Raw genomic sequence first — 57671 nt, 5'->3', positions numbered from 1 at the left:
TGCGGTACTGTCTGGAAATACTGAAATCCATGTGAATGCCGTAAGGCAATGCTGTGTTGTATCCCACCTGATAAGAGGTGTCTTTGTTTCGTCCGTCATAGTAATTTTGCGAGGAGCCGGAAACATAAATGCTGCCCAGTGAACCTAGCGGTTGGCTGACATTGACCTGAAGACGGTTTTTTTGCATGTACGTTCCCCCCTCCACTGACGACAGCGGGGTGTCCGAGTTGTTCAGGGCAACGATATCCTGAAGATCCCGGTAGCCACGGGTGGAATACCGGTAGCCGGCAAAACTGATGGTGGTGTCAACCGGACCCAGCGTTTTACTGTACTCGGTATTCACCATCCACCCCTGCGTGGCGCTGCCATTTCTGAGTCGCGCATTGGACCAGGTGGCAGAAGAACCGAATGCACCGAGTGACGAAGAATAGATGGCTCCACTGCTGGCCGCCTGATAACCACTGCCGATACGTAACCCGCTGTTTGCCGTTACCGCATTAGAAACGCCATACTTGACAGAAAGCTCAGAAAACTGGTTGTCACGGCTATAATCATTGATCTCGCCGGCTGAAAAGCTATAGTCCAAGCGTCCGGGGCGGACGGAACCCGGTAGTGTAGAGTAAGGTACTGAATACTCAGTGAGGCTTCCGTCACTTTCTGTCACCCTGACACTGAGGTCTCCACCGTAGAAAGCCGGCGCCAGGTCATCAATTCTGAAGTTACCCGGTGGAACAGTCGTCTCATAGATTTTGTATTTTTTTTGAAAGACTTCGACTTTCGCATTGGTTCTCGCTGTACCTCTCACCGTCGGCGCATACTGAACCATCGAAGGCGGTAACACGCGGTTATCGGTCCTGAGACTTACACCGGTAAAACCGAGCCCGCTGAATGCATCAGAGCCCGAACTGAGCTGGCCCAGCAGCAGCTCACTTCGCAGTGACGGTAAGCCCCGACTAGCGTACAGGCGTGAGGAGTGCCATCTGGACCCAAAACGGTTACGGTTGAAATTCCCCTGCTGCCGAAACTGCCACTTTCCTGCGTTAAAGCCGCTGCTAAGTCCAACATACGTCGAACTCACTCCGCCCGTATGGGTGCTATGTGACTCGTACTGGTTAACCGTGTAATTCGAAAATAAGGCGGTACTGCCTGCCTCAAACTCACTTGAGGGAATATAATCATCAGGACGGTATACCAGCAGAGACTGAGGCACAGTAATATTTACCCGCAGAGAGGAAAGGTCGGGCGAAGTCTTTACCTCCGGCAGAACAGCTTCAGGCACGTATTTTCTGTCATTAACCAGGGCTTCTGGCTTCTTTTTAAGAGGTAAACTGTTGATAAACTCACCTGTAAATAACGGCGTCAGCGACTTACCTTTCCGTTCAAAAGTCAGCGACTTTTTTGAAAAAAATTTATTGTTCACGTAAACGGAAACGTCATATTCACCGGGGTTATAAAATGTGTCTTCTCCTGACAATGCGGAAATATCGCTCAGGCCGCCCGCACTGAGCATGGCGGGGCTGAATTCATATTCTTCCGCATAAATAGAAAACGAGCAGAGAGAAATAAGCAGGTAATAAATTCTGATTTTCATTTTCGTAAAAATCACATCATTTATCTTTAATCAGGAAATTTACTGGCGTGCCATAATCATTGATCATCACCGCATTAAGCGGACCACTAAGACGATCACCCTTGAGGACTGCGGAATAATCGTCACCCGGCAATAGCGTCAATTTCTCTGCCAGAATCCGCTTCCCATTACTGATATCTCTGATAGATAGAATATTCGGCGATTTGTTGCTAATCACTAAAGCTCCCCCCTGCAATCGGTATGAAATTTTATTTTCATCTTTCGAAGAAAAAGCATTGACTGCAGCCGGCCTGTAAATAACTTTCAGCCGACTCCGGATGATGATATTCAGCCGGTCATCGTCATTTTCATTTTTCCTGACGCCCGGAATCTGAGTAAAGTCCAGATAAAAGAGCGACTCTCTGTTCTGAGGCAGGTCACCGGACAAGAGTTTAACTTTTACCATCTGCCCCCCTTTCTCTTTAATTTTAAAAACAGGCGGTACGGCAATAAAATCTGGTTTATCTTTATTATCCGATTCAACCTGAACAATAAACGGATTGTCACTGGTGTTATCAAACATAATGGTCTTCTCAAGCGTACCCGCCATCACAATACGCGAAGCATTCATGACTACCGCAGCCTGAGTTACGCTACTGATTAAAAAAAAGAAAACTGAAAGTGTTTTCAGATAAGTTACACGTTTCATAATTTATTCCAGCCCCGCGAAAACGCGGGGCGCAGTTTTTAAAGATAACTGATAGCGTACTGAACGGTCGCTTCAACCTTACCGGCTGTTGCGGCCCCACCGGTAGCAATATACCGAGCGGTATACTGTGCTTCTCCGCTGGTTTCATTCGGATTGAGCGAGAATGCCTTAGCAATCGCTTCGCCTGATTTTAAATCAATGACATTATTGTCAGGGTCCAGTAACTGAATCGCAACGTTACTTGCCGGAGAGTCAGTCGCAATATTTTTCAGGTTCCCGGAAGCATCAACATTGGATGATGCAAAATGAATTTTAATGTCCTGAGCCGCTGTTTTAGGATCCGTACATCCTGTCAGCTTCATGCTGAAATTTGTGGGTGTAGATGTATTCCCCGTCGCGGAAAGATCGCTGACCTTTGCCGTCTGCAGCAAGATAACAGGTGCAGCCGAAGTTGAATCGTTGACGCTGACGTTACACGTCTGGGCAGAAACTTCACCTTTGAAGCGGATACTGTTTTCCTGTGCTGCATATACACTGCTGGCCGATAATGCGGTCAGGGCAACGAACCCGGTCAATAAAGTTTTTTTAAACATCCAGTACTCCTTGAAATTTTTATCAGTTAATAGATATGCTGACTGATGCCTGAGTAAATAAACCAGAGAGAGAGAAAATCCAACATGGTTAATACTGTCCTGTCAGGGCACTTAGTTCATCGAAACAATTAAGTCAGCGAAAGCATCTTACGAGCGAAGTGAGATAAACACACCTTTGAATTTCTCTGATTTTGTTTAAATTTATATAAATTTTATATTCAATATTATATTCATAAAAAACAATGAGTTATAGACAAATCACACATGAAAAATTATGCAAAATATAAAAATAAATTTGCAATAAAAAGATGTGATATACTTATTTAGACTGATCTGATTAGCTTCAGGATTTAAAATTTTTATATTTTCACAAAACTTTCCCTTGCGCATTAGCCGTATGTTTTATGCGGGGTTTATATTTTTTCACTGGTGGAGAATGCTTTGAGCAGAAAAATCACTCTTAACAGTTTTCTGATATTTGAACCGGATAAAAAAAGAATTACCGGCAGGGGCAACCCGGCGGTTATCAGCGCATCCGCATCACTGTGTCTGGAACTTCTCATTGATAATGTAGGGCAACTTGTCACACACCAACAGTTCTATGACTATGTGTGGCGTCGGTTTGGTACGGAACCGGCCTCAACGACTCTTTATCAGAATATCTCGGCCCTGAGACGCGCGCTGAATAAAGCCGGTCTTCAGGAAGATATCATCCGGACCATGCCGCGGAAGGGGTTTCTCCTTTCTCCACAGACAACCGTTGAGAGAGAAAGTCTTTTTTCCTTTACATCTGTCAGCATTGAGTCGGAAAGTACCGATTCTCTCTCCGCAGGCGGCAATGAAATGCCAGAGCACAGCCTTTCTGATGAAAGGACAAGGAATACTCAGAATGAGCAACAATCTGACTCTGAAAACAAGATTTCTTCATATTCACCGCTGACACAACATCCGTTTTTTTCAGAATTTTTTAAGTCAAAAAAAATGATGATCGCAACCTTTATGCTTTTTTTGGCAGTTTTTTTTTCGTCTTTTTTATATTTCAGATCCGGAACGAATCACAATGACACTGTATTTACTTACAGCACTAACTACAAAGGCTGCATAATCTTCAATAATGCCGATGGGTGGCTGAAAAAGGAGGAGGTGAAGGAACAGGTTGATGAGATGAAGTTAAATTGCAGTATAGCACCTTATATCTACCTTACCGCATTCAAACATGCAGACAGTCTTTCTTATTTTAACTGTGAGCATCCGCTGAATGGACATGTCAGAGCAAATTGCCGTTCGTATTACTTTGTGAAGAACTGAATAATGATTAAAGTTATCCTCCTGATTATCTTGTGCATTGTCATCTATTCATTTACGCCATTCAGCAGGAACGGTGAAAAAACCATTTCTTGTACAGCTGATGTGTCCTATCAATGGAAGCAGGACCGGCTGGATTTACTTATTACGCAAACCCTTCGTGACGGAAAAGGCGTTCTTTCAATGTCTGGCATCTTATATGATAAAAATAAAACAAAATCTTATCTGAGTAAGACGATTTCATTCTCATACTTACAGAACCATTTTTTTTACTACTTCAGGTCTGAGCTGATCATGAACTCCCCTCAGATGACGATGAGCTTTTCCGATCAGAAGAAATGGTTACCCGACTTTTTTACAGATAACAATATGCCGCTGGTACTCAAGATCAGGCCTTATGGTAAAGATGCCTGGATTCTTTATGCCGAAAGCACACCGCTTTTCATCTGCGAGAGAAGCAATTAACGGCAAGGCTGTCGGATAACGTCACGCGGACTCTGCATTCGGCTGAAGTGGATTATAAAAACGTACCTCAGGGTGAGTGAACCGAATGTGCCTGGGTCACCACCCGATTCCGGCCTTCATGCTTGGCCCTGTACAGAAGCTGGTCTGCCACAACCAGCGCTTTTTCTCTGTCATCGCTATCGGGAGCGAGTTCACAAACGCCTGCTGAAATCGTGATGTGCTTCACAGTGGGAAACTGCGTGTTTGCAATGTTGTCACGTATACGGTTTGCAACCAATCCGGCTTCGGTCAGCGTTGTGTCTGGAAAAAAAATGACAAACTCTTCACCGCCAAACCGGCAGATAATGTCCTGAGTACGGCATCCTTTTTTTAATAGATCTGATACGGCCACCAGTACCTCATCCCCTCTATCGTGTCCGAACTGATCATTAACCTGTTTAAAGTGGTCGATATCAAACAGAGCCAGGCTGTGTGAACCCTGTCCCCCGACAAAAGGTGCCGTGAGTTGATCGAAACCCCGCCGGTTGTGTAATTTCGTCAGATGATCCGTCAGAGCATCATCGCGCAGAATAGAAAAAGTTTTATCGATGGCTGCTGAATAAGCCTGAAATGCTTTTTTTAGCCTGTCAGCCTCTTTGTACCACGTTTTAATTCCGTCCATTTTTCCTGATAATCGCCCGATCGCGCCTGAGCTGGTCAGGCGGGCCAGATTTTCGAGTGGCTGTGAAATTCTGGCGGAGATGTAAAGACTCACAATGACCAACAGAAGCGCCAGCACCAGCCCGTAGAGGATCACATCACTTACGATGCGGTTGAGAATTGCGGTCGTCACGTCGGATGAAACGCAGACGAATACATGCCAGTTCGTTTTCACAACGTCCGAATAACCCAGCAGGCAACTTTGTTGATTAAACAGGGTTTTCAGTGCGCCATATTTTTTCTGTTTCAGTTGCGCCGACAGGTCCGCACTCAGGTTGATGCTTTTCCCGGTCAGAGCCGCATCCGCGGAATAAACCACTTCGCCGGTATCGGAAACAATGCTGACAGTCGTCTTATCAGCATAGAAGTGCTGGTTCAGAAGACGGCTCAGCATACTGCTCCTGGTCAGATAGATTGAGCCTGCCAGATACCCCAGGTATTCGCCTGACGGCGAATATACCGGGTTCGACAAAAAGACGAGATAGTTTCCCGTATAGGGGGTGAGTGGATCAGAAACAAAAGGGCCTTTTTTTACGGCCTCCAGCTGCCCGGACGCCACATTAAGCGATGTCCCGGATGGTATAAAATTTAAGGGAGAAGCGGCCACAACCCGCCCCTCGGGCGACAGGGCCAGCACGGAACTGAACATGTCTGACTGCAGACGTAGCCTGTCGGTTTCATGCTGCAGAACCTGCAAATCCCTGTAGCTGGTTATCTGTGCGGCGCTGAAAGCCAGTTCCTTCTGGGCCGTCCGGAACAGGTTATCGGCAGTGTTGGCCAGTTTACGTGCATATGCAGTGCTGGATTCAAGGAGACGTTGTTCGGCCTGGTTTCTCAGCACAAAGCCGGTCACTGTGGAAAGCAGAATTGCTGTAAGGAGTATGCCGCACACAGAGTGCAGGCACAGCAAACTTTTTAGTGAGGGCTTGTTGAACATGGTTTGTCCCTGAATGACTTGTTATTTGTATTGCCGAATTAATGCTGGCACGGACAGTTAACAAGATAGGGGCGGTCAGGCAATTAGTAAATCAGCATTATTGTTGATACGAACAGAGCCTGAGACGCATTTGCCGGCGTCAATCCAGCGAAATAAAGCGCGGATTAACTGTCATAAGCGCCACATCGATATCTATCACTACAGATGGACGGCCGGTTACGCCCGTCAGCGCGCCTGAACGATAGTCCCGGTAACGCCCGATGACCATTACTTTCACTCCCCTGCGCCAGTGGTCAGGCTCGCGGCGAGAATTCCGCTCCGGGCGCTGACGAACGTCTTCAGACAAAACCCGATCAGGGAGGCCAAAAAAACAGCCCCAGCCGCAGCATTATCTGCAGCCGGGCTTCAACAGTCTCACTCCAGCCAGCATGGAAAACATCCTTAGCGGACTTTACGCACCAGCTTATAGCCCAGCAGCAGCACCACAATCCATACCATGCCAGCATAGAGTGAAATGCGGGTATCGGGGAAATAACCAATCAGACCGATAATAAAGCAGAGGAACGCAACGCCGACGCCAGCCGTCCAGCTGCCACCTGGCAGCGCAAACTGCAGCTTACTCGCCGCCTCTTTGCCAATTTTGCGACGGAAGGCGATCTGCGAAAGCAGAATCATGATCCAGACCCACACCGTTGCAAAGGTCGCCAGCGAGGCGATGACCAGGAAGACTTTTTCCGGCATCAGGTAGTTGAGATAAACCGCAATCAGCATGGCGAACATCATCACCACCACCGTCACCCACGGAATCCCGCGCGACGAGACCTTCATAAAGACTTTCGGCGCATGACCCTGCTGCGCCATCCCGTGCAGCATACGGCCCACGCCAAACACATCGCTGTTAATGGCAGAGAGCGACGCGGTCAGCACGACGAAATTGAGGATGGAAGCGGCTGCCGCGATCCCCAGATGCTGGAAGGTCAGCACAAACGGGCTGCCCGAGGTTCCAACCTGATTCCACGGATAGATCGACATAATCACAAACAGTGTGCCGACGTAGAACACCAGAATGCGCCACGGCACCGAGTTAATCGCACGCGGAATCGACTTCTCCGGATCTTTCGCTTCACCCGCAGTGATGCCGATGATTTCGATGCCGCCATAGGCGAACATCACCATCTGCAGCGACAGCAGCATGCCGACGACGCCGTGGGCAAAGAAGCCGCCGTTGGTCCACAGGTTATGGATACCGGTCGGCTGACCGCCGTTGCCAATCCCCCAGATGATCATGCCGAAACCGGCCAGGATCATCACGATGATGGTGGCGACTTTGAAGAAGGAGAACCAGAACTCCACTTCGCCGAACACCTTCACGCTCATCAGATTGACGGCACCGATGATCAGCACCACGCTGAGCACCCAAATCCAGTGCGGCACCTCAGGGAACCAGACGCCCATATAGATGCCGAACGCGGTTACGTCCGCTATCGCCACAATCAGGATTTCAAAACAGTAGGTCCAACCGGTGATATAACCCGCCATCGGCCCAAGATAGTCCTGCGCGTAGCGGGAGAAAGAGCTGGCCTGAGGATTGTTAACGGACATCTCACCCAGCGCGCGCATGATGATATACGCCACTGCCCCGCCGATGATGTAGGCGAGCAGTACACTCGGTCCGGCCATTTTTATCGCGTCGGCGGAACCGTAAAACAGCCCGGTGCCAATCGCCGATCCCAGCGCCATAAAACGGATGTGGCGCGTGCTCAGTCCGCGTTTGAGCTTGTTGGTTTCTTGCATAACAACCTGTACCTGTGAAATGAAAAAACCACGGGCAAGCCCGTGGTTAAAGAAGAATCAGTGCGCTCTGTTACGAGTGAACCGTCACCTGTTCCGGTCCTTTCACCCGATCCACAACAGCGGCAATCAGCAGCATGACCAGCGACGGTGGCAACCAGGCAAGACCCTGGTCAGCCAGCGGCAGGTGCTGACTGAATGTCGGCAGCAAGTCTTTAAATCCGGTGGTTTTAATCGCATCAACAATGCCAAACAGCAGGCTTACCAGCATCGCTGGCGCGATAATCCGGCTGCTCTTATTCCACCAGTTAAGGGTGAAACTCAGCACCACCAGCACGATACAGGGCGGATAGATCGCCGTCAGTACCGGGATGGAGATCTGAATCAGGTGGCTCAGGCCGAGATTCGACACCACCATCGAGAACAGACCCAGAATAAACACCAGCGTTTTATACGACAACGGCAGGTATTGCGCAAAAAATTCCGCACAGGCACAGGTCAGGCCGACAGCGGTCACCATACAGGCGACGAAGATCAGCGCGGCCAGGAAGAAGCTGCCCATACTGCCAAAGGTATGCTGAACATACGCGTGCAGGATCGCTGCGCCGTTGGCATTTTGATCCACCAGCGCCCCGCTGCCCGCGCCCAGTTTGAACAGGCAGAGATAGACCAGCGTCAGGCCCAGACCGGCAATCAGTCCTGCCAGCACCGTATAGCGGGTCAGCAGTGCAGCATTATCGACACCACGTGAACGGGCGGCGTTAACGATTACGATGCCGAACACCAGCGCGCCCAGCGTGTCCATGGTCAGATAGCCATTAATGAAACCGCTGGAGAACGCCGCACGCTGATAGTCTGCGGTCGCCGGAATGGTACCGCCCGCCGGCCAGACCAGTGCAGCCACGCCTAACACCGTCAGCGCGATAATTTTTAGTGGCGCCAGGAAGTGCCCTACCGTATCGAGCAGCTTGCCCGGATAGAGCGACACGCCAATCACCAGTGCGAAATAGATCAGGCTGTAGATGAACAACGGCAGCGCGCCATCGCCGGTCAGCGGTGCAATGCCCATCTCAAACGAGACGGTTGCCGTGCGCGGGGTGGCAAACAGCGGCCCGACAGCCAGATAGCAAACGGTGGCCAGCACGATGCCAGCGACCTTGCCAATCGGGGTGCTGAGCGCATCCACGCCCCCGCCGACGCGCGCAAGCGCGATCACGGTCATCACGGGCAGACCGACAGCGGTAATCAAAAAGCCGATAGCGGCTGTCCAGACGTGTTCGCCAGACTGAATACCGACCATGGGCGGGAAAATGATGTTGCCCGCGCCAACAAACAGGGCAAATGTCATAAAGCCCAGCGCGAGAATGTCCTTCGAAGTTAAACGATGTGTCATACGGCCTGTCACTGATGTTGCGGTGGAAGTTGGGTTAGTGTTGTCCCCTCGCTGCGTGCAAACCGCGACCTGGCTGACAATGTCAGCGCATTATGCTCGTCGCAGGGTAAAGCGCAGGTGATTTAAGCTGCTTTTATTCTGTTCACAGAGGGATGAATCGACAACGGCGCTAAGTAAAACGTTTATAGCGGTGAAAGGCAATACGGGATCGAAAAACCAGAAGGTTATGCCGCCATTTTTATAAAAGGCAGTGGATAGCGTTAATTTTTTCCGCAGGCACACAAGATGATGTGCTTAAATAACAGACAGAGCGTGAGAAAACCCCGCATAAACGGGCCAGAAGATACACAAAAGGCGCGTTTTACGCGCCTGTCTGCACAACGTTACAGCATTACCAGACCTGATTAGCGATATCGACCACTAAACGAATCTTCTGCCATTGTTCGGCTTCGCTCAGGCTGTTGCCCTCTTCGGTAGAGGCAAAGCCGCACTGCGGGCTGAGGCAGATCTGGTCCAGGCTGACATACTGCGTCGCCTCTTCCAGCCGGGCTTTCACCTGCGCCGGATCTTCCAGCTCACCCACTTTGGTGGTGATCAGACCCAGAACAACCTGCTGGTGGCCCGGCTTAATGTAACGCAGTGGCTCAAAGCCGCCGGAACGGGCGTTGTCATACTCCAGGAAGAATGCATCCACGTTGACGCTGCCGAACAGGATTTCTGCCACCGGCCCATAGCCGCCTTCAGAGATCCAGGTGGAGCGGAAATTCCCGCGGCAGACATGCAGACCCACGGTCAGATCGGCAGGTTTATCTTCCAGCGCTTTATTCAGCACCTGAGCATACGTCTGGGCAAGCTGGTCCGGATCATCGCCACGTGCGCGGATATCGCGCTTCTGATCTTCGGAACAGAGGTACGCCCAGACAGTGTCATCCAGCTGCAGATAGCGACAGCCCGCGTCGTAAAACGCCTTGATCGCCTGCTTGTAAGTCTGTGCCAGATCGTCGAAGTAGTCCGCCAGATCCGGATAAACTTCCGAATCAATCACTTTGCGGCCACCGCGGAAGTGCAGCACGCTGGGGCTGGGAATAGTCATCTTCGGCACCGCATCACCGGCAATACCCCGCAGGAAGCGGAAATGGTCGAGCATCGGGTGATCCGCCGGGAAACCGAGTTTGCTCACCACTTTAACGCCATGCGCTTTGGTCTGCACGCCATTAAACTGGATGCCCTGCTCCGCTTCATAGCTCTCAACGCCGTCAAGGCCATAGAAGAAGTCGAAATGCCACCAGCCGCGACGGAACTCGCCGTCTGTCACTACTTTCAGGCCATTTTCACGCTGTTTCGCGACCACATCGCGAATTGCCGCATCTTCCACCTGACGCAGAGTGGTGGCATCAATTTCTCCGGCTGAAAACTGTTCGCGTGCCTGCTTAATGGCTGCGGGACGCAGGAAGCTGCCAACGGTGTCGGCGCGGAACGGGGCGGTTTCTCTTTGCATGATCACTCCTGTCTCTCCTGCAAATGATTACGGCAGGAAATAATTACATTCTGATATAAATAGCCATCTGGATGGCTATATGTCTGAATGCAGGGTGACACGAGTAACTTCTGTCTGCAACTGAAGAAAATTCAGTGATGATGAAAAAAATTCAGGTTGAAAGATTATTGCAGCGCTGCGCGCGCCTGCGCCATCTGGCTGTCGGAGAGCGGCAGGTAGCCCGCTTCGCTGACGCGCCGCTGTCCCTGCACGGAAAGCACATGCTGCAGAAACGCGGCCACCAGCGGCGGCAGCGGTTTACCGGGCGCTTTGTTGACATAGAGATAGAGCGGACGCGCCCAGGGATAGCGGCCGCTGCGGATCGCATCGGCATTCGGAGTAATCGCCTGTCCCTGGTCATTCACCACCGCCAGCATTTTTACGCCGCTGAGGTGAAAGCCGAAACTGGCGTAGCCGATGCTACGCGAATTACCGGCCACCGCCTGCACCACCGCAGCCGAGCCGGGAAACTCCGCTACGTCGCTGCGGAAATCGCCTTTGCACAGCACCTGCTGTTTGAAGAACCCCCAGGTCCCGGAGGCAGAGTTACGTCCATAGCGCTGAATGGGTCGTTGACGCCACTGGTCGCCGGTTAAACCGAGATCGCCCCAGCGCAGCGGCACACTGAGCGCGCCACACAGGCGGGTAATCGAGAAAATAGCGTCGAGCTGACGCGGTTCAATCTGCTGCAGCGGATTGCGCTGATTCACGACCACCACCAGCGCATCCATCGCTACCGGCACCGCCAGCGGCGGGTAGCCGTAGCGCGCCTCAAAGGCCTGACGTTCATCGGCCTGCATCGGGCGGCTCATCGGCCCGAGCTGTGCGGCACCCGCCGCCAGCGCGGTCGGCGCGGTAGACGAACCCGAGGCCTGAACCTGCACATTGACGCCCGGAGCCTGGCGACTAAAGTCCTCGCCCCACAGCGTCATCAGATAGCCGAGCGTATCGGATCCCACGCTGCTGAGATTGCCGGAGAGCGTGCCGGGCTGGGCCAGAGACAGGCCCGGCAGCAGAGAGACGATCAACAAAACAAGGATGCGCATCAGGGAGATCCGGCAGCGATTAATGAACGGCATTCTCCTGCATCACGCTGTTCACAATCAACCTCGCGGGCAGCGTAAAGGTAAAACAGGTCTCTTTATTCGGTACGCTGGTGATCTCCAGCCGGGCGTTATGATGGCTCAGAGCATGTTTCACAATCGCCAGTCCCAGCCCGCTGCCGCCGGTGGCGCGCGAACGCGCCTTATCAACCCGGTAGAACCGCTCGGTGAGGCGCGGGATATGTTCTGAGGCGATACCCGGCCCGTTATCGCACACCCTGAAGGTCGCACCCTGTTTGCCACGCAGCCAGCTGATATCGATCCGCGTGCCATCCGGGGTGTGATTGACCGCGTTGTACACCAGATTGGAGATAGCGCTGCGTAGCTGTTCGTCATTACCGAACACTTTCAGGTGGGGATCGGTGTGAAAATGGATATCGTGACGACCGGCACTTAGCGTCGCCGCCTCATGCTGCAGCAGTTTCAGCATCACCGGCACATCGACCTTCTCTTTGAGATCGATCGCAGGCGCGGCTTCAATGCGCGACAGTGTCAGCAACTGCTTAACAAGGCTGTCCATGCGACGCGTCTGCTCCGACATGGTGTGCAGCGCTTTACTGCGCGAAGGCTCGCTCATCACCGAGTCATTCATCATCTCCAGATAGCCCTGCAGCACGGTGAGCGGCGTGCGTAACTCATGACTGACGTTGGCAAAGAAGTTGCGGCGCGCCCCTTCCAGCTGATGCATCTGCGTCACATCACGGGCCACCAGCAGCCACTGCCCTTCGCTGTAGGGCATGACGCGGAATTCCATATGAAGCTTATTGTTCAGAACCAGCGTCAGCGGCTTGTCGAAATCGCGCTGGCGCAGATAGCGGGAGAACTCCGGGTAGCGCAGCAGATTGAGGATATTCTGGCCATTATCTTCCGGCCAGCGCAGACCCAGATGCTGCTGCGCCAGGCCGTTACACCAGAAAATAGTGCCCTCTTCCGTCGTCAGGATCACCGCATCCGGCAGGGACTCAGCCCCACTGCGGAAACGCTTAATCAGATTGCCGAGTTCGCGCCGCCGCCGGCGGTTGCGCAGCTGCATCTGGTAAAGGCCATAAAACAGGGGTTCCCAGCTGGCACGCCCGGCCGGTGGCGTCATGGTGCGGTCGAGCCACAGCCAGTGCGACAGCCGCATCAGATTGTGGAAATGCCACAACAGCACCATGACCACGCTCAGCAGCAGCCACCAGGGCAGACCGCCAAACAGCAGGCCCAGTAGCGCGGCAGGCAGACAGGCCAGCAGCAGTTCTGTCAGTAATCTCTTCCAGGAGAGGCGTTCCAGCACGGTAAAGGCTCCGTTTAGTAGCGGGCAGAGAAACGATACCCTGTTCCACGGACGGTTTGTACCATGCGATCGTGGCCGGAGACTTCCAGCGCTTTACGTAAACGGCGAATGTGAACATCGACAGTGCGATCCTCCACATACACATTGGTGCCCCAGACGTGGTTCAGCAGCTGTTCGCGGCTGTAGACGCGTTCCGGGTGGGTCATAAAGAAGTGCAGAAGCTTATATTCGGTAGGGCCCATCTCCAGCGGCGTGGTTTCGGACATCACGCGATGTGAGGAGGGATCCAGACTCAGCCCCTGCATTTCAATCACCTCTTCCACCGCCATCGGCGAAATGCGGCGCATCACCGCTTTGATCCGCGCCATCAGCTCCTTGGGTGAAAACGGCTTGGTAATGTAATCATCGGCACCGACTTCCAGACCGCGTACCCGATCTTCCTCTTCGCCGCGCGCGGTCAGCATCATCACCGGGATATCGCGGGTCATCGCCTCGCGCTTCAGATGCTTGATAAACTGAATCCCGCTGCCACCGGGTAACATCCAGTCCAGCAAAATCAGATCGGGCCAGGGTTCAATCAGCTTGCCAACGGCGCTGTCATAATCTTCCGCCTCGATTGGCTGATAGTCGTTCTGCTCCAGAACAAAACACAACATTTCACGGATGGGGGCTTCATCCTCCACAACCAAAATGCGCTTAGCCATTATTACTCCTGCTGATTATGACGGCTGTCACTGAGATTCGCGGCGCCATTATGCGTCAGATTTGTGACACTTTTATGAAAACATAACCTGCCTGTAACCTCATCGGTAATCATTTATGGCAGCGCAGCGACAATTTTTTGCTTTGGCCGCAGAGCCAGTATAATCGCCGGGCGAATCACAACGGCAGGGACTCATCATGCGCATTATTCATACTGCGGACTGGCATCTGGGGCAGTTCTTCTACAACAAAAGTCGGGCGGCAGAACATCAGGCGTTTCTCGACTGGCTGTTGATCCAGATTGAACAGCATCAGGTGGATGCGCTGATCATTGCAGGCGACCTGTTTGATACCGGCACGCCGCCCAGCTACGCCCGCGAGATGTTTAACCGCTTCGTGGTAGCACTGCAGCCTACCGGCTGTCAGCTGATTGTGCTGGCGGGTAACCACGATTCCGTGGCAACGCTGAATGAGTCACGCGAGCTGCTGGCCTGTCTCAACACGCGGGTGATCGCTACACCGCAGGCGCAGGATGATGTGCTGCTGCTCAACACCCGCCAGGGCGAGCCGGGCGCGTTGCTGTGCGCCATTCCCTATCTGCGCCCGCGCGATATCCTGCGCAGCCGGGCGGGTCAGTCGGGCCGCGATAAGCAGACCTCGCTGCTGGAGGCGATTGCCCACCACTATCAGCAATGTTTCGCCGCCGCCCAGGCACTGGACTATGCGCTACCAATTATAGCTACCGGTCACCTCACCACCGTCGGCGTCAGCCAGAGCGATTCGGTGCGCGACATTTACATCGGCACGCTGGACGCGTTTCCCGCCAGCGCGTTTCCCGCTGCTGACTATATTGCGCTCGGCCATATTCATCGCGCCCAGCGCGTGGCCGGAAGCGAGCATATCCGCTACAGCGGCTCGCCGATTCCACTGAGCTTTGATGAGCTGGGGACTGAAAAGAGCGTCTTCCTGCTGGAACTGGCGGCCAGCGGCCTGCAGTCCGTTACGCCGCTGGAGGTGCCACAGGCGCAGCCGATGCAGGTGCTGAAAGGTTCGCTGGCGCAGATAGCGGAACAGTTAAATGCCTTCAGTACGGCAGAGCAGGAAAAACCGACCTGGCTCGACATCGAAGTGACCACCCAGGAGTACCTCAGCGATCTACAGCGCCAGGTCGAAACCCTGACCGCCACGCTGCCGGTCAAGGTATTGCTGCTGCGCCGCAGTCGTGAACAGCGGCAGCAGAGCCTGGCGCGGCTCGACAACGAAACGCTGAGTGAGCTGAAGGTGGAAGAGGTCTTCGCGCGCCGTCTGGCGCTGGATGAGGAGCTGCAACCGGCGCAAATTGACGAGATGACCACGCTGTTTCGCCAGACGCTGGCCGCCATGGAAGAGACCCAATGAAGATCCTCACGCTACGATTTAAAAACCTCAATGCCCTGCGCGGTGAATGGTTCATCGACTTCCGCGCCGAGCCTTTTGCCAGCAACGGCCTGTTTGCCATTACCGGTGCCACCGGGGCGGGTAAAACCACCCTGCTGGACGCCATCTGCCTGGCGCTCTATCACCAGACGCCGCGCCTGGGCGCAATTTCCCAGAGCCAGAATGCGCTGATGACCCGCGACTGCGCCGAATGTCTGGCTGAAGTCGAGTTTGAGATCAAAGGTGAAGCCTGGCGCGCCTTCTGGAGCCAGAACCGCGCGCGCGGCACCGCTGACGGCAAGCTACAGGCGCCGCGCGTTGAGCTGGCGCGCTGTGACGACAACACTATTGTTGCCGATAAGGTCGGTGACAAGCTGAAGCTCATCGAAACCCTCTCCGGACTCGATTTCGAGCGCTTCACCCGCTCGATGATGCTGTCACAGGGACAATTTGCCGCCTTTCTCAACGCGAAAGCCAGTGAACGCGCCGAACTGCTGGAGGAGCTGACCGGCACCGAAATCTATGGCCTGATTTCCGCTGCCATCTACGAGCGTCATAAAGAGGCGAAAACCCAGCTGGATCTGCTGCGCAGCCAGGCGGGTGCGATGGCGCTGCTGGATAGCGACGCCCGTGACGCGCTGCACCAGCAGCTCAGCGATCTGACCAGGGCTGAACAGCAGCTCAGCGCGGATTATCAGCAGACGCAGCAACAGCAGCAGTGGCAGCAACAGGCACAGCAGTTACTGCAGGAGAGTGCGCAGGCTGAAGCGTCGCAGCAGCAGGCGCAGGCCGCCTCCCAGGCGGCCGAAACCGACCGCCAGCGGCTGGCTCGCAGCGAACCGGCTGAAAAGCTGCGGGTAAAACTGCAGCAGCGCGACGCATTGCGCAGTGAACACCAGCAGGCTGAGAACCGCTATCAGCAGCTCACCTCAGCGGCGGCGCAGGCGCAGAACCAGCAGCAGCATCATCAGCAGAATTATGCGGCCAGCCAGACCGCCCGCCAGCAGGCGCAGCAGGATCAGCAGCAGCAGGAGAGCCTGCTGACGGAACAGGTGCTGCCGCTGGATCAGCGCATCACGACACTGCAGCAGCAGCTTGCAGAGCAGCAGCAGGAAAATGCCCGGCAGCAGCAGCATGCCGACCAGACTCAGGCCAGCCTGACGCAACAGAAGCAGCAGGTCGCGGGCTGGCAGCAGGCGATTGCCGAACAGCATCAGTTACGTGAGCAATTGGCCGATCTGGCGCACTGGGGGGCTTCGCTGCCGGTATGGCAGGAGAACTTTGCCCTGCTGGCACAGCGTGAGACGACGCTGGCAGGACTGACACAACAGCGCATACAGCAGCAGCAGCAGATCGATGCGCAACAGGCGAAACAGCAGCAACAGGCACAACAGGCACTGCCGCGCCAGCAGGCGGAAAAACAGTCCCGCCAGGCGCTGTTGCAGGCGGAGCAGGCACTCACTTCGCTTCAGGAGCTGCATCCGCCTGCCGCACTGCGTCAGGCATTAAGCCAGTTGCAGAGCAGCCGTCCGGCGCGTCAGCAACTGCTGCTGCTCTCAACGCAGTGGCAGCCGCTGCATCAGCAGCTGGGCCAGCGCCAGCAAAGACTGAGCGCGCTGGAAAAAGCGCATCAGCAGAGTGAAGCGGAACTCCAGAGCCTGCGCGAGACGTGGAAACGCGAAAAACAGCAGCTGGATGATGTCGAAAAAATCTGCGCGCTGGAGCAGCAGATTGTTGACCTCAGCGATTACCGCGCCCGGCTCACCGCCGATCAGCCCTGCCCCCTGTGCGGCTCCTGCACCCACCCCGCCGTCGAGGCCTACAGCACACTTGAAGTAAGTGCTAACCAACAGCGCCGGGCTGCGCTGCAACAACAAACCGAGGCACTGCGCGAAGCGGGTACGGCAAAAAACGAACAGCTGAAGCAGTCAGTATTTCAGCAGCAGACCCTGCGCGAGGAAATCGCAGGGATGCAGCAACAGCTTGATCAGCTTGAGCAACAGTGGCAGGCGCTGAGCAGTGAGCTGGCACTTACCTTCCCGCTTGCCGATCGCGAGGCCTTATCCGCGTGGCAGCAGCAGCAAAGCGACCGTGAAAGTCAGCTTGAGCAGCATCGACTGGCTCAGGAGGCCGCTGAACAGGCGCGTCAGGCTGCGAAAGATCATCATCTTCAGCAGCTGCAGGCCTGGCAGCAGCACCAGCAGGCCGAACAGCTGGCGCAGCAGTCGCTGACCAGCCTGCAACAGGCGCTGGATGCGCTGCAACAGCGTCAGCAGCAGGAACAGCAGGCTCGGGAGCAGTTGCAGAGCCGTCTGAAGCAGCAGTTCAGCGCACACAATCTTGCCCTGCCCGATGCCGCCGATCGCGATGCGTGGCTGGCGGAGCAACAGCGGCGCTGGCAGCGCTGGCAGGAAAGTGAGCAGTTGCTCGCTAACCTGCAACCGCAGCTGTTAAAAGGGGAAACCCAGCTCACTGCCCTGCAGCAGCAGGCTGAACAGGAACAGCAGCAGCTCACGACCCGTCAGCAGCAGCAGCAGAAGAGCCAGGCGCAGCTCAGCGAAATGCGTCAGCAGCGTCTGGCGCTGTTTGGCGATCGCGATGTCGCCAACGCCCGTCAGCAGCTGCAGGCCCGCGTTCAGCACGCTGATGAACAGCTGGCACAGCAGCTCACCGCCCTGCAACAGGCGCAGGCCGAGGTCAATCGCCTGCAGGGTGAACTGTCGGGGCTGGAAAATCAGCGTCAGATGCTCAGCGGCAAACTGGCAGAGGCAGAAAGCACGCTGCAGCAGACACTGGAGAGCGCCGGATTTGCCGATGAAGCCAGCCTGCGCGCGGCGCTGCTGGATGAGCAGACTGTGCTGCAACTGCGCCAGCAGCTGCAGCAGCTCGATCAACAATGCCAGCAGCAGCAGGCGCGACTGGCGGATCTGCACCAGCGGCTCAGCGCCCATCAGCAGGCAAAGCCCGACGCGATGCCGGAATCTGCGGAAGCGCTGACGCAGCAGCTGGAGCAGTTACGGCTGGCCCTGCGCGACAACGCCAGCCAGCAGGGTCAGATTCAGCAGCAGCTGCACAGCGACGCCAGCCTCCGCGCCCGACAGCAGAGCCTGATGACGCAGATTGAACAGGATGCTGCAGTGCTGGCGCAGTGGAGCCTGCTCAACGATCTGATCGGCTCCGCCAGCGGCGATAAATTCCGGCGCTTCGCCCAGGGTTTAACGCTGGATCATCTGGTAGCGCTCGCCAACCGTCAGCTCGATCGGCTGCATGGCCGTTATCTGCTGCAGCGCCGGGCGCAGGATCAGCTGGAGCTGGATGTCGTCGATACCTGGCAGGCCGATGCGGCACGCGATACCCGCACGTTATCAGGTGGCGAGAGCTTCCTGGTCAGTCTGGCGCTGGCGCTGGCGTTATCGGATCTGGTCAGCCACAAAACGCGCATCGAATCGCTGTTTCTGGATGAGGGGTTCGGCACGCTGGATGCTCAGACGCTGGACACCGCGCTGGATGCACTGGACGCGCTGAACGCCAGCGGCAAAACCATTGGGGTGATCAGCCACGTGGAAGCGATGAAAGAGCGTATCCCGGTGCAGATTAAAGTGCGTAAAATGAATGGCCTGGGTTACAGCCAGCTCGAGCTGCCGCAGGGATAACGGGCGCCAGAGCGCCCGTCTGAGTTTGATCAGCGGGCGCTGACGACTTTGAAGCGAGGGCCGGTGAGTAATCCGCCCTGCTCATTTTGGGCCAGCATACGATTGCTGGTCAGTCCGGCCACGGTGTGCGCTTTATCCGTGACGTTGCTGGCTATCTGTTTGATCGCCGCATTCACCAGCATCCCCACCAGTCCGCCATTATTATTGTTGTTCTCTTCACTGTCGCTGGCAGTGGCCTTACCCTGCCAGATCTCTTTGCCGCTGCGCAAATCCACCAGCCGTGCTTTGGCGGACACCGTGGTCACACTGTCGATCACCCGATAGCTGCTGCCATAGTCGCTGATCGAGATATAGAGCGCACTGTCGGCGTGGAAGATCTCATTCAGACGTTTCGCGCTGACCGCCTGGGCGTCGCTCGCGCTGGTCAGGCCGTGCTGCTGAAAGGTCTCTTCAACCACCGCCACCGGGAAGACGTAATAACCGGCTTCGGCCAGCGGACGCGTCACCAGCGAGTTCAGGCTGTGAGCGGCGTTGATATCCGGCGAGGTGTTAGTGGCAGGCAGCACCAGAATCGAGGCGGGCTTGCTGGCACGAAACGCAGTGTAGTCGTACGGTTTTTTTGGCTGCGCACAGCCGGTCAGCAACAGCACCATCAGCGCGCCGCTCAGGGCAATCCATTTTTTCACTGTACCACTCCTTGTTTTTTACTCATCAGAAAATCCATGTAAGGTGCTGATTCGGAGAACAGCTGTTTCTCGGTGGCGAACTGACCAAACGCTTTATTGGTATCACCCGTTTTAGCGTAGAGCAGGCCGAGCTGCGCATGCAGGCCTGGCGGTACGGGCTGACCCGCAGCACGGGCTTTTTCCACATCCAGATTCAGCGCATCGATCTGCTTCAGCGGATCGCCGCTTTGCTGATAGTAGCTATAAATCTGTTCCTGATAGTCGCCCCAGTAATAGATCGTTTTCGGCGCTTTTGGCGTACAGCCGGCCAGCAGCGCCGCTGCCATCAGCAGGCTGCTCAGTGTCATCATTTTCATTTACTGCTTCCTTATTTAGCCGGACGCCATGCGCCGTTGTTGATTCCATCCACTAAATGATCGACTGCTTCGCGAATCGCCAGATCCATCACTTTGCCGTTCAGCGTCGAGTCATAGCTGCTGGTGCCGCCAAAGCCGATCACTTCACGCGCCGAAAGCTGGTACTCGCCCGCCCCCTGGGTGCTGTAAACCACTTCAGAGGTGGCGACATCCACCACGTTCAGATTCACTTTGGCATAGGCAATCTGAGTTTTGCCGCGGCCCAGAATGCCCCACAGCTGCTGATCGCCCACTTCTTTGCGGCCAAACTCGGTGATATCACCGGTGATGATGTAGTTCGCGCCTTTGATATTTTGCTGGCTGCGTTTGAAGTCTGACTCCTGCTGCAACTCTTTCAGATTGCTGCGATCCAGCACGCTGAAGCGATTGGTCTGCTGCAGATGGGTAATCAGAATGGTTTTCGACTGATTACCCAGCCGATCGACGCCATCAGAGAAGATGCCGTTCATGTACGAGGAGCGGTTATCAAACTGACCTACCGCAATCGGGCTGCGCACGCCCTGATAAACAGGCTGGCTGGCTGCGCGAACCTGCGGAGCCTGAATAGCACGGGAAGATTCGGTAGCACAGCCGCTAATCAGCGAGGTGGTTAACAAGGAGAGTGCCGCAAAGGCATATTTTTTCTGCATTTCTAATCCATGAAGTGAAAAGAGACATCATCCGCACAGGGGCGGTAAATTCTGGTTCTGCCGACAGTCGGAGGAATGCCATAGCATTCAGCAGGCCGGTCTGTAGACTGTCGGCAGCAGACCAAAAGATCTTTAGAAGAAAGTGGCTAATTTAATGAATTTAATTAATACGATAGTGAGAATACTGGCAGGTGTGATTATTGCAGTGTTGCTCAGCGCCTGTCAGCAACCTGTGTCAAAGCAACGTGATAGCGTGGCAAACCTGTGTGAGCCTGCGAAGGATCCGGACAGCAAATCCTGTCACTGGACTAATCAAATGCAGCCGGTACTGAATCGGCAGTTTACTGATGCGACGCGTTATGCCGGTCAGCAATGTCTGGTACGGATGGAGTGGCAGCAGCACAGCAGACATTATGCAGTGACGCAGACTCAGGGGGATGAGGCGCTCTGCCTGCGTGCCTGGCAGCTGGTGGCACAAACGCGCGATCTGCCACCGCCGCCGGCGCCGGGACAACCGGCGTGGTTTGGCTTTGCGCCGCATGGTTAGCTGGCCAGACCTTCCTGGCGCCACTGGCGCGGACTGATGCCAAACCAGCGGCGAAATGCGCGCGAGAACGCGCTGACTTCCGAGTAGCCCAGCAGCAGCGCCATTTCTGAGATCGGCAGCTGCTTCTGCTGCAGATAGTGCGTTGCCATTTCGCAGCGCACCTGATCCACCAGCGCAGTAAAGCTGCTACCCTCTTCGCGCAGTCGCCGCTGCAGTGACCAGCTCGACAGCCCGAGTTTATCCGCCACCTCTTCCAGCACCGGCTCGCCCTGCATCAGCGATAAATTAACCTGCGAGCGTGCCTGCTCAATCATGCTCTGCTGAGACGTCCCGCGGTTCAGCCGCCGGATCGCATCCTGCATCACCATCAACAGGATCGGATCGCTCTCCGGCATTGCGCGCAGCAGATCACGTTTCGGGATCACCAGCGAATTAAACGGCTGATCGAACCAGACCGGCGCATCAAACACTTTGCAGTGATCGTGCCACTGGCCGGGACGCGGATGCTCGAAATGGACTTCGCGTGGTGCCCAGTGTCTGCCCGCGACATGGCGGATCAGATTCATAAACATCCCCAGCGTCAGCTCTGCATCCTGACGGCGCGACAGAATAGCCCCGTGGCGCACCTGATAGTCGAGCCGCCAGCACTCTCCCTTATCCACCAGCCGGGTTAAGGTGTCGTGCTGATGCCAGGGAAACGCGTTAACCACATTGTGCAGCGCCTGTTCCAGCGTGGCGGAGCACAAGCCAATGTAGCCGATCAGGCCTAATGACTGCGGTTTAAACTGCCTGCCGTAGTGCAAACCGAAGTTATCAAAACCGGAGTGGCGCGCCGCCTCTTCCAGCACCCGACAGTAGTTAACCAGCCCCAGGCTCAGCGTCGGGCTGGCCAGGCGCTCCGGATCGATGCCGCTGATGCCGAAGATGCGATCAACATCGCCGCCCTGAGTATGAATAAACTCGCTTAAGCCGGTCGCCGCCGCAGCCAGCACGCCGTGATTGCCTGCCCCTGCCGCGGCAGAGCAGGCCGCAAACGCATCGGGCTTGATCAGTGTCGGATTCATGGTCGCCTCAGTCAGAAGTCAGGTGGATCACCCATTCCTGAGATCAGAGCAAATTCCATACCAGGTCCCCAGGGACCCGCCGCACCGCCTGCGGGCGGTCCGGACTGCGCGCGGACACGGCATCCGGCACTGCGGCGGCGCAGCCACGCCCGCCGCTGGTGCATCAGACGCCGACCGGCAGCGGTTTCCCCTCCAGATAATCGCGGCAGAGGCGGACCGAGTGACTGGCCCACTCCGGGCCGAGACTGCGCGCCATTTCGGTTTCAGCATGCGATCCCACCCAGGCGGTGAGCTGGATACGACGCTGGATTAGCAGCGCGGACAGCATGGCCATCTCCGCATCGCTGATATGCGCCACCTGCTCATAACCGCGTATCCAGTGATCGATCCACTCTGCCGCGCGAGGATGATGCTCAACAAAACTGATCGCGGCCGCCAGATCGTGCAGATACCAGCCGAGTCCGCAGTCATCAAAGTCGATCACCCGCGTTTCGCCCTTGTGCAGCAGCAGATTGGTCAGCCGCAGATCGGCGTGGATCAGGCCATAGCGATCCGATCCCTTACCAAACTGCGCCATCGCCGCGCCGACCTGCGCGATCGTCTGTTCGACGACGCCGTGATCGGCAACAGGCAGATTGGGCGCATCCTGCCAGCGCCCCCAGTGACTCTCAGCGCTGGTCATGGTGTGGTGATCCCAGATAATCCGCTGGAAACCCGCGGGCGGCTGCCACTGTTTGCTGTGCTGATGCAGCCGCGCGGTAATCTGGCCCAGTTGCTGAAAGGCGCGGGGGTCAACGTCAGTGGTCGGCATCTCGCCGTCGATCCAGTGAAACAGTACCACGTAGCGTTCACCGCCATCCGGCAGCCGCAGCGTCAGCACGGTTTCGCCCGCGTTGTCCGGGACGGCTTCCGGCACCATAATGCCGGTTTCGCGCAGCGCGTCGAGCCACAGCAGTTCGCTGAGGATATCCGCTTTCTGATGATAATCGCCGCGATGCAGCCGCAGCGCATAACGCCGGCCAGCTGCCTGCAGCAGGAACGTGGCGTTCTCTGAGCGGCACAGCAGGCTGAGCTGCCCCTGCAGCGCGGCGGGATAACAGGTCAGCGCCTGTTGCGCCATCAGGGTGAGTTGGGAATCAGTCAGGTTGTCATATTGTTTAGCGCTCATCATCCGGCTCCTTTTCACTTGCGTTATCTCAGCATGCGTTGCCAGAAGGTGAGCTGCTTGACCTCAGAAGAGACAAAGTTGACCGCAGCGTGCAGCTGGCCAGGTTGTTGCCTGCGAGTTGACCGTGGAGGACAGAAGTCACTGCGCCCGCGTCAAGTCGTGGTGAGTAATGCAACGGCATTATCCCCTTACTTTAGTAGTTATGGCGGTGTAACGCCGCGTGAGACCAACAACGACGGGGATAACAGTAATGACAAACAGACTCAAGCCCACTCTGGGCACCCTGCATCTGTGGGGGATTGCGGTTGGCCTGGTGATCTCAGGCGAATATTTTGGCTGGAGTTACGGCTGGGCGGTGGCAGGCACGCTGGGATTTCTGGTGACCACGGCGCTGATCGCCACGCTCTACACCTGCTTTATTTTTAGCTTCACCGAGCTGACCACCGCGATCCCCCATGCGGGCGGCCCCTTTGCCTATAGCCGTCGTGCCTTTGGCGAAACCGGCGGGCTGATTGCCGGTCTGGCAACACTGATTGAGTTTGTCTTTGCGCCACCAGCGATCGCTATGGCGATCGGGGCTTATCTCAACGTTCAGTATCCCGAGCTCAACCCGAAAACTGCGGCGGTCGGCGCGTACCTGGTGTTTATGACGCTGAATATTCTCGGCGTAAAACTGGCAGCGATGTTCGAACTGGTTGTCACCGTGCTGGCGGTCATTGAGCTGCTGGTGTTTATGGGCGTGGTCTCACCTGGCTTCAGCCTGGCGAACTTCGCCGCACACGGCTGGGCGGGCAGCGACAGCTTCGGACTGCCCGCCTTCTCCGGCATTTTCGCCGCTATCCCCTTCGCCATCTGGTTTTTCCTTGCCATAGAGGGTGCCGCGATGGCGGCCGAAGAGGCGAAAGATCCGACCCGCACCATTCCCCGCGCCTATATCAGCGGGATCCTGACGCTGGTGGTGCTGGCAATTGGCGTGATGCTGATGGCAGGCGGCGCAGGTGACTGGCGCAAACTGGCCGATATTAATGATCCGCTGCCGCAGGCGATGAAAATGATCGTTGGCGAACACTCTAACTGGATGCATATGCTGGTGTGGATTGGGCTGTTTGGCCTGATTGCCAGCTTCCACGGCATCATCCTTGGTTACTCACGGCAGTTTTTTGCCCTGGCCCGCGCGGGCTATCTGCCCCCTTCGCTGGCAAAACTGTCACGTTTCCAGACCCCGCATCGCGCAATTATTCTCGGCGGCGTGCTGGGCATCGCGGCGATTTACAGCGATGGCGTGATTAATCTGCAGGGGATGACGCTGACGGCAGCGATGATCACCATGGCGGTGTTTGGCGCGATTGTGATGTACATCATGAGCATGCTGAGCCTGTTTAAACTGCGCCGCAGCGCGCCGGAGATGGTGCGCAGTTTCCGCGCGCCGGGTTATCCGATTGTACCGGGCATCGCCCTGCTGCTGTCAGTCGTCTGCCTGCTGGCGATGCTGTGGTTTAATCCGGTGATTGGCGCGCTGTTTGTCGCCATCATGGTGGTCGGCTATCTCTATTTCCTCGCCACCAAAGCGCAGCGCGATCGGGCACCGCAGGACACGATGCTGGCTGGCGAATAACCGCGGCGCGGCAGGATGCTGCGCCAGAGGTTAACGGTTCAGCACCCGGACTTCAGGTGCTGAACCGCAGACAGGAACGGCATCAGCCGTTAAGCGGCCAGAGCCACGCCGCACCGCGCACGCCGCTGGAATCGCCATGCTGCGCCTTCAGCACTGGCGTTTCACACTCCCCGCCAAACACCCACTTCTTCATCAGCACGGGTACGGTCTGATAGAGACGATCCACATTGCTCATCCCGCCACCCAGCACGATCACGTCGGGATCGATCAGGTTTACCACCTGCGCCAGCGATTTGGCCAGCCGCAGCTCATAGCGGCTCATCGCCAGTTCGGCGATCGGATCCTGCTGTGCCAGCAGCGAAACGATCTCTGCGCCTTTGCGATGCACGCCGCTCAGCCGCTGATAGTCGATACCAAAACCGGTGCCGGAAACAAAGGTCTCGATACAGCCCTGCTGCCCGCAATAACAGGGCACTTCCTGGCGGTAGCGCAGCTCATCTTCATCCATCCACGGCAGCGGATTGTGGCCCCACTCACCAGCATTGCCGTTGCCACCGATGCGCGATTCCCCGTTGATCGCCACACCCGCGCCCGACCCGGTGCCGATGATCACGGCAAACACCAGCGGCTGTCCCGCTCCCGCCCCATCAACCGCTTCCGACACAGCCAGGCAGTTAGCATCGTTGGCGATGCGCACTTCCCGGTTCAGCGCCTGAGCCAGATCTTTATCCAGCGGCTGGCCGTTGAGCCAGGTGGAGTTGGCATTTTTCACCCGCTTACTGAAGGGCGAAAGCGAGCCAGGGATCCCAAGGCCGACCGTACCAGTCTCGCCGGTTTTCTGCTCCGCCAGTGTGACGAGTTCGACAATCGCCTGCACCGTTGCCTGATAGTCATCACGCGGGGTGTTCACCCGATGGCGGAACAGCTCCTGTCCCTTATCCGACAATGCAATCACTTCTGTCTTGGTGCCACCCAGATCTATGCCTATGCGCAAGGTTACGTCCTCGTTATTCATTCAGGTGAGAGATACAGTAGAAGGCGGCTGCCTTAAAGGCAATGAAACCACTCCGATGTTTCGCTATCATGCGCGCTGACTCTCGCAGACTTGTGCGCCCGATCGCGCCCCGGTAAGGAATCCCGATGTTGTGGTTTAAAAATATGATGGTTTATCGTCTGAATCGTGACATTCCGTTGTCCGCAGATGAGATGGAAAAACAGCTCGACGCCTTCACGTTTTCACCGTGTGGCAGTCAGGATATGAGCAAGACCGGCTGGGTCCCGCCGATGGGTAACCGCAGCGATGCGCTGACCCACGAGAACAAAGGCCAGATTGTGATTTGCGCTCGTAAAGAGGAGAAAATCCTGCCGTCGCCGGTCGTGAAACAGGCGCTGGAAGCGAAAATCGACAAGCTGGAATCTGAGCAGAGCCGCAAGCTCAAAAAGACCGAAAAAGATTCGCTGAAAGATGAAGTGCTGCACAGCCTGCTGCCGCGCGCCTTCAGCCGTTTCAGCCAGACTTATCTGTGGATCGACACGGTCAATAACCTGATTATGGTTGACTGTGCCAGCGCGAAAAAAGCGGAAGATACTCTGGCGCTGCTGCGCAAAAGCCTGGGTTCACTGCCGGTGGTGCCGCTGACGCTGGAAAATCCGATTGAGCTGACGCTGACCCAATGGGTGCGTTCAGGCGACCTGCCTGCCGGGTTTGCACTGATGGATGAAGCGGAGCTGAAAGCGCTGCTGGAAGATGGCGGCGTGATCCGCTGTAAGAAACAGGATCTGGTGTGTGACGAGATCGCCAACCATATCGAAGCCGGTAAGGTAGTGACCAAACTGGCACTCGACTGGCAGGAGCGCATTCAGTTCGTGCTGGCGGATGACGGTTCGGTAAAACGTCTGAAGTTCAGCGACACGCTGCGCGACCAGAATGACGATATCGATCGCGAAGATTTTGCCCAGCGCTTTGATGCAGACTTTATTCTGATGACCAGCGAACTGGCGGCACTGACCAGCAATCTGGTGAAAGCGCTAGGCGGCGAAGCCCAGCGTTAATTCAACAGGCAGGGTTGCCAGAAAAAACGTTTTATGCCAAAAAAATGGTCGCTTAGCGGCCATTTAAGCACCTATGCCAAAAAGGTCGATCTGACAGCAGCGGAAAAGCATAAAGCGCTGGGAACAGGGTCAGAAGAGGAAAGCGTCCCGCGCCATGAACAAAAACGCCGGGAGCGTTTTTGAACAACGCAACGCGTTGGCCCGGCAACGGGCGCACCTCAGGGATGAGGTGCGTAATCGCGCGGGCCGAGCGGCCAGGGATTGGCTTTAGCGTCTTTCCGATCTGACCCTGTTCCCTGAGCTGGGGCATGATCCCACCACGGTTCGGGTCAGAAGTTGTCAAAAAAGGCCGCTAAGCGGCCCTTTTTTTAATCTTTATCTTTCAGGTAACGGCAGAGATAGGAACTTGGCTCGCCAACCTGCAGATGAAATTCGCTGTGACCCGGCACGTTAAATACCGAACCGGCTTCAAACCATTTCCATTCGGTCTCACCTGGCAGCAGCACCTTAAGCGAGCCGCTGACCACGGTCATCTCTTCCGGCTGGCCGGTACCAAATGTGTATTCACCTTCAGCCATCACGCCCACGCTGGCACGGCCGGTGCTCGCACTGTCAAAACCGATAGATTTAACTTTTCCGTCAAAATACTCACTTACGTTGAGCATAATAGTTCTCCAGAGCACATGTTGTGTGTCAGGCAGTGTAGAAGGGAACCCACTGATCTGTCACGCGAAATGATGGCAGTTTGTGATCCCCTGCGTCAGGGCAGCAACTCCGCCGCCAGTCGGGCTGCCAGCTGGTTAGAGAGCAGAACCGGCACATCCAGCCGCTGCTGTAACCATGCCCGATGGTGCTGGTGATAGCCCATGCAGTCAAGCACCACCAGCTCTGCGCCCTGCGCTTTCAGGCGGTTTGCGGCATCGGCGAAAGTTGCCTCATCGCCCTGATAGGGGCTGGCGACCGCAAAACAGGGCTGCGCGGGCAGTGGCTGCCACTTGCCGGCCTGTTCAACAATCTGCTCCTCAACCGGCACCACAATCCCGACCCGTTGCTGCTGCACCATGGCGCGGATAAGCGGAGGAATGATGCGATCCGGCTCCAGCAGCAGCGCACGCTGGGTCACAAGTCGGCTGAATTCACCCGTGCATAGCAACAGAATGGTGTCATACCCCATCTGCTCCAGCGCGCTGATTTTACGCTGTAACCCCTGCTCCACTTTCGACGCCGACAGCCGCACCTGTTCGCCACTCTGTAACCGAGACACCAGAACTTTATCGCCTGCGGCTGGCGCGAAGTGGTCGGCAATCTCAGTAGCGTCCAGTCCATCCAGCAGACCGGCATGATCGGTCACCGCATCCGGCAGATGCTGACGCAGCAACGGCAGAATATCGCTGCGGGGTGACTGCCCGATTGTCAGGGTCGCCAGTGATTTCGCCATCTTAGTGATTCCGGTGACGCAGGTGTGCCAGGCTGCCATAGAGCGTGATCAGCCGCGCATACTCTTCAGCGTCATAGAAGTGACAGGTTCCACGACCAAACTCCTTAGCCACCTCAATAGCAAACTTCGCCGCTGCCGCAATATCCACCTCATGACTGGCCCCGGTTCCGCAGCCCGGCACCACCGACTCGGCAGTGATCGCCACACCGACCACCGGCACATCGGTGGCGGTCGAGGGTTGCAGGATGCTGTTGAGGTGATAAACACCATTGCCGTAAGGGGTAATATCCTGCGTAGTGATAGGAAAGGTCACCGCCGGACGGCCGCTGGTCATCTCCATAATGCGCAGCAGATCTTCCGAAACCCGCAGGATATAGCCCTCTTTCACCGTCGGCGACAGGGCAAATCCTTTGTGATTGATAATGCGGTTACCTTTGGTGGTATCGATCGACAGAATTGCATCCACGTCCGCCACCACTTCATTATCATTCATGGTGACATCATCAATCGGCGAATCCATAAAATCGACCGGCTGATGCGGCCGTGTCGGTGCATCGGGACAGATATGGGTAGTGATAATCACGTCGCCGGCGAGCCTGTCGCCTTTACTCTGCATATGCGCCAGTTTAAGCGCGCTGGCGATCGCCGCTATTGCGCCATCCGCATCGGATACCATGCCGATACGCCCAGGACGGGCACCAATGCCACCCAGGCGACCGATGATGCCCAGCGTCGGTGCCGTGCCGCCACCTGATTTACCCTGCGTACCCGGGATATCAATACGCACAAAATCAGTACGACCTTTGGGGCCGGTGACGCGGGTAAAGCGGGCCATAATGTCCGGATAAGTTGTAAACAGATCCACGACCTGCTGCCCGTCAATGTGGGCGCTATCCAGTAACTCAAAAACCGCCAGGGTCTGCTGCAAGCTCATGCTTTATCCTTTATTTTTTGCTGCTGCTGGCAAGCAGCGAATGAAAGAAGCTATAGAGAGCATCACCGGCAATGAAGCCTGCCGCCATGACCTCCATGGGTGAGCGGCCCCGTTCGCCCCAGATGCGAATGATCACAATGCGTAAGGCGATCCCCACTACCACCGCCCAGCCTGCCATCGCGTTATTAATTAATAAACCGGTGGCGAGCAGCACGCCCAGCTGGCGTTTCGGCCCGCCGATCAGCTGGATAAGGGCACCTGGAATAGCCCACATCAGCAGGTTTCCGGCGATACCAGGTTCAGCACCCGCCTGAATTGTTTTGGCATACACCCGTGCCACCGGCGGCAGCAGATTGTCTGTAAAGAAAAGAGTGTGCGCGTACCAGACAAGGGGAATCGACACCAAAAAGGCGATCATGGCCGCGATCAGCTGAATACGACGTCCCCACAACTCCTGCTGCAGATCGGCCCCGTTACCGCGCAGGATAAAACCCGCCTTCAGGTCGTAACCCATGTCAGCAAACGCCGGGCCGGTAGCGGCCGTAAAGCCGCACAGCAGGCAGAGCGCCAGCGGTGGAAAGCCGATCAGAATGCCGATAATCAGCGTAATCAGCGCCACGGCAAAGGCAGGGAACCAGCCGGAGTGCATGGCGGCAATGCCAACTATCAGTTCATGGGCGAAAGCGGCAAACGCAGCATAGAGAACAAACAGCAGCAGCATCGCGATGCCCATCTCACTCCACAGGCCACCCGCCAGTGCCAGCAGCGCCGAAATCACGATATATCCCACGCTGCCGAAACCCAGCGCCCTCTGCACCTCATTACCGTTGCGGCTCACCGTCAGCGCATCATTTTTACGGCTGCGGATGACCATCACCACCTGAATTAGCGCCACCAGACCGGCACCAACCATGACCCCATGCGGAATATAGAGCGCATTAATATCAATACCGGCCACCGGCTGCGCGTAGGCGCGCAGCAGAAAACCGATGCCGAGCATCGACAATGCCCAGATATTGCCAATAAACGCGGTGCCAAAAGCGGACATCGGAATCTTGAGCATGGCGCCGACAACGCCACCGGCAATGCCCGCCACCAGCAGCCACGCCTGGCGTCCGCCTTTATCCCCCGCTTTAATCGCTTCTGCTGCCGCAACGCCTGGCGGCCATGCATTACTGGCCGGAAAGACGCGGGTATCGAACAGCCGGTAGAGCAGCCAGGCATCGAGCAGCATCGCGGCGCTGACGCCACAGAACAGCGGCAGCACCAGCTGAGGCTCACCCAGCGCCCAGGGCACGGCAATCGGCATCAGCAGACTGTTAGCCGCCCCGAAGGTCGCTGAAGAGATAGCAGTCTGTGCCAGGTTCTGGATTTCAATCGAACGATAACGGCGAAATGCCTGCAACGGAATACGCGCCAGCAGCATGGCAAACAGCGCCCCGATAATGGAGGTGTTAGGCGTTACGCCAATCGTCGTAATCAGCTGAATGCCGATAATGGCACCTGCGATGGAAAGAAAAATTAAAACCAGTGCCACGCCAACGTGTTTGATTGGATTTACCCGTTCCATATGTCCCCGCCAGTCCTTGTTGAGAAAAAATGAAATAACGTCTGCCCGCCTGATGACAGGTTTACGCCGGCTTTCTGTTTCACTGCTCTGATGCGCGCCGCATAGCAACAGCCATTGCAGATGGTCGTCAACCCGCATGCTGAACCGAAACAGGAGACAGGGGGAGACGAACACAGGCAACCGGGTTGCTGCGGACAACGTAGCGATCAGATTGAAAGAAAAAGGCCCGAAGGCCCGGTTTTCCCTGGTGTGGCGAAAGTATTACGCCGATAAAATCGTGGTGAAGTTACGCGCCATATTTGTCGGCCATCTCTGTGGCCGTTGCACGTAATGCTTCAAGGAGCGCTGGCGGGAAACCCGGTTCACTCTCCTGTGACAGAAACGACAGGCAGAGTGCCACCGTTTCGCCATGATGTTTGTTATGAACAATGACCGACAGCGAGCTGATGCCTGGCAGCGATTCATTGCGGGCCAGTGACCAGCCGTGCTGGCGGATTTCAGCCAGTCTGGCACAGAGTGCCTCGGGACTTTGCGGCGAGTTCGCCGGGCCAGCCTGCCAGTGATCATGGAAGCGCGCGATGACTTCTTCGTCACTGAGTTGCGCTAACAGCGCCCGACCGGTTGACGTCGCGGCAGCAGGCATTCGACTGCCGGGTGGTGTGACCATCTGCGTAAAGTGACGCCCATGAAACATGCGCATTACTAATACTTCCCGTCCGTCCAGCTTCGACACGTATCCCATGCAGCCGGTCTTCGCAGCCAGCCGGACCATCGCCGCTGAAACGCTATCAACCAGCGGTGCCGAGAGATAATGACCGGCCGCGGCCAGCAACACGCGACCAATATGATAACCGCGCGTGTCCGCATCCCGCTCCAGCAGCCCCTGACTTTCCATCGTGGCCAGAAGACGCGAAACGGTGCTCTTCGGCAGCGTCAGCGCCTCAACCACCTCACTGAATGAGAGACCGATATGCCCCTGCGTCACACCTTTGTGCTGAAACAATCGGAGTACGGCAGCCGCATTTTCAAGTGTGGTCATGTAACGTGTTCCACTATATGGAACTAAGTTCCTCTGTTAGTTTGACGAAAGTAAAACGTGACGCTGAATCGGTCAAGCGACAATTCAGCACTCACCGTTTTCGGCAGCAGAGAAAATAATGTGACGGAAATGATTAGCGGGGCTTTATATGGCGACGTGAAGAGAGTGCAGAACAGACGCATGAGCAGAAAGCATACAACAGTAAATCTGCGCAAATTTCGCTTCTTTAGTAATCAGGTCGCCATGAAGGCAAAGAGGCGTTGTAATGGAACAGCGTTGCGATGAAAAAACAGGGTTATCAGGGATGACAGGCTGGCATCCCTGCCAGCAGCAAAGCTTTACTCTTTCTCGACATCTTCGTAACGCTCTTTAGCGTCACGCGCTTCTTCTTCCGTTTCGTGCTCACTGATTAATGAATTTGGTTTGGGATGATCAGCACGCAATTCGTAGGAGGTTACTTTGTTTCCCTCAGGACCCTTTTCAACAGGCACAACTTTCGCTTCACGTGGGTATGGTGGTCTGGTCGGCATAGTGTGTCCCTCTTGTCTGAATAACATTCCACAGGACAGGCTTCTGCCTGTCATAGGATCAGTATAGACAATGCCATCCGACGCAGGATCAAAACGGGAAAAATCTGAGGGTTAGCTGGCACGCGCCAGAGAAAGAGAAAGCAAAATCTCTTCCACTACGCACTCAGGCAATTGCATGGCATTCACCTGATGATGGGCTGCGGACTGATAGAGATGCGCGCGTTCACGCAGCACATCACTCATCTCATCGGCAATCGGACGTCCGGTCAGCGTCGGACGCTGAGCCGCTTCAGGTTCGCTTTCCAGTCGTTCTGCCAGCACTTCGGGCGACGCGCTGAGCCAGATCACCTGGCCCTGCTCCTGCATGAAACGGCAGTTCTCTTCAGCCAGAATCATACCGCCACCGGTGGCAATCACGGTCCCGGGTGCCGTCACCGCTTTAAGCGATTCCGTTTCACGGGCGCGAAAACCTTCCCAGCCTTCTGCCGCAACAATCTCGGCCACGCTGCGCTGCGTGCTGAGTTGCAGATGGTGATCGGTATCCGTAAAGGCGTAGCCCAGCGCCTGCGACAACGCTTCGCCGACCGTGGTTTTGCCGCAACCGCGAGCGCCAATCAAAAAGATGGGTAGTGACATCAGGGCCGTTCCTCCGCCTGACCGCGCGATGCGGCTGCATGGTTAGCTTATTAATGCGACGCATGATAACTGGAAATTATTATGGCCTCCACCTGTCAGGCATGATTTACGCATTTTCATTACCTGAACAACGATAATCTTTGTATTTTCAACGGGAAAAGCATGCACGTTTTGTGCATCAGGGCGCTAACAGGACGATAAAAATCGCGCTAAACAGCGTCCGGAATGCGCTGGCAATATTTGCTTACCGCCGCGATTTTACTTTTCTTACTGGCGCCCACATATACTGATAACCATTGCCACAGGAGAGTCATCATGCAACGTGAAGAACAACAACTGATTGAAGGGCTGTTCAGCCGTCTGAAACAGGCTGAAAGCCAGACCGCGGCACGCGATGCCGCAGCCGAACAACTGATTAACCAGCATCTTCAGGCGCAGCCGGGCGCGCCTTACTACATGGCGCAGGCGATCCTGATTCAGGAAGCGGCGCTGAAAAAACTCAATGAGAAAGTGTCAGCGCTGGAAAGCCAGGTTGCACAGTTGCAACAGCAGCAACCCGCACAGAGCAGCGGCGGCTTTCTGTCGGGACTGTTTGGCAGCGGTTCGCGCCAGCAGCAGCCCGTTCAGCAACAGCAACCATCGCCGTGGAACAGTACGCCGCAACAACCGGCACAGCAGCAGTATGCCCCTGCTCAGGCAGCCGCGCCACGCGGCACCGGTTTTCTTGGCGGCGCACTGCAAACAGCGGTGGGCGTGGCAGGCGGTGTGGTGATGGCCGATATGCTGACCAGCATGTTCCACCATTCACAGCCGGAAGAGATTGTGAACATCATCAACGAGCCGCCGCTGCCGGAGGTGAATGATAATCTCAACACTTTTAACGGTGGCGATGACAACGCCAATGCCTTTAACGGCGGTAACGATAATGCCTTCCTCGATCAGAACTCGGGCTGGGACAGTAATTATGCTGACAACAGCGATCTGAACGATTTTGGCGGCGGTGATTTCGACGATGACGACAGCTTCGTTTAAATTCAGCGCTTCTGCTGAGTGAGCCAGCTATCCAGCTCATTCGCAAACTGCTGGCGGTCACGTGGACTCATCGTCGCGGGGCCGCCGGTTTGTACGCCGCTTGACCGCAGAGTATCCATAAAATCCCGCATCGTCAGACGTTCACGTATTGTCGCCGATGAGTAACGCTCGCCGCGCGGATTCAGCGCTGCCGCCCCCTTCTCAATCACCTCAGCCGCCAGCGGAATATCGGCGGTGATCACCAGGTCGCCAGGCTGACAACGTCTGACAATCTCATTGTCCGCTACATCAAATCCGGCTGGCACCTGCAGGGTGCGCAGATAAGGCGATGGCGGCACGCGCAGAAACTGGTTTGCCACAAAAGTGACCGTGGTGGCGGTGCGATCCGCCGCACGGTAGAGCACCTCTTTGATCACATTCGGACAGGCATCGGCATCGACCCAGATAAACATCATGATTCCTTACAGTCAGAGAAGTCTGAGATCTTGCCGGGTTCTGCCTGAATGGCAAATTTTATTTGCGGCACGCTTTCCAGCCCGCACCCGGCTGACTTGTTATTCGGGCTGGCTTAAGTAAGCTAGCCCACTCAGAAAACCGAATAATGTCCTAAGGAGATGGCGATGCTGGCAAAAAAAATCGGGTTTATCGGCGGGGGAAACATGGCAAAAGCCATTATCGGCGGACTGGTCAATAGCGGCAAAATCGCCCCGTCTGACATCTTCGTTTACGATCGCAAAGCAGAGACCAACCAGGCGATGGCAGAGCAGTATGGCATCAACGCGGCTGAGAGCGCGGATGCGCTGGCGCGTGAAGTGGACATCCTGTTCGGCGCGGTAAAACCCAATGTGATCCTGAAAGTATTAAAAGATCTGGCCGGCAGCCTGAAAAAAGAGGCGCTGGTGGTGTCGATTGCGGCGGGCGTGACGCTGGATTCGCTATCATCGGTGCTGGGCTACGATCGTAAAATTGTCCGGGCGATGCCGAATACGCCCTCGCTGGTCAGCGAAGGCATGACCTCGGTCACGCCCAACGTGCTGGTTGAGCAGGCAGAAATCGACGAAGTCGTCGCGATTTTTGAGAGCTTCGGCAAAGCGGCCGTGGTGGATGAATATCTGATTCACTCCGTGGTCGGCGTCAGCGGTTCTGCGCCGGCCTACGTCTTTATGTTTATCGAAGCGATGGCGGATGCGGCCGTACTGGGCGGCATGCCGCGCGCCCAGGCCTATCAGTTTGCTGCACAGGCGGTAAAAGGGGCGGCGGAGATGGTGCTGACCAGCGGTAAACATCCGGCTGAACTTAAAGATATGGTCTGCTCGCCTGGCGGCACCACCATTGAAGCCGTGAAGGTGCTGGAAGAGAAAGGGATGCGCTCGGCAGTGATTGAAGCAATGCAGCAATGCATGGCGAAGTCGGAAAAACTGAGCCGCAGCTAAGCGTTCAGGCATTGCGCAGGGCGGACCGGCTCGCAGCCCGCCTTGCGCGCAATTTAACTGATGTGCGCCTGACAGAACGCCACCGCGTCGGCAAGCGACATTGGTTGCTGCATCTGCTCCACCAGCTCAGCAGTCAGCGTATACATACCGCATGAGCAGATCGCTGCCAGTTGCCCCTGCTGACCATAAAACGCCATAAACTTCTTGTCGTCCAGCGAGCCGATCAGCTCGACGTTATCCCAGTCTGCCGCGTGGCCAACATACTCATAACGGGTGCCATACTGCGTCGTCCAGAAGAACGGCACACGATCAAAGGCGACGTTATGATCCAGCATATTCCATGCGGCGGTCTGCCCCTGCTGATGGGCGACGCGATAGTGCTCAATGCGTAGCGGACCCTGTGCCGACGGATACGTGGCAATATCACCTGCCACCCAGATATTGTCAGCGACCCGTAAATGCTCGTCTGCCTGCAGACTGTCATCCTCTGCCAGCGGCAGATCGTGGATAAAGTCGGTAGCCGGTTTAACGCCGGTAGCAAACAGCACAACGTTCGCATCCAGCTGCCGTCCGCCCTTAAGCTGCACGCCCCTCACCTGCTGGTCGCCCTGTATGGCTTCAATTTCGCCCTGCACCCACTTCACGCCGTTTTGCTCATGCAACTGGTAGAAATAGCGGCCAATCTGATCGCCAAACCGTTTTGCAAAAGGCAGCGCCTGACGGGCAATCACCGTGACGTCGATATCACGATTACGCAGTGCCGACGCCAGCTCGGTGCCGATAAAACTGTTGCCGATAATCACAATTTTATGTGTCGCATCCACCGCCTGAAGCAGCTCATCGGTCTGCGCCTTGCTGCGTAGCAGATAGACTCCGTCAAGATCGCTGCCTGGCAAATCGGGACGGACAGGCTTCGCGCCGCTGGCGATCAGCAGTTTGTCGAAGGCAAGCGTTTCGCCATCGTCGAAGATCAGCCGTTGCTGCTGCGTATCAAGGCGGCTCACGGTAGCCTGCACTCGTTCAACGTGATCCATTACATCCGCTTTCAGCAGCGGTGGCACCTCGCTGATGTCCATTTTGCCCGACGGCACAAATTTGGTCAGCGCGGTGCGGTCGTAAGGTGCGTCCGCCTCCCGCTCAACCAGAATCAAGCGGCCTTTAAAACCATCATGACGCAGACGCCACAGCGCTGCGCTGCCCGCCGCGCCACCACCCAGCACCACATAGACCGGTGCGGCTGCCCCGCTGCCAATGGGTGCAGCGGGTGACATCGCTTTTGGGTTTACCAGCACCCGGCCCTCTTCGATGCGCAGCGGATATTGCCTGAGATCGGCCAGCGCCAGCGGTTCACACATTTTGCCGTCGGCGATATCAAACGCGGCTTTGTGCCACGGGCAGACCAGCCGGTCGCCGCAGATCGCACCCTGCTCCAGCGGCGCGCCCGCATGCGGACATTTCGCCTGATACGCGCGTACGTTGTCCCCGTCGCGAATCAGTAATACCTCTACCTCACCCAGCGTTTTCTTAACCGGCTGTCGCTGAGGCAGATCCTTCAGGTCGGCGGTAAATTGATAGTTCACGGCATGGCTCCTTTCGCTGTTTCGGGTCTGGTGCTGCGCGGTAAAACAAGGCCTGCGCAAATCCCCACAAACAGTAAGTGTGGCAAAGGAACCAGTAAGCCTGATGAGAAATGTTTGTCAGAAGGTTAAGCTGCTGTTGTGGAAGGTAATTTAATCAGCGTTAAACGGAACTGGATCACTGTTGCGCGGAAAGGAGAAGCGGCCACCTGCGTGGCCGTGGGGGATGATCAGCTTTTTTTCAGGCACTGGCTCATAAAGGTTTTACGCGCATCACCTGCCAGCTTTTTATCGCCAGCTTCGCCGTTACAGCTTTTCATTTTCATCTGCTGCGGCGACATCTTTGACAGCTTGCTGCCTTTTTTCAGGCATTCACTCATAAAGGTTTTGCGCGCATCCCCTTTGAGATCCTGAGATTTGGCGTGCTGGTTACACATCGTCATTTTCTCCTGCTGCGGCGTTTTTTCCGCCGCACCCGCCATACCACAGACCAGCAGGCCCGCCATCATCATCGCCATTAAACCGACTTTCATCTTGTTATCTCCACAATGGGTTGTCCCCTGTTATTCTGGCAGCGAATAAGCAAAGCGGAAACTGTTTCAGGTCAAAGTGACGTGAAGATCCCATTTCAGTCTGAGACTGGCGGCGTTACTGGCGGGAATACCGCAGCAGTTTTTCGATGTAATCGCGCAGCAGGCGCACATTGTCATTGTCTGCATCGGCCACGTTGTCCATGGCGGTGTCAATCGTGGTGGTCATTTCCAGATGTTGTTGCGGATCCAGTTTGCGAACCCGTTCGGTCACGACAATTTCAGCGCCTCAATCTGCGCTACCTGCTCTTTCGCTGTCGCCTCTTTTTCAGCCAGCTTAACCAGTAACTCAGCAATCAGGTTTTTCATGCTGTAGTCTCAGCGGTGAAGAAAAGCTGAAATTATCACCACGCCGGCTAAAAAAACAGAGGGAAAATCGCGTTTTTTCAGCGAGTTAGCCTGAACCGCTGCGCTTTTCACGGCGACTTCCGGCTAACCTTGCAGGCGAAACGTTTTGCGGGCAAATATCACCGCTGTTAAACGTTTCGCCTGCCAGCATTCAACAGGCAGGGCTTAGCGGGGATCGACAAATCCACGGCCTGGCCCGCCGCCAGGTCCGCCCCAGCCACCACCTCCTCCACCGCCGCCGCCGCCAGGAGGCGGGAAAAGACATCCACTTAATGCAGTCACTAATGCCACAACGGCAGCCAGCTTAACAATTCGTACCATATTTACCTCAGGGTGATGAAATCGGGCTGAGTGTATGAAGCTACCCGCATGGCGACAAGTGGGATTCCTCCGCATCCGGCCGCTATTCATCTTTGCTGACCAGGCTTAACGTTTTACAGTCATTAAGCTGCCACATTCTCAACACTACGGCCCGCATTCGGGGCAAACTATTTGTGCAAATCGGGATGGAGAACGCTTTACAGCCTGAACAATTTTGCGCATTGTGAGCGCATTACATTTACAGGATACCACCATGACTCTCTCACAGGCTGCTTTTAGTGACATCCTCTCCCGGCGCGACTGGGAAAATCCGGTCGTGACCTCGCTGCATCGGCTGGATGCGCACCCGCCTTTTGCCAGCTGGCGGGATGAAGCGGCGGCGCGTGATGACACGCCCTCGGTGTCACTACAGAGCCTGAATGGGGAGTGGGGTTTCAGTTACTTTGCGCAGCCTGAGGCGGTCCCGGCCAGCTGGTTACTGAAGGATCTGCCGGATGCCAGTACGATTCCGGTGCCGGCAAACTGGCAGATGCACGGCTTTGATGCGCCCATTTACACCAACGTGCAGTATCCGATTCCGGTCAATCCCCCGTTTGTACCTAAAGAGAACCCGACAGGATGTTACTCGCTCACATTCAGCACGGACGCCGCCTGGCGCACTTCCGGGCAAACACGCATCATTTTTGACGGCGTCAATTCAGCCTTTCATCTGTGGTGCAATGGACAGTGGATAGGCTACTCTCAGGACAGCCGTCTGCCCGCCGAATTCGACCTGAGCCCTTATCTGCGACCGGGCAAAAACCGGCTGGCGGTGATGGTGCTGCGCTGGAGCGACGGCAGCTATCTGGAAGATCAGGATATGTGGCGGATGAGCGGCATTTTCCGCGATGTCACATTACTGCATAAACCCCAGGTGCATCTGGCTGACGTGCAGCTGGAAACCCGGCTCAGCCCGGAATATTACCGTGCCGAGTTGCGCACCCAGGTCCGCGTTGCCTTGCCGCCAGACCTCACCTCGGGTTATCAGCTGCGCCTGACGCTGTGGCAGGGTAAACAGCAGGTTGCGCAGTGTCAGCAGCCGCTGGGCAGCGCCATTATTGACGAACGGGGCCACTATCCTGAACGCGCCCTGCTCAGCCTGCCGGTGGAACGGCCCGCGTTGTGGAGCGCCGAAACCCCACACCTCTATCGCGCCACGCTGGCGCTGCTGGATGGGGATCAGCAGCTGATCGAGGTGGAAGCGTATGATGTCGGCTTCCGTCAGGTAACTATCGATAACGGCCTGCTCTGTCTCAACGGCAAACCGCTGCTGATCCGTGGCACAAACCGCCACGAACACCATCCGGAGCGCGGTCAGGTGGTGGATGAGGCAACGATGCGCCGCGACATTGAGCTGATGAAACAGCACAATTTCAATGCGGTGCGCTGTTCGCACTACCCTAATCATCCGCTCTGGTATCGGCTGTGCGACCAGTATGGGCTTTATGTGGTGGATGAAGCGAATATCGAAACCCACGGCATGCAGCCGATGAACCGGCTCTCCGACGATCCCCGCTGGTTCGCTGCCTGTAGCGAACGCGTGACGCGTATGGTGCAGCGCGATCGTAATCACTGCAGCATTATTATCTGGTCGCTGGGCAATGAGTCGGGACATGGCGCAACACACGATGCGCTCTACCGCTGGGTGAAAAGCAGTGATCCTACCCGTCCGGTTCAGTATGAAGGCGGCGGTGCGGATACCGCCGCGACCGATATCATCTGCCCGATGTATGCCAGAGTCGATGAAGATCAGCCGTTCCCGGCGGTGCCGAAGTGGTCGCTGAAAAAGTGGATCGGTCTGCCGGGCGAAACCCGTCCGCTGATCCTGTGTGAGTACGCGCATGCAATGGGCAACAGCTTTGGCGGTTTCGCTAAGTACTGGGAGGCATTCCGCCAGTTTCCGCGTCTGCAGGGTGGCTTCGTCTGGGACTGGGTTGATCAGAGCCTGACCCGATATGACGATCAGGGTCAGCCCTGGCAGGCCTACGGTGGCGATTTTGGCGATAAGCCCAACGATCGCCAGTTCTGTATGAACGGGCTGGTGTTTGCCGATCGCACGCCGCATCCGGCGCTGTATGAGGCGCAGCGCGCCCAGCAGTTCTGGCAGTTCAGGGTCGATCCCGGCGACCCGCTGAGCTTTATGGTCAGCAGCGACTACTTATTCCGTCACAGTGACAATGAAGTGCTGCGCTGGCGCATTGAGCAGGAAGGCCAGGTGGTGACGGAAGGTGAAGTCATACTGGATATTGCAGCCCAGGGAGAGCAGCGGATCACCCTGCCGTCACCGCCCGCCTTACAGGGCGAATGCTGGCTTAACGTTGCGGTTCATCAGATTCAACCGACCCGCTGGAGTGCTGCTGACTGGCGTGTCGCCTGGCATCAGTGGGCGCTGCCTTCGCTACTGATGCTGCCCCCGCTGCCGGAAACCGCTGAAGCACCTGTCCTTCATAATGACGCCAGTGAGATTGTCGTGACTCACCAGCAACAGCGCTGGCATTTTTCACGCCACAGCGGTGAACTGACGCAGTGGTTCGTCAATGAGACACCGACGCTGCTCTCGCCGCTTCAGGACTGCTTCATTCGCGCGCCGCTGGACAACGATATCGGCACCAGCGAAGCGGAACGGGTTGATCCTAATGCCTGGGTTGAGCGCTGGAAAGCGGCGGGTTATGACCAGATGAGCAGCCAGCTGGTGTCGATTACGGCGAATGCGTTGTCGCAGGCGGTACAGATTGAAACGCTGCACAGCTGGCTCGCCAGTGGCCAGCTCGCCTTTATCAGCCGTAAACGGTATCTGATCAATGCGCAGGGTGAGTTGCAGCTGCAGCTTTCCGTTGAGCAGTCGCGCGGATTACCGCCGCCAGCTCGTATCGGCTTGCGCTGCAAACTGGCGCACATCCCGCAGCAGGTAAGCTGGCTCGGTCTGGGACCGCATGAAAACTATCCCGATCGCCAGCTGGCCGCGCAGTTCTCACGCTGGCAACTGCCGCTGGATCAGCTTTCAACGCCCTACGTTTTCCCCGGTGAGAATGGTCTGCGTGGCGGCACCCGCCAGCTCAACAGCGGCAGCTGGCAGGTCAGCGGCGATTTTGCTTTCTCACTGAGTCGCTTCAGTCTGGAACAGCTGCGTGAGGCATCCCACCGCCACCTTCTGTGTCCGGAGGCGGGCTGCTGGCTGCACCTGGATGCCTTCCATATGGGCGTCGGCGGCGATGACTCCTGGAGCCCCAGCGTCAGTCCTGAGTTTTTGCTGACTCAGCAGCGCTGGCAGGCTGAACTGACAATTTGTCAGCCGACGCGGGCAGTACAGTCTTCGGACGCCGGTAAAAGCGTTTCAGAAACAGCACGTTAATCAGCACCACAACAGCGGTGGCACAAAAGACCCAGCGGAAACCTGCCACCGCGGATACCGCTGCGCCCAGTAATGGGCCAGCAACATTGCCAAGATACATAAACGACTGGTTATAACCGAAGATCCGGCCGGTGATATTGTCGCGCGAGTGACGCACCAGCAGGGTCTGCACCGCAGGCATCATCGCGCCATCGGCAAAGCCCAGCAGAAAACGTAAGATGCCCAGCTGCGTGGCACTGGTGACAAAAGACATGGCGATAAACAGCAGCAGCGAAATAACCATCGTGGCCAGCAGGATACGCTGCGTACCGATGCGATCACCAAGTCGTCCCAGCCGTGGCGCGGCCATCAGCGCAGAGACGCCGGGCAGTGCCGCAATCACGCCACTGAGAAACGCGATATTCTCTGCGGTGGGCGCCAGCTCGCGCACAAACAACGTCAGGATCGGGTTCACCGATCCGTTGCACATCTGGATCACCATGGTGGTGAAAAACAGGCAGAGCATCAGCTTTGGGTTATCCAGCGAGCGGAAAACCTCACGTCCGCTGAGCTTCTCTTTTTTACTGACCGGGGTGTAACCGGTCTCTTTAATCAGGAACAGCGTCACAATAAAGCTGACCATCAGCAGCGCCGCGGTGACGATAAATACCGTGCGCAGACCGACCCAGTCAGCCAGCAGCCCACCCAGCATCGGCCCCAGAATCACACCGCCAATCTGTCCGGTGGAGACACAGCTCAGCGCCCAGCCGCTGCGTTCACGCGGCACCTGAGCCGCCACCAGCGCCATCGCGTTGGGGATATAGCCGGAGGTCAGCCCCATCAGGGCGCGCAGCAGTAGTAACTGCCAGGCTTCGGTGATAAAAGCCTGCAGCAGGATCACCACGCCCATTCCAGACGCAGCGCGCAGCAGCATCAGTTTACGCCCTTTGCGATCGGCCAGACTGCCCCACAGCGGGGCGACCGCCGCCGAAACCACGAAGGTGATACTGAAGGTGAGCCCCGACCAGAGACTCAGGGACTCGCCTCCGGTGACGCCAAGCTGCTCAAGGTAGAGCGACAGAAACGGGATAATCTGGCTGATGGCCAGGCCAGTAAAAAAACAGCCAAACCAGACTGAGATCAGGTTTATCTTCCAGGGTTCAATAGTGCGTGGCATGAGCAGATAATTCAAAGAGAGGGAGTACTTAGTTTAACGCGACGATTCTCAACGTGACCGACATAACATGGCACAAATGGCAAAAGACCAGATTCCTCTTGATTCAGCGCAATTACCCGCGAAAATTTTCTCTGACCAGTGGTTTACAGCGTGAATCCCGTAGCCGCTGGCCTGCCCTGGCCCCCTCTTCCGCAACCATGCCTCATCAATATGGAAAAATATGTCATTCTGTTACTGACAACGATTCACGCCGCTTCTATGTTTAAAAAATCGCCAGTCGTGGCGATATGACGATCATTCTGCCTGGCGCGACGTCCTCCGCTAAAAAACGGTCCAGACCATCCGGCTACGCTGAGGCAGTTCAGCTTATGACATGCATAGATACCCTTACACCTGCGTAAGGGTCGGAGTAGTGTTTCAGCGGAGGTAAGGAAATGAGAGTGCAAACGAACAGTGCCAGCCGCGCTATCAGTGACTATTTCAACAGCCCGAACTGGCGAACACCGCCAGAGTCCGATCTGCTGGCGGTTATTCTGCGTGAAATTATGGAGGCGGGAGAACCCGCGACCAGTAAGGTACTGATTGCGCGGGTGATCGACAAACTGGAAGTCGAAGGCGATGAGGCGCAGTTGCAGCGGTATCGCACCCTGCTGGCACAGCTCATCGACACGCAGCCGGAGGTGTAAAGCGGCGGTTTATTTCACCCAGCGAAGTTTATCCGCTTCGCTGACGCTGGCCCGTCCGCTGCTGCGCTGAAACAGGCAGAGCTCCCGACCACGCCTGTTTTTCATATGCTGCTGGGGATAGCGCCCCTCCAGCAACAGTGCGCTGTAACCTGTGTTGTCGTCATACTCAATCGGCTCGCCCAGCACCTTTACTTTGCTCAGGTGGCTGGCGTTAATACACGCCTGCGTCATGATCTGACGGCTCTTCTGCCATGCCTCTTCACTGGACGCCTGTGCCAGTGTGCTGCTGAGTAACAACGTGGGCAGCAGTGCCCCTATGCATTTCATCTTCTCCGCTCCTGTTCCGGCCCGAAGGCGCTAAAAAAATTCCCGCCGGGGCGGGAATAAACAAGACGAGCACTATTTATTGTGTGACGAGGACGTTTCTTAAACGCGCTGCTATCCTCGCCTGCCGTTATGACAAGCCAATGACAGACCGGCCGTCAGCCACAATAAACTGAGCTGATATTGCCATTTTTGTCGGCCAGGAAGTTAAGCCGGTTGAGGTTGAAGTCCATGGTGACCGCAGAATTATAGGGGATTGGACGCACCTGCTGTTCAAAGTGTTGACCCTGAAGCACAGTTAACGGTTTGCCGACATAGTTCTGAAACTGAGAGGCACCACAGCGGTCGGCTTCAGGATCCTGCGGCATGCTGGCGGTGTCCGGTTTACTGGCAGACTGACAGGCGGTTAATGTAAACAGACCCACTACCAGCAGCCCTTTTCCATAAAATTTCACGTTTGTTCTCCTGTTGGACGTGTAAAACCTGCCTCAAGAGTAGCAAAGCGCGCCTGCTGACCAGAAGCCGGAAAAGGTAAAGTTGTTACAGTGAGCGCAGATCCAGGTGTCACGCAGGGTCATTTTTTAAGATTAATCGCACTCACTGCCTAAAAAAAGCACAGTGAACCGCTACACTATCTTAAGACTATTCTTAGCCCTGTGGAGGTCATGATGGAACTGATTATTTTTGTTGTCTGCGCAATGCTGATGACCGTCGTGGCGGTCAAAGTCCGTTAAACTGGCTCAGCCTGATTCTGCGTTGTTCTTTCCAGAAGCGTACTGAATGCAGCCAGCGGCATCGGCCGACCGAGGAAGTAGCCTTGCCCCTCTTCGCACGAGAGCTGTTTCAGCTGGTTCAGCTGCGCTTCTGTCTCAATTCCCTCCGCCGTGATCGTCAGGGCGAAGGCACGTGCCAGCGCAATAATGCCCGCCACAACCGATTGCGCCTGCTGCGACTCCGGGAAATCTTTCATCCAGGAGCGGTCAATCTTCAGACCGTTAAACGGGAAGGTCTTCAGGTAGCCCAGCGCGGCATAGCCGGTGCCAAAATCGTCAACGGTTAACCTCACCCCCAGCGACCGTAAGCCCTGCATCACCGCCAGCGCATGCTGTGGATGTTCAAAGGTGACATTCTCCGTGATCTCCAGCTCCAGCCTTGTCGCTGGCAGACCACTTTTCGCCAGCGCATCTGCCACCCGTTGCACCAGATCGCTGGTGCGAAACTCCATCGGCGAAATATTGACTGACACATAGCGATCGCCGCCCCAGCCCAGCGCATCCTGGCAGGCGCGCATCAGAACCCAGTCGCTTATGGGGGCGATCAGACCGCTCTCTTCCGCCAGCGGAATAAAGTGGTCAGGCGTAATCCACTGATCCGGGGCAATCTGCCAGCGAATCAGCGCTTCAGCGCCGGCCAGCTGACCGGTGAGCAGCTGATAACGGGGCTGATAGTGCAGACGAAATTCGTTGTTAGTCAGCGCTTTCTCAATGCGCCGCGCCATTTCACGCTTATCTTCGCGCTGGCTCGCCATTTCATTGGCGTACCAGACCCACTGATTACGTCCCGCATCGCGTGCTTCATTCAGTGCGATATCCGCCATCTGCAGCAGCGCTTCCGGATGGCTGGCATCCTGCGGCGCAGAGGCAATGCCCATGCTGGTGGTGAGATAATGAACATGCTGGCCGGTGCTGACTGGCTGCTGAACTTCATGCACCAGCTGAGCACAACGCTGATCGATCCGCTCACGATTCGTTTCCCGCAACACGAGGACAAATTCACCTCCGCTCAGCCGCGCCACCAGCTCCTGCGGGCCGATACAGTGCTTCAGACGCTGCGCTATCTGGCTCAGTACCTCATCGCCCGCCGCATGGCCCCAGGTTTCATTGATTGGCCGGAACTGATCGAGATCGAGGGTAATCAGCGTCAGTGGCGCAGCGCCATCAGGCAGCGCAAGGTGCAGCGTCAGAAACTCCAGCAGCTGCACGCGGTTCGACAGACCGGTTAAAACGTCGTGACGTGACAGAAACTGAATGCGTGCCTCCGCTTCCATGCCCTGGGTAATGTCCGATACCGTGCCGCGAAACCCGATACGTCGCGCATCATGCCAGATGGTTTTCGCCACCAGCTGACCGATGCGGCGGTGACCCTGTGCGGACATAAACTGACAGCGCAGCGGCATCTGTTGCTCTTCCGCCGCCTGCTGCCGCAGCCAGGCGACCAGCGAATGGCTGGGATGGGTCAGCAGGTGATCGATGTGACGTCCCAGCCAGTGTGTGATGTCGTGGCCGGTAAGGGTATGAAAACGTGCTGACAGATAGATCAGACGGCCCTCTTCATCCGTTTCCCAGATCCAGTCTGAAGCCGCCTCAGCGAGATCGCGAAACCGCGCTTCACTGCTGGCAAGCTCCTGCTGACTGATTGCCAGCATGGCAAAGCGGCGGTCAGAGAGAATCGCATTGGAGAGTGCATGACGGCTGACGCGATAGGTGATGAGACCGATGATGATCGCGGTCAGCAGCAGCAGTGGCAGCAGCAACCCGATCAGGTCCATGCCCGGCATTTTTGACGTCCAGCGCAGCACAATCGGCTCGCCGCCTGGCAACGGAAGTACCATTCGCGGTTCATGCAGGCCATCCTCCTGACTGGCGGGCAGGCGCAGTTCGCGCACATCCAGTGTCGCGCCCAGCGCCTGTAATTTGGCGGGCGTGAACAGATTCACGAACACCATGATTGACGCAGGCCCTGCCATGGGTGGCAGGTTCGGCAGTTTACCGCTGCTGATAGGTGCGGCCACCACAATCGCGGGCAGATGATTGATCAGTGCATTACGGGTCATTGCTTTATTATTGAGCTGACGCGCTGCCGCAATAAGCACAGGTGTCTCATTACCCAGCCAGGCTTCCAGTGGCGTATCCGCCATCTGCCCATTAATCACGCTATAAGTGGTGTGACCTTTGCCGTCGACCACGAACACGCCTTCATAGTGATACTCTTCGTAAAGACCCGGTCCGAAGTTCTCTTCGTCAAACGCCCAGCTCCTGTTCACCCTGACATGGAGATTGCGCCAGGCCTCTCTCCAGAAGGCATAATCCCGGATATCGGTGACCATCGCCTCCTGACGATTTTGCCACGTCTGCTGCATCAGCATGCGGTCATGCTCAACCGATGCGCTGTTCTGACGCTGCGCAATTATCAGCACCATCAGCATCGAGAGCACCAGCACACCAGACAGCAGCAGCGAAAGCGTACGCAGGCTGCGCCGCGTAAAGCGGACAGTGCGATCTTCAGCGGCATGTCTGAATGGCGGCGACGGCGGTGCCGGAGGGTTAAAAGTCATTAAGAGTGCTCACTACAAAGCCAGGGGTTAAGATCACAGGCCTGCAATACAACATGCGTTGCTGGCCAGATTAGTTTCATCCGTTATCGGCCCGGGTGCTCCGGTGTTTAGTCTGCGGCTAACATTTTGCGCTTAAATAATGTGTAACAGGCTCACTCGACAGCGATCGGGTGCATTGCTACTATGCGCTTACCTTCGCTGGCTGAGTCGCCTATGAACACCAATTCCGACAGAGTGACCCTGACGCTGTTCTACGTCGGCAGCTTTGTGGTCTATTACCTGGTTACCATGCTGATCACGCTGTTCCCTAATTACAGCGTGCTGCGTAATGACGGCCTGCTGGTGCCCGTACTCTGCCTGTTTGAATTTGCTGTTATCTATCCGCTTTATCGCTTTTACTGCCAGCGCCGCACCGATTTGCCGTTGGGTGAACTTTATACGCTGCAAACCCTGCTGTTTACCGGTGCGCTGTTTGTGCTGATGGCGGCACAGATGCAGTTCATGCAGCCGGAAGGCTGGCTGGTGATGCAGGCCCAGCAGGGACGCAATTCGCTGTTGATCCTGCTGCTGACCGCCGTACTGCTGGCGCCGGTGTTTGAAGAAGTTCTGTTCCGCGGTTTCCTGTTACAGGGTTTTCTGCTGTGGGCGCCGCGCAGCCGTTTCGCCTGCATGCTGCTGACCTCACTGCTGTTTGCGGTGATGCATACACAGTATGTGCACTGGCAGACCCTTATCGCTCTGACGCTGTTTTCACTGCTACTCTGCTATGCGCGACTGCGGAGTAACAGTCTGGCGCTGCCCATTTTCCTGCACACACTGAATAACCTGATTGCACTGCTGCCCGCCTGGTATTTCGCTGGCTGATTCCTCGCCTGCGTCCTCGTCTTACCCAGCCCTCATCCTGCCGCAGACCGCTGCTGGCAGGTCATAGCTCACACTGACAATGTCGCCCCGTCACGTTTGTCTATACTGGATGTTAAAAAGGGATAAAAAGCACCACAGTCCGGACCACCAGACCGTGTAAAGGAGAGGATCTATGTTGATAGGATTTGTGTTGTTAGTGAGCGCGTGTGGCTACGATGCCTGCGAAGCGCTGCCGGTCTCGGAGCGCATCTATCCGACGAAGGTAGACTGTGAAACGATGGCAAACCGTATTCATAAAGTCAGACCGAATGTGGTTCTGCTTTGTGGTGAGGTCCATCGCTGATTCAGCGACCCAATCTAATAAAGCAGGGCTGCAACATTGCAAGCTGGCGCTTTAGCGTACAAAATATAAGCTGTTGTTACCCATTATCGTTGTGAATCCCATGAAAACATCACGCCCCCGTCGTCCTGGTGGACGCTGGGTTTACTATCTTTTGTATGATGGCATTCTGTGGCCCTGCCCCGTCCGATGGGAGTGGGAGAGCAGCTATGGCGGCTGGTTGCCATTTTACTACACGCCAACCTTTGAGTTTGTGGTGGGCGACCCGCGTAAGGCTTATCGCATCGCGCGCAGCGACGTGCGGACTAAACGGCGCGAGGATGCCTTCGTCTGAGGACGTTTATCGCCACGGCAGCCATGAGGTGGTGAGCAGAAAATGAACCGCTTCCAGTACGATAATTACCATCACTAATATGCCCAGCGAGTGGCGACTCATCCACTTCATCTGCTCAGGCCCAGATCATGGCAGCCCAGCGTATCAGCAGCAGCGCGCCGCAAATGCACAACAGAACCAGCACCATCTTCCAGTACTTTTTAGCCGCCCGGTATCTTGTCACACCGATTTCCTCTGGTCAGAAAGCGAAGATGCGCCAGAAGGCGCATCTGTTCCGGTCAGCAACAGGACCGGGAGGCTTAGCATAACGTCCGGGCCACTAAAAGGCGACCCGTTGCCGGCATCAGTTGTTCAGGGTGTAATCCAGCGTAATTTCCGCGTTCAGTACCTGAGAAACCGGGCAGCCCGCTTTGGCTTTGTTGATGATTTCGTCGAAGGCCGACTCATCAATGCCCGGCAGGGAGATGGTGCTGGTCAGCGCCACTTTGGTGATGGCAAAGCCGTCGCCTTTTTTATCCAGCGACACGTCCGCCGTCGTGTCAATGCTTTCCGGCGTATGGCCCGCATTGCCCAGCATCAGCGACAGTGCCATGGAGAAACAGGCCGCATGCGCTGCACCAATCAGCTCTTCCGGGTTAGTGCCTTTGCTGCCTTCGAAACGGGTATTAAAGCCATAAGGCTGCTGGCTCAGCACGCCGCTCTCGGTGCTGACGGTGCCTTTGCCTTTGATATCGCCTTCCCAGTGCGCCGAACCTTTCTTATGAATGGTCATGTCATTCCTCCTGTTGGTAAAGAAGCTAAGTATAGACAATGCATTCATTTTCGCAGGCTAACTCACTGCGCGGGGACGTGAGGCGGTGCTCTGTGGTGCCAGCAGCGCCTCCGTCTGCACCAGCGAATCGCGGGTAATTTCACTTATCGATTTTGCGCCGGTCAGCGTCATGGCCACGCGCATCTCCTTCTCAATCAGGTTCAGCAGGTTTTCCACGCCGCGCTGTCCATGGGTCGCCAGCGCATAGATAAACGCCCGTCCCAGCAGCACGCTGTCTGCGCCCAGCGCAATCATCCGCACCACATCCAGCCCGTTGCGAATGCCGCTGTCTGCCAGAATAGTGATGTCACCTTTGACCGCATCGGCAATCGCTGGCAGCGCACGCGCCGAGGAGAGCACGCCATCCAGCTGGCGTCCGCCGTGATTCGAGACCACGATGCCATCCGCGCCAAAGCGTACCGCGTCGCGTGCATCTTCCGGATCGAGAATGCCTTTGATCACCATTGGCCCGTCCCAGAACTCGCGAATCCACTCCAGATCTTTCCAGCTGATTGAGGGATCAAAGTTGTTTGACAGCCAGCCAATATAATCTTCCAGCCCGGTCGGCTTGCCGAGATAGGCAGAGATGTTCCCCAGATCGTGCGGACGGCCCTGCAGACCCACATCCAGCGCCCACTGTGGATGGGTGACCGCCTGCCAGTAACGACGCAGCGCCGCGTGATGACCGCTCATCCCGGAGTGCGCATCGCGATAGCGCGCGCCCGGCGTCGGCATATCCACGGTAAACACCAGCGTTGAACAACCGGCGGCTTTGGCCCGCTCCAGCGCATTGCGCATGAAGCCGCGGTCACGCAGCACGTAAAGCTGGAACCACATCGGACGGTTGATCTGCGGGGCCACCTCTTCAATCGGGCAGACCGAAACCGTCGACAGGGTAAACGGAATGCCTTTCAGGGCTGCCGCACGCGCCGCCTGCACTTCTCCCCGGCGCGCATACATGCCGCACAGGCCGACCGGTGCCAGCGCAACCGGCATCGACAGAGTTTCATTGAATAGTCTGGTTTCAAGGCTCAGTTCCGACATGTTCTTCAGGATGCGCTGGCGCAGCGCCACATCCGACAGATCTTCCACGTTGCGACGCAGAGTGTGCTCGGCATACGCCCCGCCATCAAGATAGTGAAACAGGAACGGCGGCAGGATGCGTTGCGCGGCGGCGCGATAGTCACTGGCAGCTGAAATAATCATCAGTCAGATTCCTTTGGGTTGCGTGTGTCGTTATCCGGTAAGCGGGTGATGCGCGCCTGGCGCGCTTCATCTTCATGGAGGCTTTTCATGGTGGCGTGGACAAACCCTAGATGCTGCATCGCGGCCTGACGGGCCGCTTCAGCATCGCCCGCGAGAATCGCATCAAGCAGCGCCTGATGCTGCTCCGTCAGGCGGGCAAAAATCGCGGGCTGGGTATACATGCGCTGACGGCTCTGCATCACCGACGACTGCAGCAGCTCGAAAAATCCGCGCATGGTCTGCAGCAGCACCACATTGTGCGACGCTTCGGCAATCGCCAGATGGAAGCGCACATCTGCCTGGGCAGCGAGGTCGGGATCGTCACTCTCTTTCAGCTTCAGGGTGGCGTCAAAGGCGTACTGCAGCTTCTCTTTGTCGGCGTCGGTGGCGCGCAGTGCTGCATGCCAGGCAGTACTGGCCTCAATGGCATGGCGCGCTTCCAGAATGTCGTAGCGGTAGTCGGGATCGTCGCGCAGCAGCTGGCGAATCGGTTCGACAATGCGCTGTTCCGACCAGGGTGCCAGCTGCTGACGAATCCAGGTGCCGCCGCCGCGCCGGCTAATCAGCATGCCGCTGCTGATCAGCTGCTGCATCGCTTCACGAAGCGAGGAACGTGAGACGCCGAGTTCTGCAGAGAGCTGGCGCTCGGCGGGCAGGCGCATGCCTGGTTCGAGCTGATGTTCGGTGATATAGGCCCGCAGGCGTGTTACCAGCGTATCGGCAGTGTTGCTCATGGGATCATCCAGGGGAAGACGTAGGCCTGAAGCGTGGTAATCATCCCCACCATACAGGTGAAAATCAGGCTGTGTTTAACCGTAAACCGGAACAGGTCGGACTCTTTTCCCACCAGCCCGACTGCAGCGCAGGCGATGGCGATCGACTGCGGCGAGATCATCTTACCTGTCACACCGCCGGTAGTATTAGCCGCCACCAGCAGAACATCGGAAACGCCGATCTGCTGGGCGGTAGTCGCCTGTAACGCAGCAAACAGCGCATTCGATGAGGTATCAGATCCGGTCAGGAAGACGCCCAGCCAGCCCAGGAACGGCGAGAAGAAGGTAAACGCGTGGCCGGTGTGCGCCAGCGCCAGAGCAAGCGTGGCAGAGAGACCGGAGTAGTTGGAGATAAACGCAAAGGCAAGCACCAACCCGATAGAGTAGATCGGCAGCGCCAGCTCTTTCAGCGTTTCACCAAAGGTCTGCAGCGCCGCCTTTGGCTTCACGCGCAGGAACAGCATCGCCATAATCGCCGCAATTAAAATGGCGGTGCCGGTGGCGGAAACCAGATCCAGCTTAAAAATCGCCGGATAAGGGGTTGCACTGCCGACTACGGGCGGTATCCGCGCCACCAGCTCATTCAGCATCGGAACCGGCACAGCCAGCACCCACTCATAGAGTGCACCACCTTTGGCGAACAGCGCTTTAAACGGTGGGATACTCCAGAGCGTGACGGTGGCCGTGAGAAACAGGAACGGCATCCAGGCGCGAATCACCTGCCGCAGCCGATACTTCTGTGGCGGTTGCAGCACATCGCCGTGCTTCACCTCTGCATCGGCAAAACGGAAGATGCGCACCGGCTTCCAGACCCGCAGAAACAGCGTCAGCGAAATCAGCGAGGCGAGCGACGAGATAATATCGGGCAGCTCCGGCCCCAGGAAGTTGGAGCTGAGGAACTGGGCAATGGCAAAGGATCCACCCGCCACAACGACCGCTGGCCAGGTCTCTTTCACGCCGCGCCACCCATCCATAATCGCCATAATCCAGAACAGCACAATCAGGGTCAGCAGCGGCAACTGGCGTCCGGCCATCTGGCCGATAGCGAAGCTATCCAGACCGGTGACCTGACCCGCCACGATAATCGGAATGCCCATTGCGCCAAACGCGACCGGCGCGGTGTTCACAATCAGGCAGAGCCCGGCGGCGTAGAGCGGATTAAAGCCCAGCCCCACCAGCAGCGCCGCGGTAATCGCCACCGGCGCACCAAAGCCCGCCGCGCCCTCCAGGAAGGCCCCGAACGAGAAGCCGACAATCAGCATCTGCAGACGCTGATCGGGAGTAATTGAGAGGATAGAGGCACGGATAATATCGAACTGGCCGGTTTTGACCGAGATTTTGTAGACGAAGACGGCGGCGACAATAATCCAGGCAATCGGCCACAGCCCATAGAGAAAGCCGTACACCACGGCGGCCAGCGCCTGGGCAACGGGCATCTGATAGAGAAACAGCGCCACCAGCAGCGCCAGCACCACGGTGGTGGTGGCGGCCAGATAGCCTTTCATCTTCAGCTTAATCAGTGCAAAGAAGAAAAACAGAATCGGGATCAGCGCGACCAGGCTTGAGAGCCAGATATTACCCAGCGGATCGTAGTTTTGTTGCCAGATCTGCATGTCAGTATCTCCAGAGGAAAAGGTGATGTGACATGCAGCTGCAGCACTGTATGCCATCTGCCCCCGGATTGGTCAGACCAAACCGCTGTATCAGGGCTTATGGCAACAGATAGTTAATGCATTGTTAATTTATGGCAACAGAAGTTGGGCGAATTTTCCCGGAGTGTGAACCAGAGAAAAATATTGCCAGAATTGGTCGGACCAAAATCAGCCATTTGTCTCCGGGAAGGCGTGCTGATAGCTGTGCGGATGAAAACGCAGATTAAGCACAATCAGCAGCAGCGTGACCGTCGCCTGCAGAATCCATACGCTGGTGAAATTGACAGGGAGCGCATGCAGCTGACCAGCGATAAACGGCATACTGCCCGCAATAATAAAGCCGATGCCCTGCATAAAGGCCACCAGCCGCGCGCCAGCCTGGGGCTGCTCCAGATGATCCAGCGCCAGCACCAGTGCCAGCGGAAACGCCCCGCCCAGCCCGAAGCCCGCCATCCTGCTTTTTCCTGCGAGATCGTTGCCTTTCCACAACACGGCCTGCTGCACTCGCAGGTTGATGGCCTGATGCGTGAGGCGATGCAGCACGGCGTTGAGTATGTCGTCGGCGGGCTGGATCCCACTAGCGTGGATGGCGCGATGGTATGCCAGTTCCACATCTGCAGGCGGCGGGCATCAAAGTGATGACCGGTACCGACAGCGTGATCGATCACTGGTCTCCGTTTGGCATTGGCAGCATGCTGGAAAAAGCGAATCTCTATTGTGGTTCGGACGCGTTCTCGCTGTCGCGGGCGCAGGCCACAGACGATCGCCTGCCGCTCTCTGCTCAGGGCGAACGTCAGTGGCCTGCGCCGGGCGATGATGCGAGCATGATGCTGGTAGCAGCGAGCTGTTCCGCTGAAGCCGTGGCGCACATTTCATCGGTAGTGGCGACCTTTTCACACTTTAAACCAGTATTTGCGCTGGCCCCGGCCTGAAACAGCAGGGCTCCGGACAAAAACGCCGGGAGCGTTTTTGAACAACGCAACGCGTTGGCCCGGCTACGGGCGCACCTCAGGGATGAGGTGCGTAATCACCCGTACTGAGCCTTCTCAGCAAATGCGGAGAGATCGCGCCTGCTCAGGGAAACCGGTCAGATCGAAAAGGCACTTAAGCCATCCATGGCCGCTCGGCCCGCGCCAACCGGGCAGCGGGACGTTTTTCTCTTCTGACCGGCTTCCCTGCGCTTTAAGCTTGTTTATTGCTGATAGATTCTCAGTGCCCGTGGTTTACCAGCAGCGACCTTACTGCTCAAACCTGTCCCTGATACGCCCCTCAAAAACAGCAGAGCCTCCACACGGGAGGCTCTGCATTTACCTGAGCGGAGTGCGGGTTACGCGCTTTTGGCCCATTGGTCATTCGACATTAATTCCATTGCCAGCGCGTATAAGCGACGATCTTCCTGATCACAGGGCTCATCTTCCGCATAACAGCCGATCATGGATGCGATTTTATCCGCAGATAAACTCTCGCCATGAACATGCAGTGTCAGTACGGCGCGGCCTACTATTTTAAGCACATTTTCATGTGGTCCCTGGATGCTATTACTCAATGTAAATACCCTCTACCGGTCGTTGTACCAGGAATATGGCGCGATAAATATAAAGCAATTAGATCAGGATTTTTATCGGCACCAGTGGTGATATTTTTTAATGATTAATTCTATTACTGGAGATTTAATTGAGGATTTATCTGATTAACAATGAAATATTTTTTTAAAAACGATTACTTATAAAATAATTACTGGTATTAACCGATTGTCACTCTGGGACAACCACGTTAAGCCGGCGTTAATCTATAAAAATAAACCACCTTTTTTCAGTAAACTTCAGCTTATTCCTAAGCGCACCGGCAGATTTAGTTTCATACCGCTAACCATCGAGGTTCCCGTTGCTGTCAGGCGTGCTTTCTGCCAGACTTGCCCCGCAATAATGCCCTACACTTTCAGCCTCAGAGGCCGCGCCCGTGACCGCTTTTTCTACCCTCAATTCGCTTCCCGACAGCCAGCTCGATAACCTGCGCGAGATGGGCTACACCAGCATGACGCCCGTGCAGGCCGCTACGCTGCCCGCCATTCTGCAGGGACGCGACGTGCGCGCGCAGGCGAAAACCGGCAGCGGTAAAACGGCTGCCTTTGGTATTGGTTTACTGCACCATATCGACAGTACCCGCTTTCAGACTCAGGCATTAATCCTCTGTCCGACCCGAGAACTGGCGGATCAGGTGGGTAATGTGCTGCGCCAGCTGGCGCGCTTCACCCGCAACATCAAAGTGCTCACCCTGTGTGGCGGACAGCCAATGAGCGCACAGCGTGACTCGCTGGTGCATCCACCGCATATCGTGGTCGGCACGCCGGGTCGTATCCTCGATCACATCAACCGCGAAAACCTCAAGCTGGACCAGCTCAGCACGCTGGTGCTGGATGAGGCGGATCGGATGCTGGAGATGGGCTTCCTCAATGATATGGAAACGATTATTGAAGCGACGCCCGCCTCGCGTCAGACGCTGCTTTTTTCCGCTACCTGGCCCGACGGCATCACCGCTATCAGCACCCGCTTTCAGCGTGATCCGCTGAGCGTTGTCACTGAAGATGTCAGCGAACTGCCGTCAATCGACCAGCAATTCTTTGAAGCCAGCCACAATGAAAAACTGGGCCTGCTGATAGCCCTGCTCAGCGATCGTCAGCCTTCATCCTGCGTGGTCTTCTGCAATACCAGGCGTGAGTGTGATGATGTCGCTGCGGCGCTTAACACACGTGATATCAGCGCCCTGCCACTGCATGGCGACCTGGAGCAGCGCGATCGTGAACGCGTACTGATTCGCTTCGCGAACGGCAGTGGTCGCGTGCTGGTCGCGACCGATGTCGCCGCGCGCGGACTCGACATCAAATCGCTGGCGATGGTGGTCAACTATCAGCTCGCCTGGGACCCTGAAGTTCACCTGCACCGCATTGGTCGTACGGCGCGTGCAGGCGAGCATGGTGTTGCCGTCAGCCTGGTCGCGGCTGATGAGATGGCGCGTGCGCACGCGCTGGAAGATTTCCTGCAGCAGAAACTGCCGTGGGTCCCGGTCAGCACGCTGAAAAAGGGCAGCAGTAAACCCCTGCCTGCCGCCATGATGACGTTATGCATTGATGGTGGCCGTAAAGCCAAGATACGTCCGGGAGATATTCTGGGTGCACTGACGGGTGAAGCGGGTTATCGCGCTGAGCAGATTGGGAAAATTGTCCTGACCCCGACCCATGCTTACGTAGCGATTGAGGCAAATCAGGCCAAAGCGGCATTGGTCAAACTCAAGCAGGGCAAAATCAAAGGCAAAACCTGCCGGGCGATTCTGTTGAAAGACTAAATTAAAAAGGGCGAGGTCATGACCTCGCCCGGTCTGTTATGGCTCTTCAATGCGTGACACATGCAGCGTGGTTTTATCACCTTTACCCTGTACCTTGCCACTGACGCGCACTTTGTCCTCAGCGGTGTAGGTTTTACCATCAAAGGTCTTCTTCGGGGCAATAATCGGTAACGTCCCGGTGTTGTCGCGGAACTGATACCGCTCGCCCTGCTCTTTCTTCACGATATAACCTTCCAGCGTCACATATCCGCCCTGACGGAAATCACGGATCTGATCGATGTGGGTCTGGCCGGTATCTTCTGACCCTTTATAGCCGGCATCCTGCTTGTGTTGCGGCGGCGGCGTATCGCCTGCTTTGTATCCGCCCTCCTCAGCTGAAACGCCCGCGCTCATCATCACCAGCAACGACGCTAAAATCACTTTTTTCATTTCACACTCCTTTATTGGAAAGGTGTCCATGTTGAACCTTCAGGGTTAAGCCTGGCACAATAATTGGCATCCGTTTTATTTCACCCTTCTCTTCTCACCTTTTTCCGTTCGCTGCCGATAACCTGTTCACACCCTATTTCACCAGCTGCGTTAATGCAGAGGCAACCATGGATAATTTTCAAAAAGAGATCGATGAAAGAGCGAACCTCGCATTAT

54 protein-coding genes and 3 pseudogenes (2 of these 57 running past the window's edge) are annotated in these 57671 nt (G+C 56.2%); 17 read left to right on the top strand and 40 right to left on the bottom strand.

Translation table 11 applies throughout. From position 1 onward, the window contains the following. The 3 genes in view from QSK07_RS16550 to QSK07_RS16540 are tightly spaced (at most 38 nt apart) and all read right to left on the bottom strand, a layout consistent with a single transcriptional unit that may run on beyond the window. Window positions 1-1591, bottom strand: the 5' portion of a protein-coding gene (locus tag QSK07_RS16550) for a fimbria/pilus outer membrane usher protein (RefSeq protein ID WP_285762112.1). The gene continues 893 nt to the left of window position 1, outside the view; the window shows 1591 of its 2484 coding nt (coding positions 1-1591); it begins with the start codon at window positions 1589-1591; its stop codon lies off the left edge, out of view. A 16-nt stretch (window positions 1592-1607) separates the two neighbouring features. Further along, window positions 1608-2279, bottom strand: coding sequence for a fimbrial biogenesis chaperone (locus QSK07_RS16545; protein ID WP_275219980.1), 672 nt, complete (start codon window positions 2277-2279; stop codon window positions 1608-1610). 38 nt (window positions 2280-2317) lie between these two features. Next, complete coding sequence (locus QSK07_RS16540) at window positions 2318-2872, bottom strand: fimbrial protein (RefSeq protein ID WP_098051340.1); 555 nt, start codon at window positions 2870-2872, stop codon at window positions 2318-2320. A gap of 441 nt (window positions 2873-3313) precedes the next feature. Between QSK07_RS16540 and QSK07_RS16535 the strand changes: the two genes are divergently transcribed. Together QSK07_RS16535 and QSK07_RS16530 are read left to right on the top strand one after the other, a co-directional pair. Then, window positions 3314-4180: a winged helix-turn-helix domain-containing protein gene (locus tag QSK07_RS16535; protein ID WP_285720936.1), complete on the top strand. Its 867-nt coding sequence runs from the start codon at window positions 3314-3316 to the stop codon at window positions 4178-4180. 3 nt (window positions 4181-4183) lie between these two features. Further along, a complete protein-coding gene (locus QSK07_RS16530; RefSeq protein WP_275219982.1) occupies window positions 4184-4642 on the top strand; it encodes a YqeJ family protein in 459 nt (152 codons plus the stop codon). Between the two features lie 67 nt (window positions 4643-4709). Here the strand turns inward: QSK07_RS16530 and QSK07_RS16525 are convergent, their stop codons facing one another. The 8 genes from QSK07_RS16525 to phoB all read right to left on the bottom strand — a co-directional run bounded on the left by QSK07_RS16525 (window position 4710) and on the right by phoB (window position 14082). Then, window positions 4710-6278, bottom strand: a complete 1569-nt coding sequence (locus QSK07_RS16525) for a sensor domain-containing diguanylate cyclase (protein WP_285720937.1) — start codon at window positions 6276-6278, stop codon at window positions 4710-4712. A 139-nt stretch (window positions 6279-6417) separates the two neighbouring features. Further along, window positions 6418-6624 (bottom strand): hypothetical protein, encoded by a 207-nt coding sequence (locus QSK07_RS16520; RefSeq protein WP_285720938.1) that lies wholly within the window; start codon window positions 6622-6624, stop codon window positions 6418-6420. A 95-nt stretch (window positions 6625-6719) separates the two neighbouring features. Continuing rightward, window positions 6720-8072 carry a proline-specific permease ProY gene (gene proY / locus QSK07_RS16515; RefSeq protein ID WP_275219984.1) on the bottom strand — a complete coding sequence of 451 codons (1353 nt, stop codon included), beginning with the start codon at window positions 8070-8072 and terminating at the stop codon, window positions 6720-6722. Window positions 8073-8142: 70 nt separating this feature from the next. Next, on the bottom strand, window positions 8143-9462 hold the full coding sequence (gene brnQ, locus QSK07_RS16510; protein ID WP_285720939.1) for a branched-chain amino acid transporter carrier protein BrnQ: 1320 nt from the start codon (window positions 9460-9462) through the stop codon (window positions 8143-8145). 391 nt (window positions 9463-9853) lie between these two features. Continuing rightward, window positions 9854-10960 carry a cobalamin-independent methionine synthase II family protein gene (locus tag QSK07_RS16505; RefSeq protein WP_285720940.1) on the bottom strand — a complete coding sequence of 369 codons (1107 nt, stop codon included), beginning with the start codon at window positions 10958-10960 and terminating at the stop codon, window positions 9854-9856. 164 nt (window positions 10961-11124) lie between these two features. Next, on the bottom strand, window positions 11125-12045 hold the full coding sequence (locus QSK07_RS16500; protein ID WP_285720941.1) for a PstS family phosphate ABC transporter substrate-binding protein: 921 nt from the start codon (window positions 12043-12045) through the stop codon (window positions 11125-11127). 19 nt (window positions 12046-12064) lie between these two features. After that, on the bottom strand, window positions 12065-13378 hold the full coding sequence (phoR, locus tag QSK07_RS16495) for a phosphate regulon sensor histidine kinase PhoR (RefSeq protein WP_285720942.1): 1314 nt from the start codon (window positions 13376-13378) through the stop codon (window positions 12065-12067). A gap of 14 nt (window positions 13379-13392) precedes the next feature. After that, window positions 13393-14082, bottom strand: coding sequence for a phosphate response regulator transcription factor PhoB (gene phoB / locus QSK07_RS16490; RefSeq protein WP_003852491.1), 690 nt, complete (start codon window positions 14080-14082; stop codon window positions 13393-13395). A 196-nt stretch (window positions 14083-14278) separates the two neighbouring features. Here phoB and sbcD point away from each other — a divergent pair, with 196 nt between their 5' ends. Then, complete coding sequence (gene sbcD, locus QSK07_RS16485; protein ID WP_285720943.1) at window positions 14279-15478, top strand: exonuclease subunit SbcD; 1200 nt, start codon at window positions 14279-14281, stop codon at window positions 15476-15478. Beyond that, on the top strand, window positions 15475-19149 hold the full coding sequence (locus tag QSK07_RS16480) for an AAA family ATPase (RefSeq protein WP_285720944.1): 3675 nt from the start codon (window positions 15475-15477) through the stop codon (window positions 19147-19149). The genes sbcD and QSK07_RS16480 overlap by 4 nt, the downstream gene beginning before the upstream one ends. Window positions 19150-19178: 29 nt before the next feature. On the opposite strand, the gene QSK07_RS16475 is transcribed toward QSK07_RS16480, so the two are convergent. From QSK07_RS16475 to QSK07_RS16465, 3 genes are read right to left on the bottom strand one after another with little or no spacing between them, the layout of a single operon-like run. After that, window positions 19179-19835 carry a DUF799 domain-containing protein gene (locus QSK07_RS16475; protein ID WP_285720945.1) on the bottom strand — a complete coding sequence of 219 codons (657 nt, stop codon included), beginning with the start codon at window positions 19833-19835 and terminating at the stop codon, window positions 19179-19181. Further along, window positions 19832-20191 carry a DUF4810 domain-containing protein gene (locus QSK07_RS16470; RefSeq protein WP_098051350.1) on the bottom strand — a complete coding sequence of 120 codons (360 nt, stop codon included), beginning with the start codon at window positions 20189-20191 and terminating at the stop codon, window positions 19832-19834. Before QSK07_RS16470 ends, QSK07_RS16475 begins: the two co-directional genes overlap by 4 nt. A gap of 11 nt (window positions 20192-20202) precedes the next feature. Further along, window positions 20203-20880, bottom strand: coding sequence for a CsgG/HfaB family protein (locus tag QSK07_RS16465; protein WP_098051351.1), 678 nt, complete (start codon window positions 20878-20880; stop codon window positions 20203-20205). A gap of 154 nt (window positions 20881-21034) precedes the next feature. Between QSK07_RS16465 and QSK07_RS22875 the strand changes: the two genes are divergently transcribed. Beyond that, entirely contained in the window at window positions 21035-21427 is a 393-nt protein-coding gene (locus QSK07_RS22875) for a cell envelope integrity TolA C-terminal domain-containing protein (RefSeq protein ID WP_098051352.1), read from the top strand. Here the strand turns inward: QSK07_RS22875 and qhpR are convergent. Continuing rightward, entirely contained in the window at window positions 21424-22491 is a 1068-nt protein-coding gene (gene qhpR, locus QSK07_RS16455; RefSeq protein ID WP_098051353.1) for an AraC-like transcriptional regulator QhpR, read from the bottom strand. The genes QSK07_RS22875 and qhpR overlap by 4 nt on opposite strands. 163 nt (window positions 22492-22654) lie before the next feature. Further along, the gene (locus QSK07_RS16450) at window positions 22655-23659 is read right to left on the bottom strand and encodes a phosphotransferase enzyme family protein (RefSeq protein WP_285721000.1); all 1005 of its coding nucleotides are present in this window, start codon (window positions 23657-23659) and stop codon (window positions 22655-22657) included. Between the two features lie 250 nt (window positions 23660-23909). Between QSK07_RS16450 and eat the strand changes: the two genes are divergently transcribed. Continuing rightward, window positions 23910-25274 carry an ethanolamine permease gene (gene eat / locus QSK07_RS16445; protein WP_195857294.1) on the top strand — a complete coding sequence of 455 codons (1365 nt, stop codon included), beginning with the start codon at window positions 23910-23912 and terminating at the stop codon, window positions 25272-25274. Window positions 25275-25356: 82 nt separating this feature from the next. Here eat and mak read toward each other — a convergent pair whose 3' ends face one another. After that, window positions 25357-26268, bottom strand: coding sequence for a fructokinase (mak, locus tag QSK07_RS16440; protein WP_285720946.1), 912 nt, complete (start codon window positions 26266-26268; stop codon window positions 25357-25359). 146 nt (window positions 26269-26414) lie between these two features. Between mak and rdgC the strand changes: the two genes are divergently transcribed. Further along, a complete protein-coding gene (rdgC, locus tag QSK07_RS16435) occupies window positions 26415-27326 on the top strand; it encodes a recombination-associated protein RdgC (protein ID WP_285720947.1) in 912 nt (303 codons plus the stop codon). A gap of 368 nt (window positions 27327-27694) precedes the next feature. On the opposite strand, the gene ppnP is transcribed toward rdgC, so the two are convergent. The 7 genes from ppnP to aroL all read right to left on the bottom strand — a co-directional run bounded on the left by ppnP (window position 27695) and on the right by aroL (window position 33473). Continuing rightward, the gene (gene ppnP / locus QSK07_RS16430; protein ID WP_013356948.1) at window positions 27695-27991 is read right to left on the bottom strand and encodes a pyrimidine/purine nucleoside phosphorylase; all 297 of its coding nucleotides are present in this window, start codon (window positions 27989-27991) and stop codon (window positions 27695-27697) included. A 95-nt stretch (window positions 27992-28086) separates the two neighbouring features. Next, on the bottom strand, window positions 28087-28764 hold the full coding sequence (locus tag QSK07_RS16425) for an AroM family protein (RefSeq protein ID WP_285720948.1): 678 nt from the start codon (window positions 28762-28764) through the stop codon (window positions 28087-28089). A gap of 1 nt (window position 28765) precedes the next feature. Continuing rightward, on the bottom strand, window positions 28766-29698 hold the full coding sequence (locus QSK07_RS16420) for a DUF1177 domain-containing protein (protein ID WP_098051357.1): 933 nt from the start codon (window positions 29696-29698) through the stop codon (window positions 28766-28768). A gap of 10 nt (window positions 29699-29708) precedes the next feature. Next, window positions 29709-31268, bottom strand: a complete 1560-nt coding sequence (locus QSK07_RS16415; protein WP_285720949.1) for an OPT/YSL family transporter — start codon at window positions 31266-31268, stop codon at window positions 29709-29711. A gap of 286 nt (window positions 31269-31554) precedes the next feature. Then, entirely contained in the window at window positions 31555-32307 is a 753-nt protein-coding gene (locus QSK07_RS16410; RefSeq protein ID WP_098051359.1) for an IclR family transcriptional regulator, read from the bottom strand. Window positions 32308-32645: 338 nt separating this feature from the next. Next, complete coding sequence (locus tag QSK07_RS16405; RefSeq protein WP_033731718.1) at window positions 32646-32837, bottom strand: YaiA family protein; 192 nt, start codon at window positions 32835-32837, stop codon at window positions 32646-32648. A gap of 111 nt (window positions 32838-32948) precedes the next feature. Beyond that, window positions 32949-33473: a shikimate kinase AroL gene (gene aroL / locus QSK07_RS16400; RefSeq protein WP_098051360.1), complete on the bottom strand. Its 525-nt coding sequence runs from the start codon at window positions 33471-33473 to the stop codon at window positions 32949-32951. Window positions 33474-33788: 315 nt separating this feature from the next. Here aroL and QSK07_RS16395 point away from each other — a divergent pair, with 315 nt between their 5' ends. Beyond that, complete coding sequence (locus QSK07_RS16395) at window positions 33789-34505, top strand: DUF2076 domain-containing protein (RefSeq protein ID WP_285720950.1); 717 nt, start codon at window positions 33789-33791, stop codon at window positions 34503-34505. Between the two features lie 2 nt (window positions 34506-34507). Here the strand turns inward: QSK07_RS16395 and QSK07_RS16390 are convergent, their stop codons facing one another. Next, window positions 34508-34957, bottom strand: a complete 450-nt coding sequence (locus tag QSK07_RS16390; protein WP_098051362.1) for a YaiI/YqxD family protein — start codon at window positions 34955-34957, stop codon at window positions 34508-34510. Window positions 34958-35125: 168 nt separating this feature from the next. Between QSK07_RS16390 and proC the strand changes: the two genes are divergently transcribed. Beyond that, entirely contained in the window at window positions 35126-35938 is an 813-nt protein-coding gene (gene proC, locus QSK07_RS16385; RefSeq protein WP_098051363.1) for a pyrroline-5-carboxylate reductase, read from the top strand. 53 nt (window positions 35939-35991) lie between these two features. On the opposite strand, the gene QSK07_RS16380 is transcribed toward proC, so the two are convergent. From QSK07_RS16380 to QSK07_RS16365, 4 genes and pseudogenes are all read right to left on the bottom strand, one after another. Continuing rightward, window positions 35992-37518 (bottom strand): FAD-dependent oxidoreductase, encoded by a 1527-nt coding sequence (locus tag QSK07_RS16380; protein WP_285720951.1) that lies wholly within the window; start codon window positions 37516-37518, stop codon window positions 35992-35994. Between the two features lie 227 nt (window positions 37519-37745). Further along, on the bottom strand, window positions 37746-38048 hold the full coding sequence (locus tag QSK07_RS16375) for a PsiF family protein (RefSeq protein WP_285720952.1): 303 nt from the start codon (window positions 38046-38048) through the stop codon (window positions 37746-37748). Between the two features lie 115 nt (window positions 38049-38163). Then, a pseudogene (locus QSK07_RS16370) lies at window positions 38164-38414 on the bottom strand (sigma-S stabilization anti-adapter protein IraP). Window positions 38415-38618: 204 nt separating this feature from the next. Next, entirely contained in the window at window positions 38619-38774 is a 156-nt protein-coding gene (locus QSK07_RS16365) for a hypothetical protein (protein ID WP_285720953.1), read from the bottom strand. Between the two features lie 253 nt (window positions 38775-39027). Between QSK07_RS16365 and QSK07_RS16360 the strand changes: the two genes are divergently transcribed. After that, window positions 39028-42165: a beta-galactosidase gene (locus QSK07_RS16360; RefSeq protein WP_285720954.1), complete on the top strand. Its 3138-nt coding sequence runs from the start codon at window positions 39028-39030 to the stop codon at window positions 42163-42165. Here QSK07_RS16360 and QSK07_RS16355 read toward each other — a convergent pair. Then, window positions 42047-43321 carry a multidrug efflux MFS transporter gene (locus QSK07_RS16355; protein WP_285720955.1) on the bottom strand — a complete coding sequence of 425 codons (1275 nt, stop codon included), beginning with the start codon at window positions 43319-43321 and terminating at the stop codon, window positions 42047-42049. The two genes, QSK07_RS16360 and QSK07_RS16355, sit on opposite strands and share 119 nt — an antisense overlap. A gap of 434 nt (window positions 43322-43755) precedes the next feature. Between QSK07_RS16355 and QSK07_RS16350 the strand changes: the two genes are divergently transcribed. Further along, window positions 43756-44007, top strand: a complete 252-nt coding sequence (locus tag QSK07_RS16350; RefSeq protein ID WP_275219997.1) for a biofilm development regulator YmgB/AriR family protein — start codon at window positions 43756-43758, stop codon at window positions 44005-44007. A gap of 9 nt (window positions 44008-44016) precedes the next feature. Here QSK07_RS16350 and QSK07_RS16345 read toward each other — a convergent pair whose 3' ends face one another. The 3 genes from QSK07_RS16345 to QSK07_RS16335 all read right to left on the bottom strand — a co-directional run bounded on the left by QSK07_RS16345 (window position 44017) and on the right by QSK07_RS16335 (window position 47665). Next, complete coding sequence (locus QSK07_RS16345) at window positions 44017-44334, bottom strand: hypothetical protein (protein WP_098051367.1); 318 nt, start codon at window positions 44332-44334, stop codon at window positions 44017-44019. A gap of 155 nt (window positions 44335-44489) precedes the next feature. Continuing rightward, window positions 44490-44786, bottom strand: a complete 297-nt coding sequence (locus QSK07_RS16340) for an I78 family peptidase inhibitor (RefSeq protein ID WP_098051368.1) — start codon at window positions 44784-44786, stop codon at window positions 44490-44492. Between the two features lie 275 nt (window positions 44787-45061). Continuing rightward, entirely contained in the window at window positions 45062-47665 is a 2604-nt protein-coding gene (locus QSK07_RS16335; RefSeq protein WP_285720956.1) for a bifunctional diguanylate cyclase/phosphodiesterase, read from the bottom strand. A 213-nt stretch (window positions 47666-47878) separates the two neighbouring features. On the opposite strand from QSK07_RS16335, the gene QSK07_RS16330 reads away from it, so the two are divergent. The 3 genes from QSK07_RS16330 to QSK07_RS16320 all read left to right on the top strand — a co-directional run bounded on the left by QSK07_RS16330 (window position 47879) and on the right by QSK07_RS16320 (window position 49203). After that, window positions 47879-48529, top strand: coding sequence for a CPBP family intramembrane glutamic endopeptidase (locus tag QSK07_RS16330; RefSeq protein WP_033732018.1), 651 nt, complete (start codon window positions 47879-47881; stop codon window positions 48527-48529). A gap of 172 nt (window positions 48530-48701) precedes the next feature. After that, window positions 48702-48872: a hypothetical protein gene (locus QSK07_RS16325; RefSeq protein WP_003850083.1), complete on the top strand. Its 171-nt coding sequence runs from the start codon at window positions 48702-48704 to the stop codon at window positions 48870-48872. Between the two features lie 100 nt (window positions 48873-48972). Continuing rightward, window positions 48973-49203, top strand: a complete 231-nt coding sequence (locus QSK07_RS16320) for a hypothetical protein (RefSeq protein ID WP_033731707.1) — start codon at window positions 48973-48975, stop codon at window positions 49201-49203. A gap of 115 nt (window positions 49204-49318) precedes the next feature. On the opposite strand, the gene yniD is transcribed toward QSK07_RS16320, so the two are convergent. The 6 genes and pseudogenes from yniD to QSK07_RS16290 form a co-directional block, all read right to left on the bottom strand. Then, entirely contained in the window at window positions 49319-49426 is a 108-nt protein-coding gene (gene yniD / locus QSK07_RS16315; protein WP_022625163.1) for a small membrane protein YniD, read from the bottom strand. A 120-nt stretch (window positions 49427-49546) separates the two neighbouring features. Next, window positions 49547-49975: an OsmC family protein gene (locus tag QSK07_RS16310; RefSeq protein WP_285720957.1), complete on the bottom strand. Its 429-nt coding sequence runs from the start codon at window positions 49973-49975 to the stop codon at window positions 49547-49549. A gap of 57 nt (window positions 49976-50032) precedes the next feature. Further along, window positions 50033-51220: an FMN-dependent L-lactate dehydrogenase LldD gene (gene lldD, locus QSK07_RS16305; protein WP_285720958.1), complete on the bottom strand. Its 1188-nt coding sequence runs from the start codon at window positions 51218-51220 to the stop codon at window positions 50033-50035. Further along, a complete protein-coding gene (lldR, locus tag QSK07_RS16300; RefSeq protein ID WP_285720959.1) occupies window positions 51220-51993 on the bottom strand; it encodes a transcriptional regulator LldR in 774 nt (257 codons plus the stop codon). Before lldR ends, lldD begins: the two co-directional genes overlap by 1 nt. Further along, on the bottom strand, window positions 51990-53645 hold the full coding sequence (lldP, locus tag QSK07_RS16295; protein ID WP_285720960.1) for an L-lactate permease: 1656 nt from the start codon (window positions 53643-53645) through the stop codon (window positions 51990-51992). The genes lldR and lldP overlap by 4 nt, the downstream gene beginning before the upstream one ends. Before the next feature lie 207 nt (window positions 53646-53852). After that, window positions 53853-54137: pseudogene (locus tag QSK07_RS16290) on the bottom strand (cyanate transporter); the annotation flags it as partial. Between QSK07_RS16290 and QSK07_RS16285 the strand changes: the two are divergent. Both QSK07_RS16285 and dbpA read left to right on the top strand, forming a co-directional pair. Beyond that, window positions 54129-54616: pseudogene (locus QSK07_RS16285) on the top strand (amidohydrolase family protein); the annotation flags it as partial. The pseudogenes QSK07_RS16290 and QSK07_RS16285 sit on opposite strands and share 9 nt — an antisense overlap. Window positions 54617-55643: 1027 nt before the next feature. After that, window positions 55644-57026, top strand: coding sequence for an ATP-dependent RNA helicase DbpA (dbpA, locus tag QSK07_RS16280; RefSeq protein ID WP_285720961.1), 1383 nt, complete (start codon window positions 55644-55646; stop codon window positions 57024-57026). A 36-nt stretch (window positions 57027-57062) separates the two neighbouring features. On the opposite strand, the gene QSK07_RS16275 is transcribed toward dbpA, so the two are convergent. Further along, window positions 57063-57455 (bottom strand): YgiW/YdeI family stress tolerance OB fold protein, encoded by a 393-nt coding sequence (locus QSK07_RS16275; RefSeq protein WP_033731697.1) that lies wholly within the window; start codon window positions 57453-57455, stop codon window positions 57063-57065. A 167-nt stretch (window positions 57456-57622) separates the two neighbouring features. Here QSK07_RS16275 and QSK07_RS16270 point away from each other — a divergent pair, with 167 nt between their 5' ends. Further along, a protein-coding gene (locus QSK07_RS16270; protein WP_098051376.1) for a chemotaxis protein crosses the window boundary here: on the top strand, window positions 57623-57671 show its start. Its footprint extends 914 nt past the window's final position; only the first 49 of its 963 coding nucleotides appear in the window; its start codon is at window positions 57623-57625; the stop codon falls past the right edge of the window.

Source organism: Pantoea sp. QMID4, from assembly GCF_030270445.1.
Taxonomy (GTDB): Bacteria; Pseudomonadota; Gammaproteobacteria; order Enterobacterales; family Enterobacteriaceae; genus Pantoea; species Pantoea vagans.
Note: the sequence above shows the minus strand (reverse complement) of the source record. Positions and strands in the feature narration are given on the sequence as shown.

Coding starts and splice junctions, on each gene's coding strand:
- QSK07_RS16545 (WP_275219980.1), bottom strand. CDS start 2,279: ATGAAACGTGTAACTTATCTGAAAACACTTTCAGTTTTCTTTTTTTTA.
- QSK07_RS16540 (WP_098051340.1), bottom strand. CDS start 2,872: ATGTTTAAAAAAACTTTATTGACCGGGTTCGTTGCCCTGACCGCATTA.
- QSK07_RS16530 (WP_275219982.1), top strand. CDS start 4,184: ATGATTAAAGTTATCCTCCTGATTATCTTGTGCATTGTCATCTATTCA.
- QSK07_RS16525 (WP_285720937.1), bottom strand. CDS start 6,278: ATGTTCAACAAGCCCTCACTAAAAAGTTTGCTGTGCCTGCACTCTGTG.
- proY (WP_275219984.1), bottom strand. CDS start 8,072: ATGCAAGAAACCAACAAGCTCAAACGCGGACTGAGCACGCGCCACATC.
- brnQ (WP_285720939.1), bottom strand. CDS start 9,462: ATGACACATCGTTTAACTTCGAAGGACATTCTCGCGCTGGGCTTTATG.
- QSK07_RS16505 (WP_285720940.1), bottom strand. CDS start 10,960: ATGCAAAGAGAAACCGCCCCGTTCCGCGCCGACACCGTTGGCAGCTTC.
- QSK07_RS16500 (WP_285720941.1), bottom strand. CDS start 12,045: ATGCGCATCCTTGTTTTGTTGATCGTCTCTCTGCTGCCGGGCCTGTCT.
- phoB (WP_003852491.1), bottom strand. CDS start 14,082: ATGGCTAAGCGCATTTTGGTTGTGGAGGATGAAGCCCCCATCCGTGAA.
- sbcD (WP_285720943.1), top strand. CDS start 14,279: ATGCGCATTATTCATACTGCGGACTGGCATCTGGGGCAGTTCTTCTAC.
- QSK07_RS16480 (WP_285720944.1), top strand. CDS start 15,475: ATGAAGATCCTCACGCTACGATTTAAAAACCTCAATGCCCTGCGCGGT.
- QSK07_RS16470 (WP_098051350.1), bottom strand. CDS start 20,191: ATGAAAATGATGACACTGAGCAGCCTGCTGATGGCAGCGGCGCTGCTG.
- QSK07_RS16465 (WP_098051351.1), bottom strand. CDS start 20,880: ATGCAGAAAAAATATGCCTTTGCGGCACTCTCCTTGTTAACCACCTCG.
- QSK07_RS22875 (WP_098051352.1), top strand. CDS start 21,035: ATGAATTTAATTAATACGATAGTGAGAATACTGGCAGGTGTGATTATT.
- qhpR (WP_098051353.1), bottom strand. CDS start 22,491: ATGAATCCGACACTGATCAAGCCCGATGCGTTTGCGGCCTGCTCTGCC.
- QSK07_RS16450 (WP_285721000.1), bottom strand. CDS start 23,659: ATGAGCGCTAAACAATATGACAACCTGACTGATTCCCAACTCACCCTG.
- eat (WP_195857294.1), top strand. CDS start 23,910: ATGACAAACAGACTCAAGCCCACTCTGGGCACCCTGCATCTGTGGGGG.
- rdgC (WP_285720947.1), top strand. CDS start 26,415: ATGTTGTGGTTTAAAAATATGATGGTTTATCGTCTGAATCGTGACATT.
- ppnP (WP_013356948.1), bottom strand. CDS start 27,991: ATGCTCAACGTAAGTGAGTATTTTGACGGAAAAGTTAAATCTATCGGT.
- QSK07_RS16425 (WP_285720948.1), bottom strand. CDS start 28,764: ATGGCGAAATCACTGGCGACCCTGACAATCGGGCAGTCACCCCGCAGC.
- QSK07_RS16420 (WP_098051357.1), bottom strand. CDS start 29,698: ATGAGCTTGCAGCAGACCCTGGCGGTTTTTGAGTTACTGGATAGCGCC.
- QSK07_RS16415 (WP_285720949.1), bottom strand. CDS start 31,268: ATGGAACGGGTAAATCCAATCAAACACGTTGGCGTGGCACTGGTTTTA.
- QSK07_RS16410 (WP_098051359.1), bottom strand. CDS start 32,307: ATGACCACACTTGAAAATGCGGCTGCCGTACTCCGATTGTTTCAGCAC.
- QSK07_RS16405 (WP_033731718.1), bottom strand. CDS start 32,837: ATGCCGACCAGACCACCATACCCACGTGAAGCGAAAGTTGTGCCTGTT.
- aroL (WP_098051360.1), bottom strand. CDS start 33,473: ATGTCACTACCCATCTTTTTGATTGGCGCTCGCGGTTGCGGCAAAACC.
- QSK07_RS16395 (WP_285720950.1), top strand. CDS start 33,789: ATGCAACGTGAAGAACAACAACTGATTGAAGGGCTGTTCAGCCGTCTG.
- QSK07_RS16390 (WP_098051362.1), bottom strand. CDS start 34,957: ATGTTTATCTGGGTCGATGCCGATGCCTGTCCGAATGTGATCAAAGAG.
- proC (WP_098051363.1), top strand. CDS start 35,126: ATGCTGGCAAAAAAAATCGGGTTTATCGGCGGGGGAAACATGGCAAAA.
- QSK07_RS16375 (WP_285720952.1), bottom strand. CDS start 38,048: ATGAAAGTCGGTTTAATGGCGATGATGATGGCGGGCCTGCTGGTCTGT.
- QSK07_RS16365 (WP_285720953.1), bottom strand. CDS start 38,774: ATGGTACGAATTGTTAAGCTGGCTGCCGTTGTGGCATTAGTGACTGCA.
- QSK07_RS16360 (WP_285720954.1), top strand. CDS start 39,028: ATGACTCTCTCACAGGCTGCTTTTAGTGACATCCTCTCCCGGCGCGAC.
- QSK07_RS16355 (WP_285720955.1), bottom strand. CDS start 43,321: ATGCCACGCACTATTGAACCCTGGAAGATAAACCTGATCTCAGTCTGG.
- QSK07_RS16350 (WP_275219997.1), top strand. CDS start 43,756: ATGAGAGTGCAAACGAACAGTGCCAGCCGCGCTATCAGTGACTATTTC.
- QSK07_RS16345 (WP_098051367.1), bottom strand. CDS start 44,334: ATGAAATGCATAGGGGCACTGCTGCCCACGTTGTTACTCAGCAGCACA.
- QSK07_RS16335 (WP_285720956.1), bottom strand. CDS start 47,665: ATGACTTTTAACCCTCCGGCACCGCCGTCGCCGCCATTCAGACATGCC.
- QSK07_RS16330 (WP_033732018.1), top strand. CDS start 47,879: ATGAACACCAATTCCGACAGAGTGACCCTGACGCTGTTCTACGTCGGC.
- QSK07_RS16325 (WP_003850083.1), top strand. CDS start 48,702: ATGTTGATAGGATTTGTGTTGTTAGTGAGCGCGTGTGGCTACGATGCC.
- QSK07_RS16320 (WP_033731707.1), top strand. CDS start 48,973: ATGAAAACATCACGCCCCCGTCGTCCTGGTGGACGCTGGGTTTACTAT.
- QSK07_RS16310 (WP_285720957.1), bottom strand. CDS start 49,975: ATGACCATTCATAAGAAAGGTTCGGCGCACTGGGAAGGCGATATCAAA.
- lldD (WP_285720958.1), bottom strand. CDS start 51,220: ATGATTATTTCAGCTGCCAGTGACTATCGCGCCGCCGCGCAACGCATC.
- lldR (WP_285720959.1), bottom strand. CDS start 51,993: ATGAGCAACACTGCCGATACGCTGGTAACACGCCTGCGGGCCTATATC.
- lldP (WP_285720960.1), bottom strand. CDS start 53,645: ATGCAGATCTGGCAACAAAACTACGATCCGCTGGGTAATATCTGGCTC.
- QSK07_RS16275 (WP_033731697.1), bottom strand. CDS start 57,455: ATGAAAAAAGTGATTTTAGCGTCGTTGCTGGTGATGATGAGCGCGGGC.